This window comes from Actinospica robiniae DSM 44927 (assembly GCF_000504285.1).
GTDB lineage: Bacteria > Actinomycetota > Actinomycetes > Streptomycetales > Catenulisporaceae > Actinospica > Actinospica robiniae.
The window spans coordinates 6,094,259-6,150,864 of the sequence record NZ_KI632511.1 but is presented as its reverse complement, the minus strand read 5'-3'; the positions used below and the strand labels follow the sequence as shown (position 1 = coordinate 6,150,864).

Sequence of the window (56,606 nt, the reverse complement as noted above, 5' to 3'; positions counted from 1 at the left end):
CGACCGGCCGGCGCCGTCCGCGCCCGGTCGGCTGAGCCGCTTCACGGACCTGCCCGGTCCGTGCGCATCGACGCTGATCAGCGTCACGGCTCGAGCGGGCCTGAGCAGGCGCGCCCGCCCCGGGGCGGCTACCATCCTTGTGGTCATGGAACACTGGACTTCCGCGGCCGTGATCGACTCGACCGACCCCGGCCGTCGTCCGCACCACACCGAAGCCCGGAGAGCCCTGTGCGCCTGCGTCTGACTCCGAAGGAGACGAGCTTCTACGACCTGTTCGCCAAGGCGGCGGACAACCTCGTCGTAGGAGCGGGTCTGCTGACCGAACTGCTGGGCGCCGACAAGGCGGAGAGAACCGCCATCGCCGAGCGGATGCGCGATGCCGAGCACGCCTCGGACGAGATCACCCACACCATCTACCGGCAGCTGAACTCCAGCTTCATCACCCCGTTCGACCGCGAGGACATCTACATGCTCGCGAGCCTGCTCGACGACGTGATGGACGAGATGGACGCGGCCGCCGACCTGGTCTCGCTCTACCAGATCGACGTCCTGCCGCAGGGGGTCTCCGACCAGGTCGACGTGCTGGTGCGGGCGGCGGACCTGACCGCCGAGGCGATGCCGCGGCTGCGCACCATGAAGGACCTGCGGGACTACTGGATCGAGGTCAACCGGCTGGAGAACCAGGCCGACCAGGTCTACCGCAAGCTGCTGGCCCACCTCTTCTCCGGCGAGTACGACGCGATCACCGTGCTCAAGCTCAAGGAGGTCGTCGACACCCTCGAGCAGGCCGCCGACGGCTTCGAGCACGTGGCCAACACGGTCGAGACCATCACGGTCAAGGAGTCCTGAGCTCCCGTGCAGAACTTCGGCCTCATCCTGGTCGTCTTGGTCGCGCTGGGCTTCGCCTACACGAACGGCTTCCACGACTCGGCCAACGCGATCGCCACCTCGGTCTCCACCCGCGCGCTCACTCCGCGGGTGGCGCTGTTGATGGCCGCGGTGATGAACCTGTTCGGCGCCTGGCTCGGACTGCAGCTCGGCGGCGGCGTGGCCAAGGCGGTGACCAGCGGCATCATCAGCCCGCCGCCGAACGGCCCGCAAGGCATGGTGATCGTCTTCTCGCTGCTGGCCGGGGCCATCTCCTGGAACCTGGTCACCTGGTACTTCGGCCTGCCCTCCTCCAGCACGCATTCGCTGATCGGCGGCATGGTGGGCGCGGGCCTGGCCTCGGGCCTGACCGTGCACTGGGGCGGGCTGTGGGACAAGGTCATCCTGCCGATGCTGATCTCCCCGGTGGTCGGCTTCCTGCTGGCCTTCGCGCTGATGGTCGGGATCCTCTGGGCCTTCCGCCACGCGCACCCGCGCAAGGTCACCCGCGGCTTCCGGATGGCGCAGACCGTCTCGGCGGCCGGCATGGCGCTCGGCCACGGCATCCAGGACGCGCAGAAGTCCATGGGCGTGGTCATGCTGGCGCTGATCGCCGGCGGTCACGCCACCAGTTCCTCGCCGGTGCCGGCCTGGGTGCTGTGGGTGGCCGGCCTGTCCATCTCCGCGGGTACCGCGTCCGGCGGCTGGCGGGTCATGCGCACGCTGGGCCGCCGGGTGATCGAGCTCGACCCGCCGCGCGGCTTCGCCGCCGAGACGGTCGCCTCGCTGGTGCTCTACTTCACCGCGTTCGTCTACCCGGCCCCGGTCTCCACGACCCACATCATCACCGGCTCGATCATGGGCGTCGGCGCGACCAAGCGGAAGACCGCGGTGCGCTGGGGCGTGGCCCGCAGCATCGTGTTCGCCTGGATCCTGACCATCCCGGCCGCGGCGATCTGCGCCGCGATCTTCTACTGGCCGACCAACGCGATCTTCAGCTGACCTCGAAACGCCTGATCCCCGCCTGCCCGGCTGCGTGCCGGGGGCGGGGATCAGTTCGTTCGGGCCGGTCTGCCCGGTCGCCTAACCGAAGCGGCCGGTGATGTAGTCCTCGGTGGCGCGCTGCGACGGGTTGGCGAAGATCCGCGGCGTCTCGTCGATCTCGATCAGCTTGCCCGGCTCGCCGGTCCCGGCGATGTTGAAGAACGCGGTGCGGTCCGAGACGCGCGCCGCCTGCTGCATGTTGTGCGTCACGATGACGATCGTGTACTCGTTCTTCAGCTGCGCGATCAGGTCCTCGATGGCGAGGGTGGAGATGGGGTCGAGCGCCGAGCAGGGCTCGTCCATCAGCAGCACGTCCGGCGAGACGGCGATGGCCCGGGCGATGCACAGCCGCTGCTGCTGTCCGCCGGACAGGCCCATCCCCGGCTTGTTCAGCCGGTCCTTGACCTCGTTCCACAGGTTCGCGCCGCGCAGCGAGTGCTCCACCACGCCGTCGAGGTCGCCCTTGCCGCGCATCCCGTTGAGCCGCAGGCCGGCCGCCACGTTCTCGTAGATGGACATGGTCGGGAACGGGTTGGGCCGCTGGAAGACCATGCCGATGGTGCGCCGCACCGCGACCGGGTCGATGTTCGAGCCGTAGAGGTCCACGTCGTCGAGCATCACCTTGCCCTCGACCCGGGTGCCCGGTATGACCTCGTGCATCCGGTTGAGGGTGCGCAGCACGGTGGACTTGCCGCAGCCGGACGGCCCGATGAAGGCGGTCACCGTACGCGGCTCCACGGTCAGGCTGATGTCCTCGATCGCCCGCACCGAGCCGTAGTACGCCGACAGTCCGGAGACGTCGATTCGCTTGGCCATGGTTCTCAATCTTCTTTCTCGGTGGATCTTGCGGACGTCAGCGGGAGGCCGCGGGGGCCTTCCACCAGGCGATCAGACGGGCGATCAGGTTCAGCAGCATGACCAGGATGATCAGGGTGAGCGCGGCGGCCCAGCCCCGGTTGATCGCGGTCGCCAGGCTGTTCTGGGATTCGCTGAAGACGAACAGCGGCAGCGAGCCCTGCGGCTCGGAGAACGGGTTCGGGTTGATCGACTGGGTGACCCCGACGAGCAGCAGCACCGGGGCGGTCTCGCCCATGATGCGCGCGACGCCGAGCATCATGCCGGTCACGATCCCGGGCAGCGCGGTGGGCAGCACCACCTTGGTGATGGTGCGCCACTTGGAGACGCCGAGCGCGTACGAGGCCTCGCGCAGCGCCGGGGAGACGAGCTTGAGCATCTCCTCGGTGGAGCGGACGGCCACCGGCAGCATCAGGATGGTCAGGGCCAGCGAGGCGGCGAAGCCGGAGGCCTGGAAGCCCGCGCCGAGGATCCACACCGACAGGATGAACAGGCCGGCCACGATCGAGGGCAGGCCCATCATGACGTCGACGAAGAAGGTCACCGCCTGGCTCAGCCGGCCGTGGCCGTACTCCACCAGGTAGATGCCCACGAGCAGGGAGAGCGGGATGGTGATCAGCGCCGCGATGCCCACCTGCTCGAGCGTGCCGAGGATGGCGTGGTACGCGCCGCCGTAGCTGTCGGACTCGGAGACGTTGCGCATCGAGTGGGACAGGAAGTAGACGTCGAAGTCCTTGCCGCCCTTGACGATCACGGTCCACAGGATCGAGATCAGCGGGATGACGGCCACCACGAAGGCCAGCCCGACGATGACGTAGGCGGCCTTGTCCTTGAGCCTGCGGGTGGGGCTGGTGTGCGTCAGCGAGGAGGAGGACATCAGGAACCGGCCTTTCCGGCGCGTCGGACCACCACGCGGGCGGCGTAGTTCACGATCAGCGTCATCAGGAACAGCACCAGGCCGGAGGCGATCAGCGCCTGGCGCCCGGTGGTGAAGGCGTCGCCGAACTGCACCGCGATGTTCGCCGCGATGGTGTTGCCGCCGGGCTGCAGGATCCGGGTGACCAGGCCGGGCACCTGGGTGAGCACCATCGCCACCGCGATGGTCTCGCCGAGGGCGCGGCCGAAGCCGAGGATGACCGCGGAGGTGACGCCGGAGCGGCCGTAGGGCAGCACCGCCAGCCGGATCATCTCCCACCGGGTGGCGCCGAGCGCGTACGCGGCCTCGACCTGCTCGCGCGGGGTCTGCTTGTAGATCTCGCGGGCGATCGCGGCGATGATCGGCAGGATCATGATGGCCAGCACCACGCCGGCGGTGAAGACCGAGCTGCCGTAGGTCCCGTCGCTCTTGAACATCGGGATCCAGCCGAGCACGTCCTGGATGATCTTCGAGACCCCGGCCATGTGCGTGTCGAGCACCAGCAGGCCCCACAGGCCGTAGACCACGCTGGGCACCGCGGCCAGCAGGTCGACGATGTAACCGAAGACCGCGCCGAGCCGGCGCGGGGCGTACTGGGTGATGAACAGGGCCACGCCGATCGCCACCGGCGCTCCGAGGAGCACGCCGATCACCGAGGTGACCAGCGTGCCCCACGCGATGGCGGCGATACCGAACTGCGCCACCCCGTTCGGAGTGCTGTTGCCGTCCGGGTCCCAGGTGAAGGAGGTGACGAAGTCGACCTTGTCCTTGCCGATGGCCTCGACCGCCTGGAAGATCAGGAATCCGGCGATCGCGGCCATCAGGATCAGGATGAACACGGCGGCGCCGCGCGCGCTGCCGCCGAACAGCCGGTCGCCGATGCCGGCCTTGGCGGCCAATCCGGCCCGGGGGTCGCGGACCGCCACCTCGTCGGTGTCGGCCACCGCGCTGCGCCGCTCGTTGCTCATGGGCTTATCCAGCTCCTACCTGGGGGCGGGGACTACTGCAGGCCGGCGATGGCGGTCGTGTCGGTCGCGGCGATGCTCGACGGCAGCGGCACGTAGCCCTCCGCGGTCAGCTCGCCCTGGGCCGCGCTCGAGACGATGTAGTTCAGGAAGCCCTTGATCAGCGGCAGCTGGGTCGCGTCGTTGCCGGTGCCGCAGGCGATCTCGTAGGTCACCAGGGTGGCCGGGTAGGCGTCCGCGGCGGCGTAGGTGTAGTCGAAGGCCAGAGTGGTGTCCGCGCCGTTCTGGGTGACCTTCGCCTTGGCGATGAAGTTCGCCGCGTTGTCCTGGGTCAGCTGCACGAACGCGCCGTTGGCGTTGGAGACCTCGGCGTAGCTCAGCTTGTCCTGGGTCGCGTAGGAGTACTCGACGTAGCCGATGCCGCCGGAGGTCGACTGGACCTTGGCCGCCACCGCGGAGGAGCCCTTGACGCCCTGGGCCGTCTTCGACGGGAACTGCTTGTTCGCCGGGCCGAAGCCGCCGAGCGCGTTGAGGTAGTTCGAGAAGTTGTACGAGGTGCCGGACGTGTCCGAGCGCATGAACGCCTGGATCTTCAGGTTCGGCAGGTTGCTGACCGACGGGTTGTCGGTCTTGATCGCCGCGTCGTTCCAGTTGGTGATGGTGCCGTTGTAGATCCCGGCCAGGGTCTTGGCCGAGAGGTTCAGGCTGGTGACACCCGGGACGTTGAAGACCACGGCGATGGCGCCGGGCACGGCCGGGATGTCGATCGCGGTGCCGGAGCCGCAGCGGCCGGCCGAGGTGACCTGGCCGGACTGGTCCGAGCTGAGCGAGTAGTCCGAGCCGGCGAAGTCGGCCTGCTTCTGGATGAACGAGGTCACACCCGCGCCGGAGCCGTTGCCGTTGTAGTCGACGGTGACGCCGGTGCACTGGCCCTGGTAGTCCTTGGTCCACTGCGACATCGCGTTCTGCTGAGCGGTCGAGCCGGCCAGCTTCAGCGTGCCCGAGGGGCAGGTCGCGGCGGTCGACGAGGAGCCGCCGGCGGCGGCCGCGGTCGTGGAGCTGGAGCCGGAGGGCGCGCCGTTGTCCGAACCACACGCGCTGAGCGCAAGAGCCGCAGCCACCGCTACACCGGCCACGGAGCCATAACGCTGAAACTTCACGTCGGAAGTCCCTTTCGTCCTGGGACCGGCGGGGTCTACCGCCGGAGGTCTATCTGGAAGTGCTGACCTGCAGAACGTAGGCAGACGGGGTGAATCACTGGACCTCACTGGGTGAACTGAGGGTGAACGGCCCCGGGACATTCGCGCCAGGAAGATTAAGAATCGGTCACGGAAGCGCTGGCCAGGCGGGTCGAGGCAAGGGCCGGGCGCCCCCACGGCCCCGGCGAAGATGAACGAACCCGCCCCTGCGCGCGCCCGCACGGCGCGCCTCACCTGGGCCCCGGCTCTTTGCCGCCGAGCGAGGCCCGCTTTATCTGGTTTTTGCCTTATCCGGACTCACGCCGGGTCCCCTCGCCCGGCCCCGCCCCTCGTCAGCGCGTCCGGCCCAGCCCGAATTCGCACCAGACGGACTTGCCCTCGGGCAGCTGGCGCGAGCCCCAGGAGGCGGCCAGCGAGGCGACGATGCCGATGCCGCGCCCATCCTCGTCGGTCTCCTCGGCCAGCCGTCGCCGGGGCAGGTGGTCGTCTCCGTCGCCGACGTCCACGATCAGCCGGCGGTCGGTCCGGCGCAGCCGCAGCCGCACCGGCGGCCGGCCGTGGATGGCCGCGTTGGCCACCAGCTCGCTGACCGCGAGCACCCCGGTGTCGCAGAGGTCTTCGTCCAGGTGCCAGCTGCGCAGCACGCCGGAGGCGAAGGCCCGGGCGTGCGCGGCGATCTCGGTGCCGCCGACCAGGTCCACCTCGGCGGAGCGGAACAGCTCGGCCCGCTCGCCGCGCCACTCCGGCACGTGCACCACCAGCAGCGCCACGTCGTCCGCGTGGTCCAGCGGCAGCCGCATCCCGGTCAGCAGCGCGTCCCGGACATGGTCGACCGGCCCGACGCGGCGGGCCGCGGCTCCGGCGGCGGTGACGGCGCTGCCGCTGAGGGTCGCCTCGAGCTCGGCCAGCCGCCAGGAGAGGTCGCCGGCGCCGCCGGCGGGCTCCTCCGGGTCGACCAGCGGCGCGTAGCCGAAGACCTCGCGCAGCCGGGCGAACTGCTCGTCGATGTCGAGGCCGCGCCGCTCGACCAGGCCGTCGGTGTAGAAGGCGAGGTAGGAGTCCGGCGGCACGGCGACGCTGGCCTCCTGCCAGGTCCACTCGCCGGTGCCCAGCGGCGGCCCTACCGCCGCGTCGAGGTCGACCACCAGCCCGTCCGGCCGCCGCAGCAGCGGCGCCGGGTGCCCGGCCGACGCGTACGTCAGGGCCCTGTCGTCCGGGTCGTAGACCGCGTAGACGCAGGAGGCGAGCGCGCCGAGGTCGCACAGCCCGGCCCGGGCGGAACCCGCGGTGTAGGCGACGCCTTCGAGCTCCGCCGCGTGCCGGTCGAGGTGCAGCAGCAGCTCGCCGGGCGGCAGATTGGCTGCCGCGTACGCCCGGACCGCCGCACGCAGCTGGCCCATGATGGCCGCCGCGTGCACCCCGCGCCCCATCACGTCGCCCATCACGAAGGCGGTGCGCCCGGCGCCGAGCGGGATCACGTCGTACCAGTCCCCGCCGACCTGCAGCTCGCCGCCCGTAGGCCTGGTCACGCCCGGCCGCAGCGTCTCGCCGAGGTCGTTCTCGCCGGCCGCGGGCAGGTAGCAGCCGGCGATGCGCAGGTCGTCCGGCTGGGTCAGCCGCTGCGGCAGCAGAGCCCGCTGCAGGGCCACCGCCGCGTTCCGGTGCCGGCGCTCGGCGCCCTGCAGCCGGCGCAGCTCGGCGGCCTGGTCGGTGGTGTCGGTCAGGTGCAGCAGCACGCCCTCGATCGGGTCCGCGGCCGAGGTGCGCACCGGCGAGCAGGTCACCCGGAGCACGGCCGGACGCCCGGCCGGGCCGAACTCCGGCACCCGCACCTCGGGCGCGGTGAACACCGTGCCGCTCGCGTGCACCAGGGCCAGGGCGTCGAGCAGGCCGAGCCGGGCCAACGCCGGCACGGCCTCGGCCAGCGGCACCCCGGTCAGCAGCCGCGGCGCCGGACCGTACTCGCCGGCGGCGCCGCCCTCCACGCCCGCGAACCCGGTGCGGAAGGCCGGATTCGCGTAGTCGAGCACGTAATCAGGGCCCTCCACCACGGCCACCGCCCCCGGCGCCTCGTCGAACACCGCGTGCAGCGCGGCCGAGGCACGTTGCGGGGCGGACGGGAACCTGGGCCCGCGCGGCCCCGGCACGTGCCACTCGGAGGCGCGCGGGTCGGAGTCGGCCTCGCGGGCGGGCGTGGACGTGTCGGACTTCCAAGACACGGGTGGTGGCGTCCTTCCCAGACTGCTTCATTCGGGACCGCCGCGCCGAACGGCCGGGCGGATTCCAGATTTTCCAGTCTGCCAAAGGCGCCGAGCCGGGCGCTTCGAGTCCGGCGCCCGCATGTGCGAAATCAAGGTGCGCACATCCGGAGGTCAAGGCCGTGAGCCGCACCGACGCGAAAACGGCGGAAAGCGTTCGGCCACCTGAACGGATGACAGGGCGTCAGTCGGCACAACCCGGGATCGCCCCCGCACTGCCGCCCATGGACTGCGCGAGCTCCAGCAGACCGCACAACGTCACGTCGGAAACCAGCCACTTCCCGTCCTGGTACACCGCGACTCCCGCCATCGAGCTCTCCGCCACGCGCCCGTTGAGCGAGATCGAGTAGGTGACGTCGGCCTTGTCGGGCGTGGGGAAGGCGACCATCTGCACAGCCGCGGTGGTCTGCCCCACCAAGGGATTCGAAGCGAAGGCCTGCACCGCTCCGGACATCGTGCTGCCGTTCTCCAGCAGAGTCTCCTTCTGCGCGATCGGCGTGTTCTTCGAGAAGAAGCTCGTCCACACCGCCGTCACGAGGGCCGTGGCCGACGGGGTGTCGAACGGGCTCGCGTCGGGGAGCGCGGCCGGGCTCGAGCCGCCCGAGCCGTTGCTCTCCGTGCTGCTGCTTGTGTTGCCGTTCGCGGTGGACGGTGCGCCGCCGCCGCAGGCGGAGACGCTGAGCGCCGTCAGGGCGGCGAGGGTGGCGAGGACTGTGCCGAGGCGAACCGGTCGTGCCGAGAATGTCCCGTTCATGATGTGCCTCTCCCGCGTGAGACGTGTCCCGAGACCACGGCCCGCTCGGCCGCGAGCGCGCAGGTACGAAACCGTGTCCCGCGGGGCCTCGCTGCGCCGCGATGTCTGAAATATCATCATGTCGCTGACTGGAGCGATTGGGGAGGTTTGACCATGATTGGTCCGCCGAGACGCCTCGCTGCCGCGCTGACCGGCGTCGGCGTGCTGTTGTGCGTGCTCGGCTGGTATCAGGCCTCCGGCCAGCCGACCGTGGCGCAGCAGATCCCTTATCTCGCCTCGGCCACGATCCCCGGCGCCGCGCTGCTGGCCGCGGGAGCCGCGGCGCTGCTACGGCCGTCCGCGGCCGCGTCGGCGACGTCCAAGCGGTCGCGTGCCATCGCCGCAGCCGCGGACGGACGATCGGCCGTAGGCGGGCGTTCTACGGGTGCTGAGGCCGTGCTGTTCCGCGTCCCCGACGGCCGCTACGTGCACGCGACCGAATGCCCCTTGCTGGACGGCCGAACCGACGCGGTGGAACTCGGCGGCGAGGAAGCCGCGACGGCCGAGCTTCGTCCCTGCCCGCTGTGCCAGGCCTCCCTCGATTCCGCCGCCGGACCCGGCTGATGAGCGGCGGGGCCGCCGACCTGGCCGTGGCCGGACTCGGCACCGGAGCGGTCGCAGCCCTGTCGGGTCTCGGCGTGATCGCGACCTACCGCGTCACCGGCGTGCTCAACGTGGCCTTCGGCGCGATCGGCATGCTCGGCGCCTATCTGAACCGGGCGCTGGCGGTAGACCTGCACGCGCCCAAGCTCATAGCCTGCCTGCTCGTGGTCGGCGTCTTCGCACCGTTGCTGGGTCTGCTGCTCGAAGCCGCCGTCTTCGGCCCTCTGCTCATCAGGTCGACGGACGCCGGCAGAACACTGATCGCAGGATTCGGCGTCACGGTGCTCTTGGTCGGCGTGGCCACCGCGATCTGGGGCGAACAAGCCCGCACCGACGCGCCGGACCTGCTGCCGAACGGCACGCTGCACCCGGCCGGAGTCGACGTATCCACGGCCGTACCGATCGAACTGGCGCTTGTGCTTGTGGTCGGTATCGGACTGGCCTGGTTCTCCCGCGGCGGCCCGCGGATCCGCGCCGTGATCGACGACCGGAGGCTGGCGGAACTGGCCGGACTGCCCGCCCGCCGGCTCGCCCGGACCGGCTGGGTCATCGGCACCGTCCTGGCGACGCTCACCGGCGTGCTGCTAGCCCCGCAACTCCGCTTCGCCCCCGAGACGCTCACGCTCGTCATCTTCGAGACCCTCGGCGTCGCCATCGCGGCCCGGCTCTTGAGCGCACCGCTCGCGATTCTCGCCGCATTCGGCACCGCGATCGTCCAGTCTGAGCTCATCGGCGTACATCTGGCGGGCGCTGCGGGTTCGGTGCTCGACGCGGTCCGGTCGAACCTCTTCGTGGTGCTGCTGCTCGTCGCGGCCTGGCTCACCCCGTCGTTCGGGCGGACGCAGGAAGGCCCGAGGCCGGGAAGTCGGCCGACACAGGGCTGGTCGCCGTATGCGTTGGTGGTGTTGATCGGCCTGGCCGGCTGGGTGCTCAGGCCGGCCGACCTGCGGACGGCGCTGGCCGTCCCGGCCTTGGCGATGGTGCTGCTGTCGTTCCGCGTGCTCTACGCGGCAGGCCTGCTGTCGCTCGGACAGGCCGGGTCGGCCGGAATCGGCGCGCTGACGGCCGGCTGGTTGCCCGGCTGGGGCCTGCTCGCCGCGCCGTTCGCCGGGGCCGCAGTCGCCGTCGTGCTCATCCTGCCGGTGCTGCGCAAAAGCGGCCTGCACTGGGCTGTGGCGACGCTCGCAGCCGCGACCGCGCTGAGCAGCTTCCTCTTCGACCAGCCGTTGTTCACGCCGACGTCGGTGCCACGGCCCGGCTTCGCCACCGGCGACCGGGCATATCTGTACCTTGAGCTGGCGCTGGTTGCCGTGCTGCTGGTGATCTTGATCTCCTTGGTCCGCGGACCCGGAGCGTTGCGCTTGGCCGCTTTGCGCGACAGCGAGGCGGCCGCGCGGACGGCAGGCGTGGCCGTCGACCGAGAACGTCTAGCCGTCTTCGCGAGCGCCGGCGCCGTCGCGGCGTTGGGTGGTGCCCTGTGGGCAGCAGGCAGTCAGGTCTTCGACCCTACGACCTTCGAGCCGGCCCAAGGCCTGCTGTGGTTCGCCGCGGCCGCGGCAGTCGGATTCGGCGACAGCGCCGGGCTGATCGCCGCAGCGGTCGTGCTCACCGTCGCAGACAGCTACGTGGCCGGCGCGTCCGCGATCATCGTCGGCGTCGCTACGCTGCTCGGCCCCACCCTGCGCGTGCAGTTTCGGCACGACGCCGTGGCAGTGCCCTCATGAGCGTTGCGAGCGCGCTGCTCTGCGAGGGAGTCCGCGTGCGCTACGGCGGCATCCAGGTGCTGCACGACGTCGGGCTCGCGATCGCGTACGGAACGCTCTCCGCGCTCGTAGGCCCGAACGGCGCAGGCAAGACGACGCTGCTGGACTGGTGCGCAGGCGCGGCCATAGAGGCGTCGGGCAGCAGCGGCCGCCTACGTATCGAGGGAGCAGACGCGTCAGCCTGGCACGCGGCGCGCAGAGCCCGCGCCGGGCTGCGCTACGTCCCGTTCGACCGCAACGTCTTCCCCGGTTTGTCGGTACGGGACAACCTCCGCGCGACTGGCCCCGTTCGCGACGCGGGGGGTTGGGCCGCGAGGGCTCGTGCGGCAACGGCCAACGTTCTCGAACGTTTCCCCGAACTGAGCCGCCTCCTCGACCGCCCCGCCGGCGTCCTGTCCGGCGGCGAACGGCAACTCTTAGCCGTGGCGTGCGCACTGCAAGGCCCGGCCCGGATCCTGCTCATCGACGAGCCCACCCACGCCCTGGCCCCCGGACTCGCCGACCGAGTCATCGAAGCCCTCGCCGACACCGCGCGTCAGCACGGCCGCGCGATCCTGGTGGCCGAACCTTCGATGAGCCCAGCCCTCCGCGCGCACACGGACTTCAGCTGGCCGCTCGACCGCGGCCGCCGTCTCCCCGCCGACGGCGGCTGAGCGCTCGTATCCCTCCGTGTCTGTTCCATCCCGCCGTCTGTTCCATCCCCCTTCTATCCGGCCGAATACGAGATCACCGGCGTCGTGAAGCAGTTCGTGTCCATGTCCGGCACCTGTGTCACCCAGCCGCCCTGCCCGCCGTCCGCAGAATCCTGCCAGCGCGCGACGTTGAGGCACGCCCGCTCCGCCGGCCCAGGCGGACGAGTCGCGAAGCTGGTCGGAGTGAGCAGCCCATGCCCGGTATAGGGCGTCGGGCTGTTCATGAAGGCTTCGACGCAAGCGCGCGTCACGTCCGTCCCGCAGGAGCGCACGGCGTCTGTAAGCCATTGTGCCGAAGCCCAGCCGTCAAGCTCCCACATCGACAGCTCAGGCGCGCGTGAAGGGAAGTATTCGGCCATCGCGGCTCGGAACGCGGCGATCTGCGGATACTGAGTGTCCTCGTAGCTGAGCTCACCAGACGTCGCATACAGGACGTTGCGGCACTTGGGCGCGCCGGAGTACGTGCTCTTGACGGTCTGGTCCCAGCTCTGCGGCGTGGTGACCTTGGCGACCAGCGACACCCCCGCGTGATCGAGCGCCGTGCACAGAGCCCCGTTGCCGGAAGTGTCGATCGAGTCGAACACGATCTGCACGCCGTGCGCCTTCATGTCCGCGGCCGCCGCAGCGTAGTTGGGCAGCGCGAAGTCGAGCTGCTCGGTGACGACGGTGTACCCCTCGGCCCGCAGCCCAGCCGCCTGAAGCTGCCCGTAGCGCAGCGAATCGGGCTGGTTGTACTCGACGACGGCGGCCACGTGGGCGTTGAGCTTCTGCTTGAAGTAGGCGTAGATCTCCGTGGAGCTGTAGAGGGCGCCGTTCCACCCGACCGTCCCGTCGCGAGGCGAGGACGAGCCGTAGATCGAGAACAGGTGCTGATACTGGTCGTAAGCCTGATCGACCGGCTCGCCGCCGATGTCCGGCACGTCCTTGGAGCTGACGTAGGAAGCGCCGGAGTAGGAGAAGATCGAGTTCCCGGCGAAGGCGAAGACCTGGTCAGAGTCGATGAGCTGGTGCACACACTGCATGTTTCCCAGCCCACTGCCAGAGTCGTCGCACTGGTAGACGTGGATCTTCCGCCCGCCCACCCCGCCGGCGGCGTTCAGCGCGTCGAAGTACGCCTGAGCCCCGTAACCCGGCCCCGAGAAGGCGTCAGCACCGACCGGGCTGGTGATCGAGTCGATCATGCCGACCTTGATCTCGGTCGAGGAGACCCCGGCGATGAACGCGCTCCCGCTGACGCCCGCGCCCGCCGGACCGCCGCCGACCCCGTCCCCTGCCGCGCCCGTGAAGGCGCTCGCAGGCAACCGCGTGCCGCACCCGCCCGTCAGCCCAGCCGCCAGTGCGAGCACCGCAGCCACCCCCGCGCGACAGACTCGCCGCCGCCCCGCCCACGTGCGCGCCCGCACCTCCACGCTCAGCCCGTTCCCCGCCCGGCCGCCGCCAAGCGCCACCCCCGCCGAGCTCCCCGCCCACCGGCCGAACCAGTCGCCGACCGGCCCTCGCGCCGCGCCGCGCTGGCCTTCGCGCTCGCGCTAGGACCCCGTCCGTCCGCCCGGGCGGCTAGAACGTCGGGTCGCCACCCGTGTGCGACAAGACGATCAGCAGTACGAACCCGATGATCCAGACCGCGCCCGCCACGATGCCCGTGATCGCCATGCCCCGGCCGCTCTGCCCCGACCGCTTGATCTGCGGCAAGCTCACCGCGCCCAGGATCACGCCCACGATCCCCGGTATCAGGCAGAGGAACCCGCAGAGCCCGCACACCATCGCCGCGACCGCCAGCCCGTTGGTGCCCGGCGTCTGGGGAAATCCGTACCCGTAGTAAGGCTGCTGGTAGCCCGTCTGCGTCCCGTACTGCCACTGCCCCGTGCCGTACGGCGGCTGCTGCGGCGGCGGCGGAGGCGGCGGGAACTCCCCCGGCTGCGCGTCCGCCACCGGCTGCCCGAACTCACCGCCATAGCCGCCGTTGCTGTTGCCGCTGCCGCTGCCGTAAGGCCCGTAATTCGGCTGCCCAGGCTCGGACATGGTGCCCCTCCGTGTGTAGCGCGCCGCCAACGTGGCAGCCCCGCCCGAACACTACCGAGCCCCGACCTCGGCAGCTACCCCGGAGTGTGGCAGCCGCGCATCCACACCACCCGATTCAGGTCTTTACCGGCGTGAACTGCAACGAGAACTCAACGTGGCCGCAACTAATCCGGGCCCCGGCCGGAGACAGAAGCGATCTCAGCATGCAGCTTGCTCTCGCCGCCCCACAGGTAGTAGGACGCAACACCACGTTGCAGCCCAGACCGGTAGATACCAAGGCCGCGCGTCGGCATGGCCGAGCCGAGACAGGAAGCCTGCACTGCCGCCGCCTTCCAAAGAAGCTCGCCAGCGCTGAAAGCAACCCCGTCGTCAGCCGCCACCCGCACGCCCGCCTTCCGTCCGCCCTGCGGACCAAACGGAAGCAAGACGATTTTCGCCACGGAAACCGTGGCAGCCAGGTCGACATCCGCGCAGCCCGCAGCCTCCAGCGACGAAAACAGCTGGTCCTGCGTCTCCGGAGCCGACGACGGCCAATCCACGGCGGCGCACCGGACCGGGCAGAACGGCAAGTCAGGCCGATGAAGCGCGACCTCAGCGTCCGTCAGCGGCTCCGAGCGCAGAAACGTCGCCTTCTCCAGCAGCGCCGCGACAGTGCTGACGTAGTAGCCGACGCGCTGCCGCCGCACCTCCTGAAGCCCCGCCAGCCCCCAAGCGTCGAGGTGCGGCCACCAGGCGTCGTACATGAACACGCCGTCGTCCGACACCAGCACGCGGATCGGCCTGTCATCGTGCGGCCAGCGGAAGACGTCCCCGACGCTAACGCGCGTAACCCCCATGCCGCGGATCCTACGCACCCGCGCCGACAGCGGGCGATCAGTGAGAAGTCGTCTCGCGACTCCCGGCGCTCCGTCGCTCGGTTCCTGCACGCCCACAGCTTCCGCATCCGGGCGCTCGGCATCCGGGCGCTGGGCATCCGGGGGCTCGGCACGTGAACGAGCTCGTGCCACGCAAGCCGCCACGACGGCCCCGGCCGGCCTAATGGTCGCCGAGCCTGGCCAGGTGGCCGAACGGGTCCTACTCCGGATGGCGCACAAGCAGCTCGATGCACGGCGGAGACCCGGCGCGGCCGAGGGACCCACCACCTAGCCCCTGACCTGCACGAAAAAGCCCCCACTCAGAGGAGTGAGGGCTCTGTATGCTGTGGCCAGGGGCGGGGTCGAACCGCCGACCTTCCGCTTTTCAGGCGGACGCTCGTACCAACTGAGCTACCTGGCCTCAGGACGAAAACGGGCGCTACGTTGACGTCAACGCAACGCCCGGTCCGTACCGAGCGGTCCTGACGGGACTTGAACCCGCGACCTCCACCTTGACAGGGTGGCGAGCACTCCAACTGCTCTACAGGACCTTGAGGTACTGCTTCTGCCTTGCCCCGGCGTTTCCGCCGGTTTCCGACCAGGAGATCGTAGCACGTCGCCGTGCTGGTCAATCTCCCTGCCGTAGCCCCTACGGGATTCGAACCCGCGCCGCCGCCTTGAAAGGGCGGTGTCCTAGGCCGCTAGACGAAGGGGCCGAGTCCTCGGGGTTCGAGGCCCGGTCTCCTCTGGACGTCTGTCCGTCGGGGACGCCTGAAGCATACGGGACCGGGCGCCGCGGCGCCAAAACGATTTCATCGCCGCAGCTCACAGCGGGGCCACCCGGGTAACGCGAGCCCGCCGGAAAGCGTCGTTGAGTCTCGACCCGGAAGTTGGCTACCCTTGGCGCGGAACAGTCCGCCGCAACCGCGGGACTGTCCCGGGCCGCTAGCTCAATTGGCAGAGTAGAGGACTTTTAATCCTTGGGTTGTGGGTTCGAGTCCCACGCGGCCCACCCAAGCAACACCCGCTGACCTGCGGAGAAGACGCCACCGGATGTAAGAACCATGTGGATACGGTGGCGTAGGCGCGAGGGAAGTGAGAGGGAACGGGACGGCGCCTCATGTCCTGGGGTTGATTTTTCACTCCAGGTGACCTGCGGGAACGCAACGCAGCGAATGTCGACCATGGGACTCTTACGTTCGATAGGCAGGATGCCTGGCCAAGGCTGACTGGCCGGCGACTGAGCGCCGTGGCTCATCAGCGTGAGGCCGAAGCTCCGAGGGTCGGTAAGCGTCTCGCTCCACTTGGCATCACTCCGAGTGGCGCACGACGGGCAGGTCATGTGTCGAGGCTGTCGCGTCCACCACTGTGATCGGTTGGTGTCACACGGCCTGCGGCTTGAAGCCAGGCGTCGGGATCCCGTGGAGCCAAAGCGTCCGAAGTTCGCGGGCGCGGTCGACCTGCTTGAGCCTCGGCTGCTCGCGTGGATCATTGCGATGGCGAGTAGGAAGCTGTTCCATCCCATGCTCGGTGCTGCTGACTGGCGAGGCGCACGGGATGCTCAGGTGCGTAGGTGGCATCTGATGCCGTATAGGAATCTGATACCACATGTGATGTGTTTATCGGCGCGGTATGGGCGAGAGTGCTCGGCGCAGAAATTGCGCCTCATCGCTGTATCAGTGCACATATTCATTGATCCGTACCTAGACGCACGGTACTGTGGGCGAGCAAGCGACTACAGGCAAGGGGAGAGCCTGCGATGACATGTCTTACCCTCAGCACCTGCGGTAGCCACCAGTGAGCGGGGCCGGCTTCAAGATCGAAGTGGACGACCTCCTCGCGATCGCGCCGCAGATCGGCGAAAGCGGACAAGTGCTCGTCGACTCCATGAACTCGGCCGTCGCAACGCTTCAGAGCCTCGGATCTTTCTGGGGCGACGACAAACCTGGCACCCAGTTCGCCGCGAGCTACCAGAAGATCTCCGCTGAAGTCCTGCTCATGCTCACCAAGATCGCCGAAGACCTCGAAGGCGTGTCGCAAGGGCTGACGAAGATGGCCGCCAGCTACGGCCAGACCGAAGCCGACATCACCGAGGGCTTCCGCCACGGCGGAACCTACGCCCTCTAATACACGCCCTTCGCTCACGGCACAGATACGGAGGCGATCATGCCCGACGGCCCAGGCGGCTGGGGGATAACCACACCCGACACCACTCCTATCAGCGGAGGCTCCGGCGTCGGGGGCATCCTCCGCGAGTTCCATGTCCCGTGGCCCGCATGCAACCAGGACGCCGCCCGCCAGGCCGCCGACGCCTGGACCGCCCTGGCCGACGAACTGGACGACATCAGTACCGATTGCAACAATCTCGTGGCCTCCATCACAACTAACAACTCCGGCACAGCCATCGACGCCTTCGCCGCGAAGTGGCAGCAATACGGCGGCAAGACCGGCTCCATCCCCCTCACCAGCCAGGCCTGCCGGGCACTGGCCAAAGCCTGCGACGAGTTCGCTGATCAAGTGTCCGAGGTAAAGACCGAGATCGAACACAAGGCCGAAGAGCTCGCTGGCGCCATCGCCATGGCCGGCATAGCGCTGATCTTCAGCTTCGGCTTTTCCGCCGTGATCGCCGAGAATGCAGCAGAGGTCGTCATCGGGTGGGTCACAGATCTGATGGCCACGCTTGCAGACCAGGCCGCAAACGTATCCATCGAGCTGTCCGACGCCATCGGCTTCACAGGTGAGGTCGCCGCCTCGGTGGCCGGGTCAGCCACCGAAGGCTTCGTGGCGGGGTCGATCCGTGGTGGATTCGCCGCGATGTTCGGCGAGGCCTTCGCAACCACGCTGAACGCGGCTAACGGCGAGCCACAACCGTCCGCCGCCGACGACGCCGCAGGCGTCCTCAAGGATATCGAAGCAGGTGGACTTCTCGGTGTCCTCGCGGAAGCCGCTCCGGCGGCCGTCGATGCTCTTCTCCCGCGGGGAGCAATGAACGAAGCCTACGCGCAGGCTCTAGACTTCAGCCCGCAGCTCGCGAACTCAATCATGTCGAGCGCCAAGATCGCAGACCTACTCGACACGCCAGCGGGCAAGGCGTTCATCGCTGGTGGCGGCATCACGGCGTTGAACGCGAAGGGCATCCTCGACGAAACGGAGACCACCGCCAAGACAGTCGAGGACGCACTGGAAGCAGCTCTCAGCCAGGCTGCTGAGTCCGGTGAGTAAGGACTGATGACCACCGAATCCACTCTCACTCTCTAGAGTCAGGGAGGTCTCAGCAGTGATGTTTGGGCATTTCGAAGGCGATGCAGCCAATATCGGTTCGGTCGTGGGCATCATCCTGGGCGCGATCATCCTCGGCCCGGCCGTTCACGAGATAAGAATTCTCCGCGTCGCGCTGCGCGGGGCGACGGCGACAGGTCGGGTCGAAGCTGTCAGGGAGGGTCGTCGCGATCGGTACGGCGACACGGTCCGATGGATCTCCGTCGTCTCGTACTGGGCCGAAGCGGGAGGTAAGCGTCGTGAAGTGCGGTTCGATGAACGGCTGGGATACTCCCACGACAAGAAGAAGGAGATCGTCGTACGGTACAGCCCCAAAAAGCCCGACCGACTTGTGACCATTCGGCCTCCGAGAGAGGTCCTGGCGAAGGCAGGCGGCCTGACCGTCCTGGCCGTCTTCTTCATAGCCGCAGGGTTGTGGTGGCTCCTCGGCCCACACTGAGGTCATCTCATCACCAGGGCGCCGGTGAAAGGCTGGCTGGTTCTCGATGCGGGAGTGAGCTGCGTTCCATGTCCGGGTCGATTGCTCCCGCGTGTCGCGTCCGTGAACTCCGATCAGCACGTCGGGCGCTCTTGACTGCTGGGTGCACGCGTGAAGATTGACGTGAGCGTCTTGGCGGCTTCACGACGGGCCTGGTCAGCGACACCGGTGTAGACGTCGCGGGTGAAGGTCGAGGTCGCGTGCCCGAGCAGGTCCTGGACGAGCTTCACGTCGATGCCGGCGGTCAACGCGTGGGTCGCCGTACCGTGGCGAAGGTCGTGCAGACGCACCGGGGGCAGCTCGTAAAGGGCGACCAACCTGTAGAACTCTGCCGTGAGCTGGGCGGGGTGGATGGCGGTGCCGTCATCGCGGGTGAAGACCAGCCCCGTGTCGGTCCAGCCGTCGCTCGCGTTGATCCGGCGGCGCTCCTGCTCGGCCTTGTGAGCCCGTAACAGGTCGACGAGGGCGGGTTCGAGGGCGATGGTGCGCACCGAGTGCCCGGTCTTCGGATAGGTAATTTCGGTTCGCCACCCGATCTGGGCGAGCTGGCAGGTCACCGCGAGTTCTCCGCCGTCGAGGTCCACATCCCTCCAGTGCAGGCCGGCGGCCTCGCCGCGGCGCATCCCGGTGATCGCCATCAGGTGGTAGACCACCGCGAATCGATGCTCGCGGCAGGCCTGGAGGAACGCGATGGTCTGCTCGACCGTCCAGATCATCACGCGCGACGGCTTCATCCCGGTCTTGCGCCACTCCTCCACACGCGGCGCGGTCCAGATCAGGTTGGTCGCGTGCCGGTTGCCGGGCAGGCGGATGAGCTTGGCCGGGTTGACGGTGATCAACTGCTGGAGGATCGCGTCGGCCAGCGCCGAGGAGAGCGTGGCGCGGATGCGCTTGATGGTCATCGGGCCGGTGGTGCGCTGGGGCCGTCCGAGCTCGGCCAGTTTCGTCTTCAACGCACGGGCAGCTGCCTTGTCTCCCGACGCCTTGGCTTCGGCGTAGAGGGCGCGGTAGTCGGCGCGGCGCTGGTTGTCGATCTCGATCTGTCGGTTGCGCTCCTCGATCCCCGCGCGCATCGCCTGGATGTGACTGACCTTCAGCCGGTCAAGCCGGATGTGTCCGAGGTGGGGGATGAGGTGGACACGAATATGCATCTCATAGGCCATCAGCGTGCCGCCGGCCAGGTCGGTGCGTCCGGCGAGCCAGTCGATCAGGTACTGCTCCACGGTGATCGGCACGTCCAAGTCCTGGCCCATGCGAAGGCGCTTGCGGACTTCGTCCTCATCCGGCAGCCGCTGCCCCGCCGCAAGGCGTTTCTTGATCAGCGCGGTGATCTCGCGGCGGTGCATGTCGGGGGTTTCGCTTCCGTCCGCGATGCGCAGGAGCTCGGCGACGGTGGTGAGCAGGCTTTTCGCCTCGGCCTCGGTGGCGGCTCCGGCACGGATGTGGGCGCGCGGTCCGCGGTCACTGAACGGAACCTCGAGCTGGATGCGCCAGGATCCGTGATCGCGAGAGTAACGGCCGTCCTTGTAGGTCAGTTTCGGGCACGCTGTGCCGAGCATCTTGCGCACCCGGGTGCCGTCGTCCTGCTCGACCAGGCCGGTACAGGTGCAGCGCTTGAACACAGTGCCGCTCAGCTTCGCCGCCATCAGTGTTTCTCCCTGTCTGTGCTGCCCGCGACCCGCGAGGGGGCCGGGCAGGGTGTCCGTTGGTCGCGGGCTGCGAATCCTTTGGTCGCCCGCGGTGCTCGACATCCACGCCCCGCCCCGCCCGGCCATCAACCCCCGGCGTCAAGGTTCTTCAGCGCCCGCGTTTGGCCCGTGGCCGCACGGGCCCAACGCGGCGCCTCGGTCATCCAGCCAGATCGGCTTCGGGCCCTGCCTCAGGTCGGATGCCGAGCAGCGCGATCAACGGGGCGGTCGGGACGCGGTAGCACCGACCGACGCGCAGGACGGGGGTCGGGAACTCGTCGCGCTCGGCCAGGCGGTAGGCGGTGGTGCGGCCGATCCCGAGCCATTTGGCGGCGGTGAGGATGTCGAGGGTGGGGGGCAGGCTGCCGGCGTCGGCCACCAGCGGGCCCGGAACGGTGGCGGGGGTCCTGGTGTTGTGGTTCATTGCGTTAGAGTCCGACAACACTGGTGTTCCTCCTGGGTGTGGTGCGGATTGGTGCCGCTGGCCTGGGCTTCGGGGGTCGGGCCTTCCCTTTGCAGAGCATTGACAGAATCTCGGGACTGATGCACAGTTCTCATGTTTCATGAACTTTCCGTGCTCGGCGTGAAGGTTGGGAGCCGGAGTTGGCGCTTGCGCTCGTGCGCGACCTGCGCGACGTTCGGCCGGTGGCGACCGCGGAAGCCGTGGCGGAGTTCGAGGTCGACCTGATGGCCGGGTTCGTGCTCGCGCGGGCGTCGGCGGGCCTGAGCGACTCGACGATCCGTGGCGATGTCAGTCACCTGGATCTGATGCGTGAGTGGTTCGGCCGGCCGTTGTGGGAGATGGCGCCGGCGGATGCCGACGTGTACTTCGGGAAGGTGCTGCGCGGTGCGGCGGGGGGCACGCGACTGGCTCGTGCCGCCGCGCTCTCGGTGTACTTCGAGTTCCTCGAGCTACGCCATCAGGCCGAGTTGCACGCGCTGACCGGCATCGTCGCCGTCTGTCCGCTCGATGAGCTCAACCGGCCGCGCGGGCGCAAGGACGCCCGGTTGCGCATCCCGCCGAGCGAGGCGGAGATGACGGGGTTGTTCACCGGGTGGGGCCAGGCGCTCGGCTCGGCCCGCAAGTTCGCCCCGGCGGCCCGTACCTATGCCGCGGCGAGGCTGATGGCCGATACCGGGCTGCGCGCGAACGAGACTTGTCGGCTCGATCTCGCCGATGTGCGCTGGGAGCTGGGCCGGTTCGGCAAGCTGCACGTGCGCTACGGCAAGGGCTCCTACGGCTCCGGTCCGCGCGAGCGGATGGTCCCGCTGCTCGGCGGTGCCGCCGAGCTGCTGCGCTGGTACATCCAGGACGTGTGGGGCCAGTTGGACCGTGACCACGCCCGGCCCGGTGCGCCGTTGTTCGCCGCCGAGCGCCGGGATATCGACGGCAGTGCGCGCCGGGTGGGCTACGAGACGCTGCGCGCGGGCCTGGCCGAGGCCGCGGCGTCGTACCTGCCGGGGTGGGCGGGCCGGCTGACCCCGCACGTGCTGCGGCACTACTGCGCCTCCCAGCTCTACCTCAACAACATGGATCTGATATCCATACAGGAACTTCTCGGGCATTCGTGGGTGGCCACGACCATGCGGTACGTTCACGTGCACCGCACCCGGATCGAGGACGCGTGGCTGGCCGGCCAGTCACGCGCGGCCGAGAGACTCAAGGGGCTGGCGTAGATGAAGTGGAACCTGCGGATGGCCGCGGCCAAACGCGAGATCTGGAAGGCCTCGGTCCTCCAGCGCGCCCTCGCCGAGCGCGGCCTGGTCCTGTCGGCCGGGAAGATGTCGGGCCTGTGGTCCGGCCAGCCCGCCTCCCTCAAACTCGAGGAACTCGACGTGATCTGCGCCGTACTCGGCTGCGAGATCGGCGAACTGCTCATCCCCGAGCCCGAGAAGGTCGCCCCCGGGCCCGAGGCCGCGAACCTCGCACCAGCCGCCGGGATGGGCGGCCCTGGCACGACCCCGCTCGCGATCGTCCCGCGCCGCACCGGCGGGCGCTCGCTGCCCCCACCGATCGCCTGACCCGGATGCCACGCGGCCTTCCCGGGACCCCGGGCCCGCCCTCGGGCACCTTGGACAGCTGCGTCTCCTGCTACGCCTGGGGGCTGATCCACAGCACCGGGGTATGCCTGGGCTGCTACAACTTCACCGCACCCGCCCGACGACACCCCATCGGCCGCTGCGGTGCCTGCCGGCGCGAGCAGCCGCTCAAGAACGGCTACTGCCGCTTGTGCTGGTGCCAGGCCCGGCACGAACGCGACGGCGCGCAGCACCTGGACGCGCGCGCCAAAGTCATGATCGCCCCGCACCTTCCCCTCGTGCGCCACCAACAGCTCTTCCTCGCCGGAATGACCAAACGCACAGCCCGCCCGCGCACCGCGCCGCGCCGCCGAGGCGAGAAAGGCCGACCGCGCAAACCGCCGCCACCCGTGGCCGCGCGCCCCGCCGCCCGCTGGATCCAGACCGCACTCTTCGAGCTCGACCGGCGCAACTACCGCGCCCAGCGCCTCGACCTGCGCAGCGCCCCGGCACCGGAGAACCCGTTCCTCGCCTGGGCCCTGCACCTGGCCCACACCACCGCCCAAGCCCGGGGATGGAACCCGGCCTCCCAGCGCGCGATGCAGCGCACCCTGACCGAGCTGCTCGCCACCCACCAGGCCGGGGAGACGGTACGCGCCAGCGCCGCACGCCCCGTTGCACGAGCGCACTGCATCGGCCTCGAGCACGTGCTCGAACTGCTCGAGCAGATGGACGTACTCGACGACGATCTGCCCACCACCTTCGACATGTGGCTCGCGGCCAAGGCCGCCACCCTCGCCCCCGCGATCGGCGCGGACATCACCGCCTGGGCACGCACCCTGCGCTACGGCACACCGCGCAGCCCCGCACGCCACCCCCACACCGCCTACACCTACCTCACCGCGATCCTGCCCGCCCTGACCGCATGGTCCGCCCGCTACCACCACCTGCGCGAGGTGACCCCCGCGATGTCACCGCCGTCTACAACCGGGCCACCGGGCAGCAGCGCAGCATGCTCCTTTCCAGCCTCCGCGCGCTGTTTCGCTGGGCGAAGGCCACCCGCAGCATCTTCGCGAACCCCACCCGCGCCCTGCGCGGCCCGAGCGAGAACCGCCCCATCTGGCAACCCCTGGACCAAGCCACACTCGACCAGGCGATCGCCGCCTGCACGAGCCCACAGGCCCGCCTCTTTCTCGCACTCGCCGCGATCCACGGCGCACGCCCCGGACAGACCCGGGCGCTGCGCCTTAACGACCTCGACCTTCCCGCCCGGCGCATCACGATCGGCGGCATCGAGCGCCCCCTCGACGCGCTGACCCACCAGGTGCTGCTCGACTACCTCGAGCACCGCCACCGACGCCACCCCGGCACCGCCAACCCGCACCTGCTGGTGAGCAAGCAAAGCGCGCTCGGGCTCGGGCCCGTCAGCCAGACCTACGTCATCGACCTGCGCGCGACCGACACGAACCTCGAACGACTGCGGATAGACCGGCGCCTGGAAGAAGCCCTCGCCTCCGGCGCCGACCCCACCCACCTGCTCGCCGTGTTCGGCGGATCCGAGAGCACCGCAGTGCGCTACGCGACCAACGCCCGACTCCTGCTGGCATCCGATCACGAGTCCCTCCCCGGTTCATCCCCGCGAACCTCAGCACTCGACCCCGCCGCAGCCCCGGAAGTATCCTGAAGTTCGACCTGAGAACCCTTCAGTTGACGTGAACTTCTGGAACTTGCCTCCTTGACCATGCACAGGATGTCTTCGTGAGTGATGAGGGACTGGGGTACACCGCGGGCATTGGCGCGGCGTGCGGCGTCGAGTTGGAAGAACGAGCCGTGTGCGATCAGGCGCTCATGGGCAGTGACGGGAATGCATCCGCAGCCGCCCGAGTCGCGGGCGCCAGGATTGACTTCTTCACACCGGCCGAGCAGCGCGACGCAGCGTTCGAGCGGGGTGAAGCCTGCTGCTTGGCCGGCGCGCAGGACGGCGCTCGGCAGGTCGATGAGGTGTCCGTTTCGACGCCAGGGTCTGGCGGTGACCGCGACGATGCCGCCGGGCTTGAGTAGCGGATGTGCGGCGGCGAGCACGTCGGTGAACCCGGCGAGCATTTCGCGTGCGGGACGGTGGGCGAGGTTGCGCCGATCTCTCGAGTAGCGCTCGTCGGTCTTGGCGATCGCCCCCGTGTGCCCGGCCCGGCCGTGGACTTTGACCTGCCCGTGGCAGGTCGGGCCGTAGGGAGGTGAGGTCAGCAGAAGTCTGACCCGGCCGCGTACGGCCTCAAGGAGCCCGTCCGGGATCTGGCGAGCGTCGGCGTTCCAGACGTACCCGGCGCCGTGGGCACCTCGGTTGCGAGCGTGGTGGATCCCGCGCTCGGCGAGGCCGACCCACTGCTTCTCGTATTCGATGCCGACCGCGTTGCGCCCGAGGTGCATCGCCTCGATCAACGTGGTGCCGATCCCGCACATCGGGTCGAACACCAACTCGTGCGGCTCGGTATACGCCTCGATGATGTGCCGGGCGATGGCCGGGAGCATCCGGCCTGGATGGGCGATCGTCTCGGGCAGGTAGCGGCCGACGCGCTGGGATCGCGAGGGCGATTGGGCGGTGCACAGCACGGAGGCCGGACGTACGCGGTGGCGTGCTGCGTTCAGATGCTCGAGGCCCGGAATCGTCTGTTGTCCGATGCACTCGATGGCGGGTTCGGTATGCGCGTCATTCCTGGTCATGGTCGTGCTCGCTTTCGTGCGTATGCGAGGGCGTCAGGCGAGGAAGGCAAGGAGATCCGAGTGCACCTGCCGGTGCGCGGGCTCGGTACCGGCGCAACGCGGCGGGTGGCGCTCGGCGGGGTCGGCGGCGGACAGCGGCTCACGCAGTAGCCGCGTATGGACGAGCACGTGGTGCTGGATGTACGAGAGGCCGGCATGGGCCTGGGTGACGAGGTGGCCGCAGGGGTCGTGCATGCCGTCGAGATTGTGGATCTGACGGGTGTGGGCGAGTACGAGCCCGCCGGGCCCGACACTTTGGCGCAGAGCCCTCCAGAACTTGCTGACGGTCCCCCTCTCAATGGGCGGCTCGTGTTCGATCGCATCCGCGAGGACGAGCGCGACGTCAACGCTCGGCGGTGCTTCGTCGGGTCCGAAGCGTTCGAACCATGCGAACCAGTCCGGGGCGTAGGCGGTGGGGGCCGGTTCGAGACCGGTGCGCGCGGGACCGGGGCCGTGGCATACGCCGAGGCGCACGCCCTGGGTAAGGAACTGTGCCCCAATCCGGGCCAGCGTCCAGGCAGGGAGTGTGGTCTCGCTGAAGGCGGGTGCGCTCGGGCCGCTCGCCGGGGGCAGCCAGACGCTGTGGCTGACGCCGGGGCTTCCTCCGTCCGGCACCAACGCCTCGCGGTGCGCGGTGGGTGGGACCTGGACTCGGATCATCGTGCGTCCGCAGCCACTGTCCGCCTGCGGTTGGCGGACGAGGTGGTCGCCGCTGTCAGGTTCCTGCGTGGTGTCGTGCATCGTGCTCTTCTTCCGCCGATTCGGTGCCGAACGTCGTGTTCGGCGTGAGTCGCGAAGGAAGAAGATCAACGGGTGGCGGGGTAACAGCGCGGGTCTGATTTCCGCGTCGGTTCACTCGTAGGGGTGATGCCGAGATAAGTCACTTTGCAGTGACCGGTTGCACACGATCTGCACATCCAGCGTGCTCCGGTGCGACATCAGACAACTGCCCCGTTCAGGCTCATGCGCAGCATGTGCACGTGGCCGTGAGGGGCGTTTGCGGCCATGTGCGGCGCGCTGGTGCACGCGATCTGCACATGGCGAAGGCGATACCTGTCCAGGCCGGACGAAAGATCCGGTTCCCGAACTGGACAGGAAGGCCTGAACCGATGAGCAACTGCCGTACTCCGAAGACGTCCGCTGCCTGCCGGAGGCGCACGTACGCCGGCGTGGAGTCCTCGTTCCCTGAGATCGCCGCCGTACGCCGAGCCGCGCAGGCGGTGATCGAGCGCGGAGAACTGCCCGGCGTCCCGGTTACCCCGTCTCACTGCATGCCGGTCTCTGGCCTGCTCGAATTCCTGGTCGATCCGGCGCGCACGCCGGCCGAGCTCGACGCCGTGTGGGAGGTGTTGATCGAGCGGGCGCGTCGCGATGAGGACTGGCAGGTGGTCGCGCTCGGCCTGGCTGCGCCTCGTCTGGCGCAGATCGCCGCCAAGGCCGCGGGCCGCACCGTCGCCGCCTCGCGGCAGGAGATCGCCGTGGCCGTGCTGACGGACTTCACCGAGGCGCTGCTTACCTCCACTCCGGACCCGGCACGCGGCTTGATCGTGCACCAGGTGCTGCGCCCGGCGCAGGCCGCGGCGCAGCGGGTGTGCGACCGGTATGCGGCTGCTTGTCGCCGTTCCTCGGCGGTCATCACGGACGACGCCGAGCGGCCTGGCACCGACGAGGGCGGAGCGTCTCGGCCGAACCACCCGGATCTCGCGCTGGCTCGACTTGTCGCGGAGCACGTGATCACCCCGGATGAGGCCGATCTGATCGGCCGTCATCGGATCGAGCGGGTGACGCTGCGCGATCTAGGCGCGGAGCGCGGCTGGTATCCGATGCAGACCTCCCGGGCTCTGCGCACCGCGGAGGCCAAAGTCGCGCGAGCGCTCGGCCGTGCGTTTCCCGCTGCCGCCCGCCGTCACGGGCACGTCGGCTGATCACACTTTCGCGCTCGGCCGCGGCAGGTGTTATTCCGCGCGGCCTCGATCTTCTTCTTCTTTGTCAGGAATCTCCAGGCCATGGCCTTCATCGGAAGGGAGCCACTCCGTGCCCGGTTCCGCGCCCGCTGCCAGCGCTGCGCTCGCAGTCGCCTCGATCTCCCAGGTCATCACCAATGTCACGAACCTGGTCTCCGGGTTTCTCGCCGCTCTGGCGACGCTTTCGCTCACCATTGGCGGACTGCGGCACCTGATGGCCGCGGGCGACCCGAGCGAGGTGAGCGCGGCTCGCCGGCACTACAAGGAGGCGGCGTTCGGGTACGCGATCGCCGTCCTCGCGCCGGTGATCGTAGGGCTGCTCAAGCAGGTACTGGGCGAATGACGACGATCATTCGCAACATCGGTCGAGGCCCAGCTCGCACAGACGGGAAGCGCGGCCTCATTACCACCGTCGCGCTCACGCTCGTCCTGGCCGCCTCCGCCGGAACAGCCGCGGCATCCACGCCAGCCCCGATCCCGACTCCCGCATCCGTAGGCGGCGCATCTTCGCGCCCCAGCCCTACAGAATGCCAGGCCCCCGAAATCGACAACAGCCCAGCTCCGCAACCTGCCCCGAGCCCGCAACCGGGTGCGTCGCCGAACCCTCATCCGCCCAAGCCGGGCACGCCTGGCAACTGCACACCGCATGCGCCGAACAGTCCCGCACCTCAGCCTCTGCCCGAGGCCAATCCACCTGGCAGCGGCCCTTCCTGGTGGGATATCCCCGGCCAGATCGAGCAGGCCATCGACACATGGATCGGCAATCTCGCCCAGGCCGCCCTCACACCGATCCTCGGACTGTTCACCGCTGCGCTGCTGACCGAACCAGACGTCACCGACGGCCGGATCGCGCAGCTCTGGCAGGCCAACGCCGTACTCGCGGACAGCTTCTATGTCCTCTACGTGCTGTTCGGCGGACTGCTCGTCCTCGGCTACGGCATGGTCCAGTCGCGGTACACCGCAAGCCAGATCGTGCCGCGCCTGATCGTGGGCATGCTCGCCTCGAACCTGTCGCTTCCCGTGATCGGGTTGATGCTGCAGTTCGCCGCCGCACTCGCTCAGGCGCTCTGGGACCAGCCGATCAACCCCGCCGGCCTGGGCAACGAGCTCGTCTCGGTCATCATCGCCGCGATCTTTCTACCCGACGGGCTCACGCAGATCGTCATGGCGATCTTCGCCCTGGTGATCTGCGTTCTAGCGATCGCAGTACTCGTCTCATGCGTCATGCGTATCGCGGGATTGATGATCCTGACGGCGCTCGCTCCGCTAATGCTCACGACCCACGCTTTGCCGGGGATCGACTCCGTCGCCCGCTTGTGGTGGCGCTGCACCGCCGCGCTGCTGGCGATCCAGATCCTTCAGACGCTCACGTTCATGCTGCTGATTCAGGTCTTCTGCGACCCGCACGGCGCACTCGTGATCCTGCCGACACGCAGCGGAGCGACCGACTTCCTGGTCGGTACCGCACTGCTCCTGATCATGCTCAAGATTCCATCATGGGTTATGCGCGCGGTGCTCGGGCATTCGCCTCGCACGGTCGTCGGCTCGCTGCTGCGTACCGCCGCGGTCGCGGGCATCGGCTGCACGATCGGTACGCCGGGTGCCTCCTCCACGCGCGCGATCACGGGACGGCTCGTCGCCGACAGGTTCCGCAGGCACGGTCGCGGCCATGGCGGCGGCCCGGGCGGTGGCGGACAAGCAGGCAAGTTCGGAACGGCCCCCTATCGGCCGCGCGGTCCCCGCACGCCCGGCGGCGCATCCGCTCAGCGGCGCCATGCTCAGTCAGCCGCGCGCACACCGCGGCCCGGCTCCAGCGCCAACTCACCGAAGCGGCAAGGTGCTGCGTTACCGACGCTTGGCGGGCGCGGCTACGGCGCGTCACGCGGGTCGCATCCTTCGGGCCAGATGGCGCTGTGGCCCACACCGAGAGGCCACAGCGTGCCGCAGCCGTGGTGGGGGCCATCTCACCCTGCAACAACGGCCTCATCAGCTCCACCAGCGCCGCAATCGGGCCCGGGCTGGGAGCAGAGCCGCTTGCCGATGCCGTTCCTGCCGCCCGAGCACGCCCCTGGCCGGATGCCGAAGGGTCGCGCAGTTCCGCTGTTCACCGTGCCACGGGACCGTCGCACCCCGAATCTGCCCCCGCCCGCGATGGGCGAACGGCCGCTCGCGAGACCGCCTCGCCCGGAGCAGCACCGTCAACTCGAGATTGTCAGCCGTCGCGCCGTACGAGCGCTCCAACCCGCCCCACCCAAGCGCGCGCCGCGCCAGAACCATTCCGTGCTCTTCATCCCTCCTGTGTTTCCGGAAGAAGGTGCTCAGTGAGCGCCCTGCCTGCCGAGTCCGCAGCGCCCTTGCCTCCGGTGCCGGTGCCCGCGGACCTGAAGATCGACGACAAGATCCTCGGTCCCTTCACCGCCCGGCAATGCGCGATCATCGGCATCGGACTGGCCGCTGCCTGGGCTGTAGTGCAGGCCCTGGCCGGCTTTACGCGACCGTCCCTCCTCGCGGTGGTTCTCGCCGCGGCGCCGCCGGTCGTCGTCGCCCTGGTCCTGGCGCTTGCGCGGCCTGGAGGAGTCCCAGCCGACCGCCTGGCTGCGGCAGCGTTCTCCCACGTACGATCACCGCGCCGACGAGCTGCAGCATCGCCCGGAGCGGCATTGCCGCCCGGCGTCAGCCGCCTCGCGGCTATCTACAAGGGCATCCACAGCACCGAAGGAGGCGCCGGCGTCGTCGAACTCGCCCACGGCCACGGCCAGAGCGCGGTTCTCATCGAGACCGAGCCGGTGTGCCTGCACTTGACCGATTCGCACGAGGCGCGAGCCAAGCTCGCCGCGATCGGCCAGGTACTCGCCGCCCAGACTGGCCCCTTCGCTCTCTACGCGCTCGCGGAGCGCGTCAGCCTTGATGCGTTCGCCGAACGCGCCGCAGCGAGAGCGGCAACCCTGGGCTCGCCGCAACTCGCCACGTTCGCCACTGCCCAGGCCGACCAATTTCGCCAGCTCGCTGACGATCGGCTGAACTGGCGCCGCCGGTTCCTCATCGCGGTCAGCGAATCCGGTACAGACGCCCAGGCGACCGCCGTGCACCGGGCGGAGACGACCGCCGTGTTGCTCGACGCCTGCGGTCTCGCCGCCCGCGTCCTCGACGACGAAGAGGCGACCGCGGCGATCACCGCAGCTTGCGATCCCGCCCGGATCGTCGCACCGACTCGTCTGGCAGCCCCGGCACGGATCGTCCTCGGACCCGTCAAAGCCGAGACGGTGACGGAATGCTGACCCGTCGGAGGGCGTCACGACAGGACGATCTCTGGGGCCGGATTCCGACCGGCGTCGGTCCGGCCGGTGTGGAAGTGTTCCCGCGCGCCCTGGTCATCGATGGCTCACACGCGGCGACCCTCATGGTCACCGGCTACCCCGCGGAGGTACTTCCGGGATGGATCGATGCCCTGACCGGGTACCCGGCACAGCTGGACGTCGCCCTGCACGCCGATCCCGTCCCCGCTCGCATCGCGGCCGAGAAGCTGCGCCGCCGCCGCACCCGCCTGGAGGCCGGACGGCGCGAGTCCGCGGGACGCGGCAGGCTCGTGGACCCGGCCCTCGAGTCGGCGGCCGACACGGCCGCGCAACTGGCCCACAGCCTCGCCCGCGCCGAAACGAAGCTGTTCACCGCCGCCCTGTACGTCACGGCCTACGCCGGTACCCGCGACGAACTCGACGCGCTTCTGGCGGACGTCACGGCGCTACTCGCCTCGTTCCTCGCCACAACACAGATCCCGACATTCCGCATGCTCCACGCCCTGCAGTCGACGATGCCCGGCGCGGACGACCGGATCAAGCAGATCCGCATTCTCGACGCTTCCGCGCTCACGGCGTGCGCGCCGCTCCTTAGCCCCGATCCCCCGCAGGACACGAATGCCGCGGCATCGCCGACCGCAGTCCTCGCCGGCATGTCCGCCGCCACCGGCACGCCCGTCTTCCGCGACCGCTGGAGGGAGACCAACCACAACAGCCTGATCCTCGGATCATCAGGCGCCGGAAAGTCATTCCTCGCCAAAACGGACCTGCTCCGGGAACTGTGCAACGGCACGGTGTGCAGCGTCATCGACCCGGAAGGCGAGTACGCCCTGATCGCGGAGGCTGTCGGCGGCCAAGTCGTACAGCTGGGTCTCCCCGGGGCGCGTCTCAACATCCTCGACTTGCCGACGCCGCAGTCCGCCGGACCCTGCGAGCTCGCGGCGCGGGTCCTCGACCTGCATGCGTTGGCCGCCGTACTCCTCGGCGCCGAACGAGCCGAACGGCTTCGTCCCCAACTCGACCGGGCGGCGCTCGGCGCATACCGGCAGGCCGGCATCACCCCGGACGTCGCCACGTGGAGCCGCGCAGCACCCGACCTTGGCGACGTCGCCGCCGAAGCACGCGAAGCACTCGACCCGTCCTCCGCTGAACTCGCCGATCTCCTCCAGCCGTATACGCACGGATCGTTCAGCTCGCTGTTCGTCAGGGCCGCCGACGGAAACGCGCAGCCGCCTCGGCATCGTCCGCAGCCGCTGACCGTCTATACGCTCGAGCACCTGCCGGAAGTCATGCGCACCCCGGCGATGCTGCTCGTGCTCTCCACGATCTGGCGCACAGCGCAGACTGCGGACTCACGCAGGATGCTGCTGATCGATGAGGCCTGGCAGCTGCTGCAAGATCCTGCCGCGGCCCAGTTCGTCTACCGGATCGCGAAGTCCGCCCGTAAACACCGGCTCGGTCTCTCGCTGGTCACCCAGGACGCCAGCGACCTGCTGCGGACCGAACTCGGAACGGCTGTGGCCTGCAATGCGGCCACGCAGATCCTGCTACGCCAGGCTCCGCAGGCGCTGGGCGCCGTGACGGAGGCGTTCCGGTGCTCGGCCGGTGAGCGCGACTTCCTCCAGGCAGCGCCACGCGGCTACGCCCTCGTGCGCACGGGAGCGTCGCGTACCGCCATCACTGCGATCGCCACCCCGGCCGAGGCGCCCCTTCTCCACACCGGCCTATAGCCCAGGCCAGCCCCACCCATCGTCACGAAAAGGCAGAGCACATGGGATACCTTCCTCCGTTCCTGGCGTCCGCGTTCTTGTTCGCCGAGTGGAACTGGCCGCAGCTGATCAGCCTCCTGGGTCTCGCCGCCGCGTACGGCGCGATCGGTGCCAGGAAGCTGCGGCGCCGCAGGCAACGCGCGTTCGCCGAGGGCGCACGGGTACTGGAGATCGCCTGCCCGCCGGAGTCCGGACCCGCAGGGGCGACGACGCTCTGGGGGAACCTGCTCGGTCTTCACCGGCCACGATGGCGGCGGCTCATCAGCGGCCAGCCACATGTCAGCTTCGAGTACGCGTTCACCGGGCGCGATCTGGCCGTGCGCATGTGGGTCCCGGGCACCGTCCCGCCGGACTTCGTCGAGCGCGCAGTCGAGGCCGCGTGGCCCGGAGCCCGCGCGACCGGGCTCGATCTACCTGTATCCCCACTTCTTCCAGCCGGACCGCGCGGCGCCGTCTCCGGCGGCAGACTCGTTCTCGCACGAGGTGAGGCTCTTCCCCTCGCGGTCAAACACGAGGCCGATCCGCTGCGGCCGCTCATCGGCGCAGGCACCGCCCTCAACACCAGTCAAGGCGCGTGCCTGCAAATCCTCGCCAGACCCGCGAGCGCGAGCAGGTGCGCACGGACGCGACGTCGTCTGCGGACACTCGAAGGAAAGCGCGCAACCACCGGTCCAGGCCTGGTCTTCGATGTATACCGGCGCCCGGGCGACTTCATGGACTCCCGGCTACACGCCGACGCGCGCGCGGCTGCGGGCAAGCTCGCCGGCTCGCTCTACGAGGTGGAGATCCGCTACGCGGCCGCCTGCCCAGCGAAGACAGAGACCGCGGCACACGGTCGACGGCGCATGCACCGCGATACCGATCCGGTTGCGGCCGCGGCGGCACGCGGGATCTGCCATGCGATCGCCTCGGCGTCCGGCGTCTTTGCCGACCGCAACCATCTGCGTCGCAGGCGTCTGCGCGACCCGGCGCGCATTATCGCCGCGCGGCAGATGATCCGCGGACAGCTCTGCTCCATCCCCGAGCTCGCCGCGCTTGCGCACTTGCCGTGGGACGCGAACACTCCGGGCCTCACCCGTGCCGGAGCACGCCCGGTACCGCCCGCAACCAGGATCCTCACCGGCAGCGGCTCAGGATCTACTCCTGCGAAGATCCTCGGCGACGCCGACGCGGGACCAGCCCGGCCCATCGCGCTCGGCATCGCAGACGCGCGGGCGCACCTGCACGTCATGGGCAAGACCGGGTCCGGCAAGTCCACGCTGCTCGCGCAGATGATCCTCCAGGACGCGGCGGCCGGGCGCGGCACGGTGGTGATCGACCCGAAGGGCGATCTCATCACGGACCTACTCGATCGGCTTCCGCAATCCGCCCTCTACCGGCCGATCGTGCTGTTCGATCCCACCGATTCAAGGCTGCGCCCACCGCGGGTGAACATGCTCGACGGCGCCGAACCAGACCTCGCCGTCGACCACCTCGTGGGCATCTTCTCCAAGCTCTACGCCAGCTACTGGGGACCCCGCACCGACGACCTCCTACGGGCCGCGTGCCTGACGCTGATCCACGCGAGCGCGCACGGGCACGATCTGCCGACACCCACGCTCGCGGCCGTGCCGGACCTGCTCTCGGTCGCCCCTCTGCGCCGACGCTACGTCAAGCAGTTACCCAGCGAATATGGCGTGCTGCACGGGTTCTGGACTTGGTACGGCCAGCTCTCGGATCCTGCCCGTGCAAGCATCACGGCGCCGTTGCTCAACAAGCTCCGCAGCTTCCTGCTGCGCGACTACCCGGCCCGTGTCGTCGGCTCCGGGCCGACCGACCTCGATCTCGGATCGATCCTCGACGGCGGGATCCTCCTCGCCCGCCTACCGAAAGGGGTGCTGGGCGAGGACGGCGCCCGGTTGCTCGGCTCGTTCCTTGTAGCGAAGACGTGGCAGGCCGCCGCGGCCCGCGCCGGCAGCCTCGGCGCGCAGCGCAAGGACGCGTCGATGGTGATCGACGAGGCGCACAACTTCCTCACCCTCCCGATCGGCGTCGAGGACATGCTCGCCGAAGCACGCGGCTACCGGCTCTCGCTCACCCTCGCCCACCAAGACCTCGCTCAACTGCCGGCCGGAATGCGCGAGGCGATCAGCGCGAACGCCCGCAACAAGATCTACTTCAACGCCTCGCCCGAAGACGCGGCCCGACTGGCCCGGCACACGTCGCCGCACCTGACTGAACACGATCTCGCGCACCTCGGCGCCTTCCAAGCCGCGACCCGGCTGGCAGTCGACGCGTCCGAACAGCCCGCCTGTACCCTCGTCACCCGCCCGCTCGGCCCCTCGATCCCTGGCCGAGCCGACCAGGCGCGCGTACGCGCCGCCGCCACTCAGGACACAGGTTCGGCGACACCGGGCGGCATGTCGTCCGAGGTGCAGGGATGAGCGCGGCCAAGACTACGGCGTCCGCCAGCCGCTACCCCGGCCCCTCCGACGGCATCGCCTACTTGTACTTCCGCACCACGCCGCGCGATCGGTGGCTGCTGGCGATGCTCGCAGAGCATCGGCTGCTCACCGCCGCGCAGATCCAAGCCCTCTGCTTCACCGGCACCCGCACCATGAACATGCGCCTTGCCCAGCTCCGTCAGCTCGGCCTCGTCGACCGGTTTCGTTCCTTGGCCGGCGCGCTGCAGGACGGCCAGTGCTATCGCTATGTCCTCGGCCCACGCGGTGCCGTGCTGGTCGCGGCCGCACAGGACCTGGCACCGAAGGAATTCGGCTATGACCACGCGAAGCTCATGCGGCAAGGCGCCCGCGCCGATCTCCGACACACCATCGGCGCGCGAGACGCGCTCGTCGCCCTAGCCGCTCGGGGCAGGCTGGCCGCGTGGTGGGATGAGTACAGGTGCCTCCCTGTGTGGGGCGACCTGGTCCGGCCCGACGCGTACGGCGTCTACGAAGCGGACGTTACCGAGCCGTTCGGGTTCTTCTACGAGTACGACACCGGCAGCGAACGCCTTCCGCAGCTCACTGCGAAAACCAGAGGCTACGCCCGCTACGCCGCCGCATACGGCGGACATCGGCCGATCCTCTTCCACCTCCCGGATCCAGAACGTGAGCAGGCACTCCACAGGCAGCTCGTCGCCGATCCAGACACGCGCAGGCTGCCGATCGTCACAGTAACTGCCACCCTCGCCGAGCGAAGCCCGGCACAGATCGTCGAACTCGGCAGCCACCTGGACGGCCACGTCTGGCAGATCGTCGGCACTTCTGTGAGGTGCAGACTTACCGATCTGCCTGCCCACTTTCAGAAATCCGGTATCGCACTGCTGGACCCGGCGACCGCCGATCTCGGCGCGCGCTCGCCCGTTCCCCGCGCTCCGCGCATGACCACGGTCAAGACGTGAGCCAGGGAGGAAAGATCGCAGTCGCAGCCGGCATCGGCGCGCTCGTGTTCCTCATGGTTGTCGCGGCGGCTGCCGCGGCACTCGTCACGCTGCTTACCGGTGGCCTGTTCACCCCGGCCGAGGGCGAGCCCGTCAAACAGAGCGCTACCGTCAGCGAGGTTACTTGCGAAGTCGCCGGCGGTATCCACGGCGGCAGCCTGGACCTCGATGCGGCCCAAGCCGGCAATGCGGCCGTCATCCACCAGGTCGCCGTCGACTCCGCACTCCCCGCCCAGGCCAGCGTGATCGCACTCGCGGCCGCGATGCAGGAGTCGGGCCTGCGCGATCTCAACTACGGCGACCGCGATTCACTGGGGCTTTTCCAGCAGCGCCCCAGCCAGGGATGGGGAACCCCGGCGCAGATCATGAACCCTGCCTACGCCGCCACCCAGTTCTACCGCCACCTCCAGCGCGTGCCCGGCTGGTGGCAGATGCCTTTGTGGAAGGCCGCCAACGCCGTCCAACGCTCCGCCTATCCGACCGCCTACGAGAAATGGCAGTCGAAGGCCACCTCGCTCGCGCGTTTCCTTGATGCGCACCCCCACGCGTGCAGCCGAACACAGCTCGGCTGACATTCGGCGTTACCACCGTAAGCGCACGGTTCAACGCGGCCGTTAAGAATCTCTCCGAAGCACGCGGGCACGATGGTATATTCGAATGGATCGGCCGTTATCTATAAAGCGTCATTTGGCGCAGCCTTTGACGGCGGCCAATACCGATGCTCTGTATCCACCAGTCGGCCAGCATCGACACTGAAGGTCCTCATCTCCCCCGCAGGTCTTGTGCCACCGGGATTGAGGAGCGGCCCCCCGTCGCCGCCTCCCTGAGCCCCTCCGTGGCCTCCTCCAACGCCCCCTCCAGGCAATGGGCCCAGCCTTCTGCAAACGAGCACGTCAGCCGGCGATAGCCAGGTGCACATGCCCGGGGCTGATAGGTCGAATCCGCCCTATCTCCGCGGGATCGCCCCGCCCGCACGACGCCCCCTCGGGCGGCCCTGCGCTGTCTGCTGGCCACACCCCTCCCCTTCGCCGCGGCGCAAGGCGAACGCCGGCCTCGCGCCGAGCCGAGGCTTTCGAACCGCGAATTCGAACTGGGATAGCGATTTCTCTGGCCCTAAACGAGGTCGAGCATATATCGCCGAGCAGCCGGAACTTCACCCGAACGACGTACGGGAATTCCGTTGCAATATGCAAAAGAGGCGAGATACGGTCCACGTCGCCGGAAACGACCGGCTCCGGAAACCGGCAATTCAAATCAGAAAGACCGCGCCGGAACCGAACGCCTCTACGCGAAGGAACGTGAAACACCATGACCGAAACCACCGCCCCCGCCGCCTCGCACGCCGCCGACCCCATGGCCGCGCTGGCCGGGCCGCTGCGCGCGGCGTTCACCGCCGCGATGGTCCCGTACGTCACCGGCGACGCCGTCGCCTCCGCGGACCTGAGCGGCATCCTGACCGAAGCGGTCCTCGCCGCCGACCCGTCGCCCGAGCTCATCGGCGCGCTGTGCGACCTGATCACGGGCGCGACCCCCACCACGACGCTGCTCGCGCTCATGCACGAGGCCGTTGGCGTCGCCCTCGGCCTCACTCCGGCAGCGCCGACTGCGCGGACCGCGCGCCCGCCCCAGACCCGGCAGGCCGCGCCCGCCGTCACCCGTTCGGGCGGCCTGCGCGAGCGCATCGCAGAGCTCTTTACCCACGACCCTGCCATGCAGTGGACCGTGACCGAGCTCGCGCACCGGCTCGGCAACAGCTCCGGTGCCGTGGGCGCAGCCCTCGAGCGGATGCTGGGCAACGGCGAAGCGATCCTCGCCGCCACCACACCCAAGCGCTACGCCGCACCCGGTCAGGTCGAGCAGGCCGCCTCCGAGCAGGCTGCCTCCGAGGAGGCGGCGCCCGAAGACGGCGTCGACAGTCAGCCCCGAGACCGTGACGCGGAGGGGGCGCCGGAGACCACGACGGACGAGGCGCCCGACACCTCGAAGGCGGACAGCCCGGAGGCCGAGGCGCCCACCGGCGCGGACACCCCGGCCCCGGCACACGCAGCCCGGCGCAAGGGTGCCAAGTCCGCCGACGCCTGAACCTGCCAGCGCACCGTGCCGCCCCAAACAGGGGCGGCACGGCCTCCGCACCCAAAAGCGCAGTCGCGCAAACGCCACTCCGGAATCAGGAGAGTCTGCCTTGCACCCTTCCCGCCTCACGACAGATGGCGCGCCTCCGGGCCACGCCGACGCAACTGGCCCACGTTCGGATGCCCTGCGTGCCGCAGCCGCACATCTCGTCGTCGCGGCCTACCAGCGCATTCAACCGACATCGCGTGCCGACAGCGGCGAACACGCCTCGCTGACCGAGCTTCTGCGCAGGTACCGGTCTGAAGCCTGCGTCCGCGCCGGGCTCTCGCCCGACCCCCATACCGCAGTCCGCGCCGAGCGCTACGCGTATGCGGCGCTGCTCATCGCCACCGCCGTGCGGCCCGAGGACCTCGTTACTTACCTCGATGCCGTCACGGTCGACCAGCAACGGGCCCTGCTCAACCACGCCCGCAGCCTGCTGACTCACTGACCATCCGAAACCGCAATCCGGCAAGCAGCACACCGAAAGGAACGCCCATGTCCATCCCGCAGCTGTCCGCCCGCGAGGCACACGAGCTCTACACGCTCTGGCTCGAACGCGTCGAGGAGCGCGTCCGCACGGCCTATGCCAAGGTCCACGGGCGCCGCGACCGCCACGCCAGCGACCTCGCCGATCTGAAGCGCGACCTCGTCTCCGTCAACCTCCGCCCGCTCCTCGAACCGGAGTACGTGCCGATGCCCGGCACGCCCCTGCACGCGGCAGTCAACGCCCGGATGTTCCTCGAAGACGCCGAGCAGTACTTCACCTGCGACTCGCCCAAGCTCGCGATCGTCAAGCTGCAGCTCGCGTACGAGAGCGCCCGCATCGCCATCAAGCTCCTCGACGAGGCGGTCACCGGACTTGTTGCCGTACTCCCGCCCTCGTCTCCCGCGCCGGGGATGCCCACGTTCGACTCCGGAGAGCCGGACGGTGGCTGGTTCGTGTCCATCCCAGGCCAACGCCACTAAGCGTGGCCTGCCAGACCTACATCCAAGCCAGACAGCAAGCGCGGACCGAACCCACCTCTAATGGGTTCGGGCCGCGCGCTGTCAGGCTACCTCCCCCTCCACACCTCACGTGGCATCCCACGCGAGGAGAAGGAACACGCCTCAATGAGCGAACAACCGATCTGTCCTGTCCAGCCACCCGACTACGCCCCGCTTATGCGCGACCTCGTCGCTGACGGCTGGAGCATCACCTCGACCATCAACCCGCGCACTCCGCACCTCGTCGCTGCCGTCCTCCGCTGCCCCAGCTCGTTCCTCCGCATGAAGATCGAGCAAAACACCGAGACCGGCACAGCGCGCAGCACCATCGCGACCGTCACAGGGGGCACGAGCGAACCCGCCCGCTGGTACGCCTCGGCAGAAGCACCGCCAGCACGACTCTGGCGGGATGCCGCGCGAGCGGCCTTTCACGCGCAGGCCAACCGGCACGAGCCCCCGCCGTTCCACCCCGGAGCCACGCTCAAAGCGCTCGGCTGGTCCTACGCCCATTCGTGCCAAGACGGCCGCATCGTCGAGCGCTACGCCGACGCGGACGGTACCCGACTTCTCGCGCACCACCACCCGTTGCCCGCAGCCCCCGGCATGTGGACGATCACCCGGCCGGGCACCAGCATCGGGATCGCGGCCATCGCCGCAGAACCCTACGCGCTGCCCGCACTCATCCTTACCCTCGTCCTGAGCGAGGACGCCTAGCCTTCCGCGGTAGGCATCAGGCGGACAACTTCCACTTCGAGTGCGGCTCCGGCCCCGACCCAGTCACCTGGTCGGGGCCGGGCCTTCATCCTCTACGCGATATCGCAGGCGCTTGCGCTCGATCCGGCCGCGTAGCGAAGCGGCGCCTCGCACGTGCACACGGCAAGGCCGAGATCCACCAAGCGCCTGCACGCGTTCGCCACGGCGCCCTGCGAGCGACCACCGAGCAGCCTGGCCAGCTCAACCGGTCCGAGAGATGCCGGAGCCTTCTCCTCCAGCAGCCCTCGAACCTGTTCCTGCAACTGCCCGCCGGCCAGGCGCACCGGACCCGATTCCTCGGGCTGCCTCGCGCCAGAACCCTGGGACCCGCGCTGACAGATATACGGCGCCTCGATCGGCGGGGGAGCCGATGGCGCAGCCGCCATTCGGGCCGTTCTCTTACTTCTCAGGTCCAGGCTCGATGAGTCGTCCAGTGTCGCCTTCCACGCTGCTCGCGCCTCAACGGTGGCGAACCACGCGTCCGGGACCCCGGCCCGCACATCGCCGCGTACCCGCGCCGCCCAACCAGCGCGCTCCAGCCGTCCAAGCACCCGGCCCACCGAGTCCCGACGCGCCCCCGCGCGTACCGCGACGTCCCGGACCGTCACCGGCTCCACGGCCCCGCACAACGCGTCCAAGACCGCCCGCCCGACCGGACCGGCCGGAACAGCCGCCGGGGGCCGCACCGGCCCCCGTGCGCCCCACTCGGCCCCCGTCGGCGTCCCGGCCGTGCCCATCGTTGCTGTCCCGTCTCTGTGCATTGCGGTTCTCTGCTTCCCGTGTCGCTGAGTCCCGGGCCGGAACGGCCCGCAACCGCATGCACGCTCGCACCCGCGGATACGTCAAGACCCTTGCAATGGCATCACGCGGCGGATGCCACCCGATCGGGTGACCGGCGGTAAAGAACCTTGATTGCCCACGGGGGCCGCCGCGGGACGACCACCGAGCGGCCGTCCGGCCGCGACCGGCGACCCGATCGGAAATCCCCCAATGCCCGACCACAATGCTGCCCTCGCACAAGGACCGACGCCCCGGGAGCCTCAGATTTCGACCGGGGAGCTGAGCGTTCACCTCGCGGCCGGCGACCTCGCCGCCGTCTCCAACCTGCGCCGCACCGCGCGCACCAAACTGGCGGCCTGGGCCATCGCCCCAGGACGGACCGACGACATCCTCGTCGTCTTGTCCGAACTGGTTACCAACGCCCTCGTGCACACCGAAGGTCCTGCGCGGGTGCGGCTCGAATGCCGATCTGGTCAAGTCCTCCTGCACGTCAGCGATATCAATCCGGCCGTTCCTGATCTCGAGACCATGCCGGAGATGGAGGCCGAGGGCGGCTACGGTTTGGCGTGCATCGCAGCCGCACTCGCCGACGAGATCACCACATCACCGGAGCCGAGCGGCAAGGGCAACGGCAACGGCAACGGCAAGACAGTCACCGCCGCTTTCAGTATTGCCACGCTGAGCTAAGTGGCCTGCAATAGCAGGGCCAGCCAGGCGCCACCGATCAGAAAGGGCCCATAAGCGAGCATCTCCCCGCGGCCCATCCGTCGCGTCACCAGCAGACACGTCGCGACCACTGCTGCGAGGAGCACGCCGAGCAGCAGACCGGTGACGACGACGCCCGGCCCGACCCAGCCAAGAACCAAGCCGAGAAGCCCAACGAGTCGGACGTCACCGCACCCCAGGCTCGTAAGTCTGTGTAGTAGCCCGAACACGAGAACCAGGACCGTTGCCGCGCCGAGGGCGATACCGAGCCGAGCCCATCCCCCTCCGATAGCAGCAGCTGCCGCAAGCAACCCGAAGCTGGTGGCGGTGACCGGATAGAGGACGCGGTTCGGCAGACGCATCGTCCGCGCGTCGATCACTGCCAGCGAGGCGGTGCCCGCCAGGAAGACTCCGAAAGCCAGAATCTGGAAGACCGTGGAGATCAGCGACGCCATGCCAGCTGATCGTAAACAAGGACGGACGCGAAGCCATCCGCCACGCTGGCAGCTGGATAGGTCTCACCCGTTCTGGCGGAGCTCTCGGGCCGGGACGGCCTACCCAGCCGCGTGATCGAATTCGTATGGTGCGCGGTCACACCGCCGGCAACAGCGCTCCACGGGGCCACTCGCCGAGCCAGAAGGCGATGGTGGACGGCGAATCGACTCCGCACGTTGAACCGTCGTGAGGAATCAATTCCGTCGGTGCGATGTACCCTTCGCCCGGCTCCAGCCGGAATCTCACGCAGGCGAGCCGCCCACCGCCGGCTACGTAACTGCGCACCTGATGCGTATGAGGCTCACGCTCGATGAGGGGCGAGAGCCTAGCAATGTCCTTGATGTCCTGCGTCGTGAGCAGGAGATACCGAGGGCCGGGCCCTAAGTTGATGCCTATGCGGCGGCGGCTCTGGTGGCGGCGATCGAGGGGCATGCGGTCGAAGTTGTCGAGGTGGATGCCGAGTCGCCGCCTGGTGCGGTGGTCCGTCGTGGTGGTCCGCTGGTTCGCGGCGCACTCGGTGTAGCCGAGGAACTGGGCCGGATGGCGGTCGCCGAGCGGCTCGAATCGGTGGACGGCGTCGAGCAGGGGCATCTCCGGCACGCGGACCAGTTCGACGACGGTGCTCGCTTCTGCGCCGGGGAAAGCGTGCAGTCGGGATGCAATCTGGCTGGGCAGAGCGGTCCAATCGTCGGCAGGCAAGAGGGCGACTGCGTCGTAGTCCGGATCGTCGGTCCCGTAGACGACGGTCGTGACGGAGGAGCGATCTTGGAATCGCCGAGAATCCGTGTAGGCGATGCCTATGCTCACACCGATCTCTGCCGTAGGAGTGCGACTCTCATTCATCGCCGAAGGTGACGTCGAGGTCGGCGGTCAACGCTTCGGCGAGCTGCAGTATCTGGGGGCGGTCGATGACAACACTGCGGAGGTTGGCGACGCCTCGTGCCGACGACAGGTCGTTCCCGCGGAGATCGCACCTGTGGTAGATGCCGTGCGCAAACTCCGTGAGGTGCATCGAGCAGCCATCGAACAGCGTGTTCGTCAGGTCGCAGGTGTCGAACTGGGCTTCGGCGAGGGAGCAGCCGGAGAAGACGACGGGGCCGGTGGCCTTGACCCTCTCCATGATGGCGTAGTCGAGCTTGCAGTTGGCGAAGGTCACGTGCTCGAGCGTCAGATCGGACAGGTGAGCGCCGAGCAGTTTGCAGTTGGTGAACCGGACACGGGTGAGCTTGCTCGCCGTCCAGGTGAGCGAGGACAAGTCGCACCCGCTGAACTCGACCGAGTCGCCGCGGACCTCCGTGAAGCTTGCTCGTGAGGTGCGCAGCTCTTGGATCCGGCCGGTCAGGAGCCGGACGTGGTCGAGGTCGAGGCTGCGCAGGCTTGCGCCGTCGAGCAGAAAGTCTGACGTCACCTCCTGCTCGTCGAGCGACGCGACGGGCGTCAGCTTCACGTCGGCGTCGAAGGCCGGCAGTTCGACGGTCGTATCGCGGATGGCGAGTCGGTCCATATCGTCACCTTAGTCGTTAGTTCGTAGCGGTTTGTGGTGATCCGCGACGGCAGTCCAGGCGGCAGCCGCCCCGGGTACTTCCGTGCTCCGGCTACTTCTTGGACCAGTTATCCCAGCTGGGTCGGTTGTCGAATGAGCCGCCCTTGTTGTCCCAGGTCGGTCGGTTGTCGAATCCGGCCATGATTGGTGCTGGTGCGTCCGTCGCGCCGTCGGCGATGAGCTGGAGAAGTTGCGGCGCGTCGGATGCGGCCAGTTCTTGCAGGATGGTCATGTCGTGGCTCCCTTGATCTGGTCGTTCACGGCGTGAACGAGTGCTTGACGGGTGTTGCGGCAGTAGGCGGTTTCCGTGGCCGTGAAGGTCGAGTGCTCGAAGTAGCGGTTCCCTGCCTGCGCGCCGCGGCAGAAGTCGTAGAACTCGCACCCGGTGGCGCAAGCACCGAGCGCCTGGGTGAACTCGTCCACGTAGCGGGCACGGTGGGCGCGGGCGAGCATCGCGAGAAGCCCTTCGGTCAGCGCGTTCCCAAGCACGAAATTCGCGTATTGCGGCGCGTGAACTCCCGCCAGTTCGGGGGAGAGCAGCACGGTGTCGCCGTTCCATGCCACGGTCGGTATCGGCTCGTACAGATGCTCTGACCAGGGAGAAGCCAGAGTCCGAGACTGGCGAAGGAACGAGAAGAGCCGGTCCAACTCACGCACCCGCAGCGATGAGCCCGCCGCCCGGCGGCGCAGCAGCGTGCTCCAGAACTCCTGGGCGTCGCTCGCTGCGATTCCCGGACGCGCGTGGTTGGCGCCTTCGTATTCCTCGATGTTGAAGCCGACGTGCGTACAGCCCAGGTTCTCGAAGAAGTCCGCGAGATCGTCCGCGCGATGAATCGTCTCGGGTGTGACGACCGCGATGGCGCTGAAGGCGATGCCGTGCGATCGCAGCACCTCGATCCCGTGCATAGCGCGGCCGTACACGCTGCGTCCGGACCGATCGCGCCGCTGGCTGTTCGCCCACTCCGGCCCGTCGATGCTGACGCCAACGGTGACCTCGAAGTCGGCGAACATCTCGCACCACCCTGCGGTGATGAGGCCGGCCCCGGTCTGGACAGCGTGGCGGACACGGCCTTCGCGGCGAAGCGACTCGAACGGTTCGAACAGCCTGACGAAGTGCTCAAGCCCGACTGCCAAGGGCTCGCCGCCGTGCCAGACCACTTCGACGCATCCGGCGGAGTCCTGCTCGCGGACACTCGCAGCGACCACTGACGCAACCTCGAGGGGCATCGTGAACCGCTGGTCCTTGGTCGGCAGGTAGCAGTAATCGCACGCCCACGGGCAGAAGGTGGTTGGTTGGAGAACAACGGTGCCGAACGTTCGGCTGATAAATCGGTCGTAGCGTTCCTCAGGCGCGGTGATCTCCATTTCGGCTGTCACGGTCGGTTCCTCCACGCTGAAGTCCGTGTCATCGGATGGAAGCCCTGCAAGCCGGTATGCATCGGCATCAGGCTCCTGAAGCACTTGCCATTCGAGCGGTCCGCGCGTCACGCGACACCACGCGACGCCGGCAAGGGAGATGTCCCCGCTGGCGGCGAGGCAGAACCCGTCGCTACCAGCTCTGATGGCCTGCGCCTCGGACGGCACGCCGTCGAGGAACGTGTGCGGCGGATGCTGGATTCCGCCTCGCATCGTCCAGTCGTAGCGGACCGCGTACGGTCCTTGAAGTCTGCGCATGTGATCAGTAGATCAAACCCGATACGAGTGCGGGAGTAGCCAAAGTAGGAGCCAATCTTCCGCCATACTCGAAGGATGGCATTCGGCGAGCAGATCCGTGATCTCCGCGTGGCCCGGGGCATGAGCCAGGCCGATCTTGCCGCTGAGCTGAACAGACTCAGCGGATGGGACACGATCACCCGCCAGTACGTCAGCCGCTGGGAATCCGACAAGCGCCGCCCTCGGACCGAGCTTCGCCGACATCTGGCACAAGCCCTCGGTGTGTCGGTGTCAGACTTGACCGACATGAACCGTCGGACGCTCCTTGCCGCCGCGCTCCCGCTGTTTGACGCCGCGCACGTCGCACCGATCAGGGAAGCGCTGCATGCGATCGAAGCAGTCACCGGCATCTACGAGCAGACCATGCCCAGTCCCGCCTCCATCTCGCAGATTGAGCGCGATACCGCCGCGATCTGCGCCTGCTTCCAGCAGTCCCGGTACGCCGAACTCGTCAGCCGGCTGCCGAAGCTTCTCGCGGACGCCCAACTCGCCGCTCGCACAACCGAAGCGTCGGACAGGGATCGGGCACGCGCCGCAATGTCGACGGCTTACCAGGTGGCCGCCTCCACCCTGTGGAAGTTCGGAGAGTCGGACCTGGCCTGGCTCGCCGCAGAGCGCGGATTCCGCATTGCAGAAGCGCTCGACGATCCGCTGCTGCTCTCCAACGGTGCTCGCCGCCTGGCTCGCGGACTCATGGCCACGGGACATCATCGGGAAGCGATGCGGCTCATCCGAGCCGACATGGATCGGCTCGACGGCGGGCTCGGTCGCGGGAACGCGGCCTACCTGAGCATCTACGGCATGCTGCCGCTCACCGGCTCCGTCATCGCAGCGAAGCTCGGTGATCTGCAGGAAGCGCGGGCATTTCTTACTGACGGCGAACGTGTCGCGCAGCGCCTCGGTCACGACCGCAACGAGCACTGGACGGCGTTCGGCCCGACCAATGCCGTAATCCACACCGTCTCGGTGCTCGTCGATTTCGGGGAGCATGGGGAGGCGGTCGCCGTTTCGAGGAAGCTTGATCCCGTCGCACTGGCGAAGCTGCCGACCGAGCGTCAGACGAGCCTGTACATCGACCTGGCAAAAGCCGAGTACGGCCGTGGCCGGCACCAGACAGCACTACCGCTGCTCCTGCGCGCTGAGCAGGCAGCACCGCAGGAGATCAAAGCTCGGCCGGCATGCTGCGAGCTCATTGGTGAGATGAGGCGGCACTGGCCGGGGAAGCCGCCCGAGACGCTGGTGGGCCTCGCGGATAGGGCAGGATTACCGACGTGAGCACACACGATGTCGAAAGCCCTCGGCCGCTGCTCTACCTCATCGTCTGCGGTACGCCCCGAACCGGGCAGACCCCGCAGCTGGTGTCGCTGCTTCAGGCGGCGGGCTGGCGTGTCGCGGTGGTCGCCACGCCAGCAGGTCTCGGCTTCCTCGATGTTCCGACGGTCGAGGAGCTGACCGGTTTCCCCGTCCGCTCGGAATACAAGAGGCCCGGCGAGCCCGACGTGCTGCCACCCGCTAACGCCATGGCTGTCTGCCCTGCGACCTTCAACACGATCAACGCCTGGGCCGCCGGGATCGCGAACACGCTCGCCCTCGGCCTGATCACCGAGGCTCCCGGTATGGGCGTCCCCGTGGTGGCGGCGCCCGCGCTCAACCAAGCCCAGGAATCGCACCCGGCCTTCCGGCGAAGTGTCGACGTCCTGCGGTCGTACGGGGTCGAAGTGCTCTACGGGGAGGGCATCTACGTGCCGGCGCCACCCAGGACGGGGGGCCGACCGTTCCCGCTGGAGATTCTGGTCGGTGCCCTCGCGAAGCATCTCGGTGGGTGACGGCACCAAGCCCGGCATCGTTTGCTGAGTCACGCTCACGCATGTAAGTGACCTTGTTCGCGCAGTGAATGCGTCACGCGCTCACCGACTTTGTGGCGCGCGAGACTCGATGCTTCGCTTGATCGAGTGAAATGGCGCACCAGGAGCGATTTTTCCGGGTTCATCCAGTGTCAGCCGGGTTAGGGTACGGAACCGAGCCTGGGCGGGCTGTCGTGGCGAGCGCACGGAGGGAACGTGGCATCGGATGCGTAAAAGACGAACTCGCGTGCTCGCCACGATGACGGTGGCGGTGCTCGGCGCCGTATCCGCGTGTTCTGGTCCGGCAACGAGCATGACGTCGAGTCACCATGTAACGCCCTCCATCCCGGCGCCGACCTCAGTGTCGCCGAGCGGCACGCTCGATCCTCAGGCGCAGGCCGCGCTGGCCGCATACCGCGAGGCTTGGCAGGATCTTGCAATCGTCAGCGACGAGGGCAACTACCAGGATCCGCGGCTGTCGGCACATCTCAGCGGACAACTACTGCTCACCACTTCGCAAGACCTCTATCTCGAGGAGAGCCATGGCATCGCCTCGAAGGGCGCGCCGATTCTTCATCCTCGCGTCGTCGGCGAGAACCTGTCCGCCAGGCCGCCGACTGTGGCGATCGCGGACTGTATCGACTTCCGCCAGTTCGTGCAGTACTACAAGACAACAGGTCAACCTTTTGGCACGGCCCAGAAGGGTATGAGCGCCGACCTTACGACGATGAGCACCGTAACGGGCGTATGGTCCGTCACGACACAGAAGATGCAGGCGGACGGCTCGTGCACCGCATGATTGCCGGTGCCACGGCACTCGCTTGGGCACTGGGCGCACCTGCTGGCGCGCTGGCCGATTCATCGGGCCCGAGCGGCTCTGCGACCTGCTTTAGCGGGCAATCGCGCTGCCTTGTCGATGCGGTGGGATTGAGCCAGACACCCTCACCTCACGCGGCGCCGGCGGCACATCCGGCCTCTCCTGATGCGCAGAGCACTGACCAAAAGTCCATGCAGGCGATGATCGCAGCGTGCCGAGCGACGTACTCCTCCCCGTCAGCGCTGGACACGCCGAAGTCCAAGGGTGGCTGGTACTACACGCCATGCGCGCACATGCTGGGTGTCGCGGCCGCAGGGGCAGGGCCGCTGACGTTCGTTCCCGACAGAACGATGGATCCGCCGGTGCTCCTTCTGGCGTTCAGGGCTGAACGGGAACTGCGGCTTCCGGCGCCCGCGATGCTCTCCTCACCCGGGCCCTCGGCTGGAGTCCCCAAAGTGGTCAACCTCCCGACGTGGGCGTGGGTTGACCACAGGGCCTGGGCGCCCGTCTCGGCCTCCGCATCGGTGCCCGGCGTAACGGTGACTGCGGTAGCGACTCCGTACGAGACAAACTGGTCCTGGGGCGATGGATCGCGGTCTACCTGCTCCGGCCCGGGAACGCCCTACGCGGCCGACGTTTCCGATCCGGGCCGACCATCCCCCGACTGTGGCCATACCTACACAGCGACATCGAAATCGGGCGCCGGAAGCTGCGACACGGTGACCGCTGACATCTTGTGGCGGATCTCGTGGTCGGCGTCAACGGGACGATCGGGAGTCTTCCCCAGCATGACGTCCAGCGCATCCCAGGACTGGCCAGTCGAGGAGATCGACGCGCTGGCGGTCCCCGGCCAGTCGGCGTAGCAGCCTCCCGCCGCACTTCGCATTCAGTCGATCGATCCCTGCAAGGAGTCTTTCTCGTGCTGTCCTTCACTCGCGCGACCGAGCTTCTGCGCACTTCGTCTGCCGTCAGGTATTCGGCTGCCGGTGTCGCGGTGGTCGGTGGGGCCATGGGCGCAGCAGTGCTGGGTTCGCCAGCCCACACGCACGTCCTGGTCGCCTCCACCGATCTTCCGGCGGGCAGCGTGCTGACCGCGGCGGACTTCAAGGAGGTCGATGTAACGCAACCTGGCACGCAATCGCTCTCAGCAACACAGGAGGACGCGGTCGTCGGTCGCCAACTGAAGATCGAGCTTCCGGCCGGCGCCCTCCTGCTCCCCGCCGACCTCGGGACGTTCCCGCCAGCGGGGTACGCGCAGGTTTCTCTGCTGCTCCACCCCGGCCAGTTCCCGCAGGATCTGCAGAACGGACAACGCGTCGGCATCTACCCGATGAGCAACACCGAGGACGCAACCGAGGCTGGAGCATCGTCCGCAGCCGGGAGTCTCGCCTCGTCGGCCGCTGCGCCGCTGACCGGCGAAGTCCTGTCAATGTCTCCGACGTCAGACTCCCAGGGCGGGACGGTCGTGGAACTGCTGGTCCCTGCCGCCCAGGCGCAGTCCGTAGCGACTGCCGCAAGCGCCGCACTCGTCGGCTTGGGCGCGGGTGGGATGTGAGCGTGGACAACGTGCTCGTCTCCCCGACGGCGATTCCCGAGCCGGACGGAGCGCTGGCCTACCGGCTGCCGAGCGCGCTGGAGGAAGATCTCGCGCAGCAGCTGAGTACGCACATCATCTCGATCATCGCGGCGCAGGCCCGTGAGTCCGGTGTCATCCTTCCGTCGCAGCGCCGGGCGGAAGTGGTCGAATCGCTCCTCAGCGAAGAGCTCGATTCGTTCGCGGCCGCGTGCCTGCGAACAGGATCTGCTGGTCTATCGCCTGGCGGGCAGCAGCGGGTGGCCTCGCGCGTGCGTGCGGATGTGCTGGGCTTCGGCCCGCTCCAACACCTGCTCGACGACCCGGATATCGAGACGATCAACGCGCAAGGCTGCGATCGCGTCTTCACGATCCGCGCGAACGGCGTCCGCCAGCGCGAGCTGGCTCTAGCCGCGGACGACGACGCATTCGTGGAGCTGATCCGGTCCCTAGCGAATTCGGGCGGACAGGAACGGCGGTTCGACAAGGCCGTCGCCCAGCTGAACGCGCAACTGCCGGACGGGTCGCGGCTGTTCGCCTCGATCGGAGTGTGCAAACGCCCCGTCTTGTCCATCCGCCGGCACCGCCTGGCGGACACGACGCTCAAGGAGCTGGTAGCGAAGGGCTTGTCTGGTGAGGAACTCGCCGCATTCCTCGCCGCCCTCGTCGGAGCACGCTTCAACCTGCTGATCTCCGGCGGAACGGGAGCAGGCAAGACGACGCTGCTTCGTGCGCTGGCCGCCGAACTGCCGGCCACCGAGCGACTCGTCATCATCGAGGACACCTACGAACTCGGGTTGGACGAGCTCGAACATCGCCACGCGGACGTCGTCTCCTTCCAAGCCCGCGAGGCGAACACCGAAGGCGAGGGCCGGGTCACCCAGGCTGAACTGGTGCGCTGCGCGCTTCGCCTGAGCCCCGACCGCGTGCTCGTCGGCGAGGTCCGGGGCGATGAGCTGGTACCGATGTGCAACGCGATGAACCTTGGGCTGGACGGCTCGATGACGACCGTGCACGCCTCGTCCTCAGGACAGGTCTCACAGCGGCTGATCAATATCGGGCTGCAGGCTCCCGAACGGCTCTCACCCGAGGCCACGGTGGCGCTGGTGGCGTCCGCGGTGGACTTCATCATTCAGCTCGATCGCGCCGACGACGGCGTTCGCGTAATCGGCTCGATCCGCGAAGTCTGCGGTTCGGAAGGCGCGCAGCTGACGACGAACGAGGTCTACCGTCCCGGGCCAAACGGGCGTGCACGCTACGCGACCCGCTGCGAGCAGCGCACGCTCAACCGGCTCGAGGCTGCAGGCTACGACCTCGCGACCTGGCGGAAGGTGACGGTATGAGCCTCCTGACGATTGCCGTGTGCGGCGCGGCGTGTGGAGGCGGTTTGGCTCTCGTGGCGCTCACGATGGTCCGACCGAAGACAGTCGTCCGTGCGAACGCGCCGACCCGGCGTGAGCCAAGCGCAGGCCGCGCGCCTCGGCCGTTCTCGTCGCGGCGTGCACTGCTCGCCGTCATCTCCGGCTTCGTGCTGGCAGCGGCGACCAGTTGGGTTGCCCTGCTGCCCATCGGTGCCGCGGCAGCGTTCTTTTTGCCGCCGATGCTCAAGAGCGACGGAGGGTCGGCCGCGTTGATCGCACGGATCGATGCGATCGCGACGTTCACCGAGCTGCTGCGCGACACACTGGTCGCGGCGTCCGGGATCGGCCAGGCAATCACCGCTGCTGCCGCCAGCGCCCCCGAGGAGATCGCCCCGGAAGCCAGGCGACTGGCCGCAAGCATCGGCGACCGGCGGGTGCCGATGGTTCAGGCATTGCGCGCCTTCGGCGAGGAGCTGGCCGACCCGACTGGAGACCTGGTGGTGCTCTCGTTGATGTTCGCGGCGCGCCACTCCGCTCGCGATCTCGCCTCGCTCCTCTCCAGCCTCGCCGGCGCTGCCCGAGAAGAGGCGGCAATGCGAACCCGGATCGAGGTCGCCAGGGCCCGAAGCCGCACCGCGGTCCGCATGATCATCGCGGTGACGCTCGGCCTCGGCGCGGTTCTGTACGCCCTCGACGGATCGTTCCTCGCGCCTTACGGAAGCGCCATGGGCCAACTCGTTCTCCTAGCGATCGGCGGTTTGTTCGCGACCGGCTTCGCCTGGCTCGCCAAGCTCACCCGGCCGCACCAAGCTCCGAGACTGCTGCGTGCCGCGCCCCCCGGCGACGCAAACGTGTCGATCCCAGCGCCACGAGCAACTCCTGCGACCAGCCCGGCCCTGGGAGGCTGACGTGCTCGCTCTCGCCGTTTGCGGCGCGTCGATCGGCGCTGGTCTGGCCTTCGCGGTCGGCAGCATCCTGCCCCGTCGCACGGAGCAGCTTTCGGACGCGACCCCCGAACCGTATGCGCCGGCAAAGCGGACCACCGCCGCGTCAGTGACGATCGACTCAGGTCCGCTCACCCGAGCCGCCGTACCGCTCGTACCGCTCGCCCAGCGGCTCGGCCTGCCTCGCCCGGCCCGCCGCAAAGACCTGGACCTGCTGGAACGAGACGTGGCGACACACCTCGCAACGCAGATCGCCACCTCCGCGGCGCTCGGGGTGCTCGGCATGCTGTTCGCATCCGCCCTCACCCTCGGCGGGCTCCATATCCCGACCACCTACATGCCGCTCGCAATCGTGATCCCGGCGCTCTACGGGTTCACCGCACCAAACCAGCGTCTCAAAGCCGAGGCAGCAGAGCACCGCGAGGCACTTCGCCAAGCGACCGGCAGTTTCCTGTCACTAACCTCCATCTGTCTGGCCGCAGGCTCATCGCTCGAAGAAGCGCTCACCGCGGCCGCCGACGCCGGCGACGGACCTTCCCCAAGGCAACTGCGTGGCGCGCTCGCCTACGCGAACGCCGCGCACACCCCGGTCTGGAACGCCTTCGCCGACCTCGGCCACCGAGCCGACGTCGCAGAGCTCAAGGAACTCGCCGCCGCCGTCAACCTGGCTGGCGTCGAGGGCGCACGCCTTCGCGCCACACTCGCCGCGAAGGCAGCCACCCTCCGCTTCCGCCTTCTGTCCGCGCGGGAAGCAACCGAAGCCGCCACCACCGAAAAGACCGCTCTGCCCGTCGCGCTGCTGATGACCGGCTACCTACTCTTCGTCGTCTTCCCCGCAGCCTCGACCGCTCTGCAATCCCTCTAGAACAGCGAGAAAACCACCATGAACCGCTACAACCCGGCCGACGCCGCTCTGAGCCTTCTCCTCCGCGTCCGGCGCATCGTCGACACGATCACCGAATGGTCAGCAGAGCAAGCAGAACACGCCGACACTGAAGCCGAACGCGGCAGCTACTCCACCGAGTTCATCGTGGTCGTCGCGGCCGTCGTCCTGTTCGCCGTTGCGGTCATCGCGATCATCGCAAAGAAGGTCACCGACAAGGCCAACGGGCTCAATTTCTGAGCCCGACGCCTCCGGAACAGCACGTCGACATGCCCTTCCTGCACGCGACCAGACGCCGCGAACGCCGTCCACAGGCTGGGGACGAGCGCGGCTCAGTCACGCTTGAGTTCACGCTCGTCGCCGCCACCTTGGTTGCGCTGACCCTTGGTGCGATCCAACTCGCGCTGGCCGGCTACGCCCGCGAAGCCGCGTCCTTCGCCGCCGACGATGCGCTCACTGAAGCCCAGGCGTACAACGGAAACCCGACATCAGCACGCGCTCTCGCAGTGGAGATGCTCGGCCAGTTCACCCAAGCACTCACCGATCCTGCGGTCACAGTCCGCCGCAGCGCGAACCAGGCCAGCGTCACCGTCACCGGCAGCGCCGTCAGCCTGCTCGGCTACACGCAGACCATCACCGTGACCGACTCCGGCCCGGTCGAGCGATTCGGAGCGGGCGGATGACGACCCATCGGGGTTCTCCCCCAGAGCCTGGCAGCACGACCGCCCACCATCGGCACCGCGACGAGCGCGGCTCCGTCACCCTCGAGATGGTCATCGCGGTCGTCCCGCTCGCCGTCATGCTCCTTCTGCTCACGACCGGCTTCATCCGCCAAGCTCACGTCCGTGACCTAGTCGACCAGGCGGCACAACAGGCCGCCCGGGCCGCGAGCCTCGGCCCCGGCTACGGCGACACGGCCCGAGCAAGCCAGGCCGCCAGCCTCATCCTCGCCGGCACACACGGATGCTCCACCCCACGCGTCAGCCTCACTCGCGACCCAGTCGCAGACGCCGTCACCGCCGACGTGTCATGCACCGTGGGACTCGGCGACCTCTTCGTCGCCGGGTTCCCGGGCCACCAGACGATCAGCGCGTCAGCCACCTCGCCCCGCGACGTCTACGCCCCGGGCGGCACCCCATGAGCAAACACGCCGACCACAGTGCGCCGGACGACGCAGAACGCGGCTCGGCCACCATCTTCTTCCTCATCGCCTCCACCGCCGTCCTGCTCGCCATCGGCCTGCTCGTCGATGTCGGCGAGACCCTCGCCGCGAAAGCCGCCGCCGTCGAACAAGCCCAGCAAGCCGCCCGAACCGGCGCACAGCAACTGAACACCGACAGCCTCCGCGCCGGAACTCTCGTCATCGACCCGGCCCGCGCAGCTGCGGCAGCAGTGGCCTACCTACACGACCAAGGCGACACCGGCAGCACCACCGTGCGCGGTCACGACGTCGTCGTCCAGGCACGGCACGTCTATCACAACCGCATCCTCAGCTTCTTCGGGCTCCACCAATTCACGGCCACAGCGACCGGCACCGCCGCCCTGGTCTCCGGCATCGCCAACCCCGGCGATATCAACGTGCCACACCTGCGCGGCACGGGAGGAGCACACCCATGACTCCAGCCCAGCCATCCAGCTCGCCACAGCGGGCCGCAACCGCAGTGGTCTACCTCGTCGTCCTGGCCGCGCCCGTAGGGTTCGCGGACGCAATGGGCAATCCGATTTTGCACACGCTCGTCTATGCACAACAGGCGCAGCTGTGGTCGAACACTCTTCTCACTGACCCGTCCTCCGCTGTCGATCTGTTCGTGCAGCTGGTGGTCGATATCGGGTGGCTCTTGTGGGCGCCTTTGGCGCTCATCGTCCTCTTCCACACACTGTGCACGCTGCTGCGGATTCCCACGACCGTCCTTCCCAGGCTTCTGCTACGCCTCACTCCGGCAGCCGCCGTCAACGGCGTCGCCCTCGCCGCCGCATCGGTCGCCCAGGCCCACTCCGGCACCGCACATGCAGCAATCAGCCAGCAGGCGCACGCCGTCGAGTTCCAGGGCCGTGGCCAACGCGCGAACCACGTTGCTGGCGCTGACTTCCACACCATCACGCCCGGAAAAGGACACGTCGTCGAACGCGGCGACACGCTCTGGGCTATCGCCGAGAGTGCTTACGGCCGCGGCCAGGACTGGCCCGAGATCTATGCGGCGAACCAACAGCGCTCGCAGCCAGACGGGCACCAACTCAACAACCCGGACTTGATCCAACCCGGCTGGAAGCTGACCATCCCCGACAATCCGGCGGACGATCCCGCCGCAGGCACCGTCCGGTCGGCGCCCAACGGCGCCGCCGTTTCGCCGAACGCGGCTGTCACCACACCGGCCACCACCGGTGGGGTCACAGCGGGCACAGTGGGCCGCCCCGGCCCGCAAACCGCTGCCCCCACCGTGCCGGGCCCCGGACGGGCCGTAACGGCCGGAACCGGCGCGACAGCACCCGGCGCGTCCGACCCGGACATCCCGGCGCCCGCCGCCACGAACCGCCCCACCCATGCCGTGCCGTTCACGACCGGATGGCATCTCAGCGGTGGCGGATACGTCGGGATCACCCTCCTGTCCGCCGTCGCCACCGCCTGCGTCGTCCTCCGCCGTCGGGCGCTGCGAGCCGGTCGCACGGCGGAAATTCCGGACGTCGCCCGAGCCATGGCCACGATCGCCGGCCAGGCTGAGAACGCCGCGGAAGCAGGTTGGGACCCCGAGCTCGAACTCCCTGGCGCCAGCCCTCCGCCGCTCTACACCCCACGCCCCAGCGAGATCATCCACGGCACCACCCGCGACGGCGTCGACGAAGCAGTCCTCGACCCAGGCCAACTGCCGCTGACCGTCTACCACGGACCCGGTGCATGCGAAGCTGCGGCCGCGCTCGCCATCAGCACGCTTGCCCCCGAGGGTTCACACCGACTGATCACCACCGCCAGCCTTGCCCACGAGCTCATCGGCGCAACGGAGGACGACAAGACTGATCCCGGATGGCTGAGCCTCGCGCCCGACGCGGCATCAGCTCTCCAGCAGGCCGCCGATGCGCCGCCGACCGCGGCACACGGCACAACCCTCCTCATCGCAGAAGCGGGCGACGTCACCACACCACAGATCACCAAAGTGCTCGGTGGCCGCAACGATCGGCTCGCTCTGCTGCTCCTCGGAACAGCAAGCCACGTGCAAGCACTCTCGCCTACCGTCGTCGAGATCGACCACAACGGCCTGCCGCACAAAGCCAGCGGACCACGGGCCGCCGCATTCACCGGCACCCGCCTGCACACGCTCCCCCGCGCCAGCGCGGCAGACATCTACCAAGTGCTGCACAACGCCAGGTCCGGCCAACAGGTCGAGCCGCGCATCCCAAGCCAAGCCTTGGGAGAAGGCCGCGAACCCGGCGGCGCCGGCGGAGCCCAGCACGACTTTGAACCCGCCGACGAAGACCACCTCGCCGGCGCCAGCGTCACGCCGCCTGCTCCCCGTTCGCATACGACCGCGCGCCCACTCGAACTGCGCATTCTCGGTCCCTTGCAAATCGCCAACACCGACGGCGACACCCTCGCGTGCCCCGGATACCGCCAAGCGCAACTGCTAGTCTACCTCGCCCTTCACCCGCGCGGCCGAACACTCGAACAGATCACGGCGGAGATCTGGGACTCGCACAACACCAGCGGTGCCAACACCGCCATCCACCGCGTCCGCGAGTTCCTCACTCGTTCCATCGCGCAGCTCGCACCGGACCTCGTGGCAGCCAGTGGCCGCGAAGCCCAGCCGATCATCCGCACCGAGCACGGCCTCTACCGCTTCAACCCGAAGCTCGTCACCATGGACCACGCCGCCTTCAGCCAGCTCGAAGCCGTTGCGCGCCGCGAGCATTTCCACGCCCGTAAGGCCGAACTCGCCGCTCAGGCCCTCGCGCTACTTCGAGGAAGCCTGGCCGAGGGCCTGCCCGAGAAGGACCTGGAGTGGCTCACCTCCGCGCGTAATGACCTCGATGGCCGAGCAGCCGCTCTCCATGTTGCCACCCAGTTGCCTACTCCTTGAGCTGGCCTGTTCCGAATCTCGATAGAGCTTGATCTGCTAAGATTATGTTGTCGCCAGTAGCTTAAGAGCCGGACGAGCTATTGAACCGGAAGGGCTCGCGCAGAACCCTCTGAGCCCCCTCGAAATCTGCGAGACGTGCCGCGAGAGTGGAAGTAGCGAGTCGTTCAGGAAGGGCCTCGTTGAACTTGAGGCCTCGCACAGCGCGCGGATCAACATCTGGAAGCACTAGCATCCCGGCAGTCTCTTGCAGCCCTGCGCGGAGTTGATCCGGAACCAAGTCAGCACGCAGCCTCACCGCCATGTCGTCGCAGCGCTGATTGGGGTCGGCCAGCCCTCCGAGCGTGGCAACAAGCGTCAAATTGGCCTTCATCCCTGCCCAAGTCCACCAGACAAGATCGCCCGAATCACGGCGCACGATGACGGTACTGTCGGCATGAACGACATCGGCTGCGTCCGCGCGTACGGCATCGAGGCGCGTGACGGCACGTTGTGAGAGCTTGACCGGTGGATCCGCACCG

57 protein-coding genes and 4 tRNA genes (1 of these 61 cut by a window edge) are annotated in these 56,606 nt (G+C 68.7%); 38 read left to right on the top strand and 23 right to left on the bottom strand.

Annotated features, from left to right (window positions below; all coding sequences use genetic code 11):
* Positions 1-228: 228 nt before the first annotated feature.
* Positions 229-849 (top strand): DUF47 domain-containing protein, encoded by a 621-nt coding sequence (locus ACTRO_RS26220; protein WP_034267211.1) that lies wholly within the window; start codon positions 229-231, stop codon positions 847-849.
* Positions 850-855: 6 nt separating this feature from the next.
* Positions 856-1,869 (top strand): inorganic phosphate transporter, encoded by a 1,014-nt coding sequence (locus tag ACTRO_RS26215; RefSeq protein ID WP_034267208.1) that lies wholly within the window; start codon positions 856-858, stop codon positions 1,867-1,869.
* A gap of 81 nt (positions 1,870-1,950) precedes the next feature.
* Here ACTRO_RS26215 and pstB read toward each other — a convergent pair whose 3' ends face one another.
* The 6 genes from pstB to ACTRO_RS43935 all read right to left on the bottom strand — a co-directional run bounded on the left by pstB (position 1,951) and on the right by ACTRO_RS43935 (position 8,858).
* A complete protein-coding gene (gene pstB, locus ACTRO_RS26210; RefSeq protein ID WP_034267205.1) occupies positions 1,951-2,727 on the bottom strand; it encodes a phosphate ABC transporter ATP-binding protein PstB in 777 nt (258 codons plus the stop codon).
* 37 nt (positions 2,728-2,764) lie between these two features.
* Entirely contained in the window at positions 2,765-3,643 is an 879-nt protein-coding gene (pstA, locus tag ACTRO_RS26205; RefSeq protein ID WP_034267202.1) for a phosphate ABC transporter permease PstA, read from the bottom strand.
* Entirely contained in the window at positions 3,643-4,650 is a 1,008-nt protein-coding gene (gene pstC / locus ACTRO_RS26200; protein WP_034267199.1) for a phosphate ABC transporter permease subunit PstC, read from the bottom strand. The genes pstA and pstC overlap by 1 nt, the downstream gene beginning before the upstream one ends.
* Before the next feature lie 32 nt (positions 4,651-4,682).
* Entirely contained in the window at positions 4,683-5,768 is a 1,086-nt protein-coding gene (pstS, locus tag ACTRO_RS26195) for a phosphate ABC transporter substrate-binding protein PstS (protein ID WP_245594489.1), read from the bottom strand.
* 410 nt (positions 5,769-6,178) lie between these two features.
* Positions 6,179-8,065: an ATP-binding SpoIIE family protein phosphatase gene (locus tag ACTRO_RS26190; RefSeq protein WP_051451417.1), complete on the bottom strand. Its 1,887-nt coding sequence runs from the start codon at positions 8,063-8,065 to the stop codon at positions 6,179-6,181.
* A 223-nt stretch (positions 8,066-8,288) separates the two neighbouring features.
* A complete protein-coding gene (locus ACTRO_RS43935) occupies positions 8,289-8,858 on the bottom strand; it encodes an MTB12 C-terminal domain-containing protein (protein ID WP_051451416.1) in 570 nt (189 codons plus the stop codon).
* Positions 8,859-9,011: 153 nt separating this feature from the next.
* On the opposite strand from ACTRO_RS43935, the gene ACTRO_RS48260 reads away from it, so the two are divergent.
* The 3 genes from ACTRO_RS48260 to ACTRO_RS26170 are packed head-to-tail and all read left to right on the top strand — an operon-like array spanning position 9,012 to position 11,916.
* A complete protein-coding gene (locus ACTRO_RS48260; RefSeq protein ID WP_034267191.1) occupies positions 9,012-9,461 on the top strand; it encodes a hypothetical protein in 450 nt (149 codons plus the stop codon).
* Complete coding sequence (locus tag ACTRO_RS26175) at positions 9,461-11,224, top strand: ABC transporter permease subunit (RefSeq protein WP_051451415.1); 1,764 nt, start codon at positions 9,461-9,463, stop codon at positions 11,222-11,224. The genes ACTRO_RS48260 and ACTRO_RS26175 overlap by 1 nt, the downstream gene beginning before the upstream one ends.
* On the top strand, positions 11,221-11,916 hold the full coding sequence (locus ACTRO_RS26170) for an ATP-binding cassette domain-containing protein (RefSeq protein WP_084316529.1): 696 nt from the start codon (positions 11,221-11,223) through the stop codon (positions 11,914-11,916). The genes ACTRO_RS26175 and ACTRO_RS26170 overlap by 4 nt, the downstream gene beginning before the upstream one ends.
* A gap of 53 nt (positions 11,917-11,969) precedes the next feature.
* On the opposite strand, the gene ACTRO_RS26165 is transcribed toward ACTRO_RS26170, so the two are convergent.
* The 6 genes from ACTRO_RS26165 to ACTRO_RS26140 form a co-directional block, all read right to left on the bottom strand.
* Complete coding sequence (locus tag ACTRO_RS26165; protein WP_245594488.1) at positions 11,970-13,301, bottom strand: ABC transporter substrate-binding protein; 1,332 nt, start codon at positions 13,299-13,301, stop codon at positions 11,970-11,972.
* A 211-nt stretch (positions 13,302-13,512) separates the two neighbouring features.
* Positions 13,513-13,977, bottom strand: coding sequence for a DUF4190 domain-containing protein (locus ACTRO_RS26160; RefSeq protein WP_051451413.1), 465 nt, complete (start codon positions 13,975-13,977; stop codon positions 13,513-13,515).
* Positions 13,978-14,141: 164 nt separating this feature from the next.
* Positions 14,142-14,813: a hypothetical protein gene (locus ACTRO_RS26155; protein ID WP_034267184.1), complete on the bottom strand. Its 672-nt coding sequence runs from the start codon at positions 14,811-14,813 to the stop codon at positions 14,142-14,144.
* Positions 14,814-15,178: 365 nt separating this feature from the next.
* A tRNA-Phe gene (locus ACTRO_RS26150) sits at positions 15,179-15,252 on the bottom strand.
* A gap of 56 nt (positions 15,253-15,308) precedes the next feature.
* Positions 15,309-15,382: transfer RNA gene (locus tag ACTRO_RS26145), tRNA-Asp, on the bottom strand.
* A 92-nt stretch (positions 15,383-15,474) separates the two neighbouring features.
* Positions 15,475-15,547 (bottom strand) — tRNA-Glu (locus tag ACTRO_RS26140).
* Positions 15,548-15,770: 223 nt separating this feature from the next.
* Between ACTRO_RS26140 and ACTRO_RS26135 the strand changes: the two genes are divergently transcribed.
* The 4 genes from ACTRO_RS26135 to ACTRO_RS26120 all read left to right on the top strand — a co-directional run bounded on the left by ACTRO_RS26135 (position 15,771) and on the right by ACTRO_RS26120 (position 18,549).
* A tRNA-Lys gene (locus tag ACTRO_RS26135) sits at positions 15,771-15,843 on the top strand.
* Positions 15,844-16,628: 785 nt separating this feature from the next.
* The gene (locus ACTRO_RS26130) at positions 16,629-16,958 is read left to right on the top strand and encodes a WXG100 family type VII secretion target (protein ID WP_034267180.1); all 330 of its coding nucleotides are present in this window, start codon (positions 16,629-16,631) and stop codon (positions 16,956-16,958) included.
* A gap of 39 nt (positions 16,959-16,997) precedes the next feature.
* Complete coding sequence (locus ACTRO_RS26125; RefSeq protein WP_034267177.1) at positions 16,998-18,053, top strand: WXG100-like domain-containing protein; 1,056 nt, start codon at positions 16,998-17,000, stop codon at positions 18,051-18,053.
* A 103-nt stretch (positions 18,054-18,156) separates the two neighbouring features.
* Entirely contained in the window at positions 18,157-18,549 is a 393-nt protein-coding gene (locus tag ACTRO_RS26120; RefSeq protein ID WP_157436452.1) for a DUF3592 domain-containing protein, read from the top strand.
* Between the two features lie 113 nt (positions 18,550-18,662).
* Here the strand turns inward: ACTRO_RS26120 and ACTRO_RS26115 are convergent, their stop codons facing one another.
* Together ACTRO_RS26115 and ACTRO_RS26110 are read right to left on the bottom strand one after the other, a co-directional pair.
* Positions 18,663-20,234 (bottom strand): site-specific integrase, encoded by a 1,572-nt coding sequence (locus tag ACTRO_RS26115; protein WP_051451412.1) that lies wholly within the window; start codon positions 20,232-20,234, stop codon positions 18,663-18,665.
* Between the two features lie 202 nt (positions 20,235-20,436).
* Positions 20,437-20,700: a helix-turn-helix domain-containing protein gene (locus tag ACTRO_RS26110; RefSeq protein ID WP_051451411.1), complete on the bottom strand. Its 264-nt coding sequence runs from the start codon at positions 20,698-20,700 to the stop codon at positions 20,437-20,439.
* 179 nt (positions 20,701-20,879) lie between these two features.
* Between ACTRO_RS26110 and ACTRO_RS26105 the strand changes: the two genes are divergently transcribed.
* From ACTRO_RS26105 to ACTRO_RS49105, 4 genes are read left to right on the top strand one after another with little or no spacing between them, the layout of a single operon-like run.
* Positions 20,880-21,953 (top strand): tyrosine-type recombinase/integrase, encoded by a 1,074-nt coding sequence (locus tag ACTRO_RS26105; protein WP_034261866.1) that lies wholly within the window; start codon positions 20,880-20,882, stop codon positions 21,951-21,953.
* Positions 21,954-22,298, top strand: coding sequence for a helix-turn-helix domain-containing protein (locus tag ACTRO_RS26100; RefSeq protein ID WP_034261863.1), 345 nt, complete (start codon positions 21,954-21,956; stop codon positions 22,296-22,298).
* Positions 22,299-22,303: 5 nt separating this feature from the next.
* A complete protein-coding gene (locus ACTRO_RS26095; RefSeq protein WP_211244414.1) occupies positions 22,304-23,611 on the top strand; it encodes a hypothetical protein in 1,308 nt (435 codons plus the stop codon).
* Positions 23,612-23,619: 8 nt separating this feature from the next.
* Entirely contained in the window at positions 23,620-23,979 is a 360-nt protein-coding gene (locus tag ACTRO_RS49105) for a hypothetical protein (protein WP_211244413.1), read from the top strand.
* On the opposite strand, the gene ACTRO_RS26090 is transcribed toward ACTRO_RS49105, so the two are convergent.
* On the bottom strand, positions 23,907-25,016 hold the full coding sequence (locus ACTRO_RS26090) for a TRM11 family SAM-dependent methyltransferase (RefSeq protein ID WP_051451410.1): 1,110 nt from the start codon (positions 25,014-25,016) through the stop codon (positions 23,907-23,909). The two genes, ACTRO_RS49105 and ACTRO_RS26090, sit on opposite strands and share 73 nt — an antisense overlap.
* A 33-nt stretch (positions 25,017-25,049) precedes the next feature.
* On the bottom strand, positions 25,050-25,796 hold the full coding sequence (locus ACTRO_RS26085) for a hypothetical protein (protein WP_034267170.1): 747 nt from the start codon (positions 25,794-25,796) through the stop codon (positions 25,050-25,052).
* A 368-nt stretch (positions 25,797-26,164) separates the two neighbouring features.
* Here ACTRO_RS26085 and ACTRO_RS26080 point away from each other — a divergent pair, with 368 nt between their 5' ends.
* From ACTRO_RS26080 to ACTRO_RS26030, 12 genes are all read left to right on the top strand, one after another.
* The gene (locus ACTRO_RS26080; protein ID WP_034267167.1) at positions 26,165-26,980 is read left to right on the top strand and encodes a hypothetical protein; all 816 of its coding nucleotides are present in this window, start codon (positions 26,165-26,167) and stop codon (positions 26,978-26,980) included.
* A gap of 109 nt (positions 26,981-27,089) precedes the next feature.
* Complete coding sequence (locus ACTRO_RS26075; protein WP_034267163.1) at positions 27,090-27,362, top strand: pilin; 273 nt, start codon at positions 27,090-27,092, stop codon at positions 27,360-27,362.
* Positions 27,359-29,344, top strand: a complete 1,986-nt coding sequence (locus ACTRO_RS48255) for a TrbL/VirB6 family protein (RefSeq protein ID WP_051451409.1) — start codon at positions 27,359-27,361, stop codon at positions 29,342-29,344. The genes ACTRO_RS26075 and ACTRO_RS48255 overlap by 4 nt, the downstream gene beginning before the upstream one ends.
* A complete protein-coding gene (locus tag ACTRO_RS48250) occupies positions 29,341-30,297 on the top strand; it encodes a PrgI family protein (RefSeq protein WP_051451408.1) in 957 nt (318 codons plus the stop codon). The genes ACTRO_RS48255 and ACTRO_RS48250 overlap by 4 nt, the downstream gene beginning before the upstream one ends.
* A complete protein-coding gene (locus ACTRO_RS26065; RefSeq protein WP_051451407.1) occupies positions 30,291-32,045 on the top strand; it encodes a VirB4 family type IV secretion system protein in 1,755 nt (584 codons plus the stop codon). Before ACTRO_RS48250 ends, ACTRO_RS26065 begins: the two co-directional genes overlap by 7 nt.
* A gap of 41 nt (positions 32,046-32,086) precedes the next feature.
* Positions 32,087-34,507: a type IV secretory system conjugative DNA transfer family protein gene (locus ACTRO_RS26060; protein WP_051451406.1), complete on the top strand. Its 2,421-nt coding sequence runs from the start codon at positions 32,087-32,089 to the stop codon at positions 34,505-34,507.
* Positions 34,504-35,469, top strand: a complete 966-nt coding sequence (locus tag ACTRO_RS26055) for a replication-relaxation family protein (protein WP_051451405.1) — start codon at positions 34,504-34,506, stop codon at positions 35,467-35,469. Before ACTRO_RS26060 ends, ACTRO_RS26055 begins: the two co-directional genes overlap by 4 nt.
* The gene (locus tag ACTRO_RS26050; RefSeq protein ID WP_051451404.1) at positions 35,466-36,080 is read left to right on the top strand and encodes a hypothetical protein; all 615 of its coding nucleotides are present in this window, start codon (positions 35,466-35,468) and stop codon (positions 36,078-36,080) included. The genes ACTRO_RS26055 and ACTRO_RS26050 overlap by 4 nt, the downstream gene beginning before the upstream one ends.
* Before the next feature lie 736 nt (positions 36,081-36,816).
* Complete coding sequence (locus tag ACTRO_RS26045) at positions 36,817-37,590, top strand: hypothetical protein (RefSeq protein WP_034267156.1); 774 nt, start codon at positions 36,817-36,819, stop codon at positions 37,588-37,590.
* Positions 37,591-37,690: 100 nt separating this feature from the next.
* Positions 37,691-38,071 (top strand): hypothetical protein, encoded by a 381-nt coding sequence (locus ACTRO_RS26040; protein WP_034267153.1) that lies wholly within the window; start codon positions 37,691-37,693, stop codon positions 38,069-38,071.
* Positions 38,072-38,118: 47 nt separating this feature from the next.
* A complete protein-coding gene (locus ACTRO_RS26035; protein ID WP_034267150.1) occupies positions 38,119-38,589 on the top strand; it encodes a hypothetical protein in 471 nt (156 codons plus the stop codon).
* Positions 38,590-38,733: 144 nt separating this feature from the next.
* On the top strand, positions 38,734-39,321 hold the full coding sequence (locus ACTRO_RS26030; protein WP_157436451.1) for a hypothetical protein: 588 nt from the start codon (positions 38,734-38,736) through the stop codon (positions 39,319-39,321).
* Between the two features lie 92 nt (positions 39,322-39,413).
* Here the strand turns inward: ACTRO_RS26030 and ACTRO_RS26025 are convergent, their stop codons facing one another.
* On the bottom strand, positions 39,414-39,644 hold the full coding sequence (locus ACTRO_RS26025) for a hypothetical protein (protein ID WP_034267143.1): 231 nt from the start codon (positions 39,642-39,644) through the stop codon (positions 39,414-39,416).
* A gap of 706 nt (positions 39,645-40,350) precedes the next feature.
* Here ACTRO_RS26025 and ACTRO_RS43920 point away from each other — a divergent pair.
* Positions 40,351-40,827, top strand: coding sequence for an ATP-binding protein (locus tag ACTRO_RS43920; RefSeq protein ID WP_051451403.1), 477 nt, complete (start codon positions 40,351-40,353; stop codon positions 40,825-40,827).
* On the opposite strand, the gene ACTRO_RS26015 is transcribed toward ACTRO_RS43920, so the two are convergent.
* From ACTRO_RS26015 to amcB, 5 genes are all read right to left on the bottom strand, one after another.
* Positions 40,824-41,300 carry a prepilin peptidase gene (locus ACTRO_RS26015; RefSeq protein WP_051451402.1) on the bottom strand — a complete coding sequence of 159 codons (477 nt, stop codon included), beginning with the start codon at positions 41,298-41,300 and terminating at the stop codon, positions 40,824-40,826. The genes ACTRO_RS43920 and ACTRO_RS26015 overlap by 4 nt on opposite strands.
* Positions 41,301-41,436: 136 nt before the next feature.
* Entirely contained in the window at positions 41,437-42,147 is a 711-nt protein-coding gene (locus ACTRO_RS26010) for a hypothetical protein (RefSeq protein ID WP_034267140.1), read from the bottom strand.
* Positions 42,148-42,175: 28 nt separating this feature from the next.
* Positions 42,176-42,844, bottom strand: a complete 669-nt coding sequence (locus ACTRO_RS43915) for a pentapeptide repeat-containing protein (protein WP_051451401.1) — start codon at positions 42,842-42,844, stop codon at positions 42,176-42,178.
* A gap of 91 nt (positions 42,845-42,935) precedes the next feature.
* On the bottom strand, positions 42,936-43,115 hold the full coding sequence (gene amcA / locus ACTRO_RS26000) for a multiple cyclophane-containing RiPP AmcA (RefSeq protein WP_034267136.1): 180 nt from the start codon (positions 43,113-43,115) through the stop codon (positions 42,936-42,938).
* A complete protein-coding gene (amcB, locus tag ACTRO_RS25995; RefSeq protein ID WP_211244412.1) occupies positions 43,112-44,557 on the bottom strand; it encodes a cyclophane-forming radical SAM peptide maturase AmcB in 1,446 nt (481 codons plus the stop codon). Before amcB ends, amcA begins: the two co-directional genes overlap by 4 nt.
* A gap of 75 nt (positions 44,558-44,632) precedes the next feature.
* On the opposite strand from amcB, the gene ACTRO_RS25990 reads away from it, so the two are divergent.
* The 12 genes from ACTRO_RS25990 (at position 44,633) to ACTRO_RS25930 (ending at position 56,088) form a co-directional block, all read left to right on the top strand.
* The gene (locus ACTRO_RS25990; protein ID WP_034267132.1) at positions 44,633-45,871 is read left to right on the top strand and encodes a helix-turn-helix transcriptional regulator; all 1,239 of its coding nucleotides are present in this window, start codon (positions 44,633-44,635) and stop codon (positions 45,869-45,871) included.
* Complete coding sequence (locus ACTRO_RS25985; RefSeq protein ID WP_245594487.1) at positions 45,868-46,422, top strand: flavoprotein; 555 nt, start codon at positions 45,868-45,870, stop codon at positions 46,420-46,422. The genes ACTRO_RS25990 and ACTRO_RS25985 overlap by 4 nt, the downstream gene beginning before the upstream one ends.
* Positions 46,423-46,687: 265 nt before the next feature.
* On the top strand, positions 46,688-47,239 hold the full coding sequence (locus ACTRO_RS25980; RefSeq protein ID WP_034267124.1) for a hypothetical protein: 552 nt from the start codon (positions 46,688-46,690) through the stop codon (positions 47,237-47,239).
* Between the two features lie 937 nt (positions 47,240-48,176).
* Positions 48,177-48,812 carry an SAF domain-containing protein gene (locus ACTRO_RS43910; RefSeq protein ID WP_051451399.1) on the top strand — a complete coding sequence of 212 codons (636 nt, stop codon included), beginning with the start codon at positions 48,177-48,179 and terminating at the stop codon, positions 48,810-48,812.
* A gap of 2 nt (positions 48,813-48,814) precedes the next feature.
* Positions 48,815-50,173, top strand: coding sequence for a TadA family conjugal transfer-associated ATPase (locus ACTRO_RS25965; protein ID WP_245594486.1), 1,359 nt, complete (start codon positions 48,815-48,817; stop codon positions 50,171-50,173).
* Positions 50,170-51,099: a type II secretion system F family protein gene (locus tag ACTRO_RS25960; RefSeq protein ID WP_063628076.1), complete on the top strand. Its 930-nt coding sequence runs from the start codon at positions 50,170-50,172 to the stop codon at positions 51,097-51,099. The genes ACTRO_RS25965 and ACTRO_RS25960 overlap by 4 nt, the downstream gene beginning before the upstream one ends.
* 1 nt (position 51,100) lies before the next feature.
* Positions 51,101-52,000, top strand: coding sequence for a type II secretion system F family protein (locus tag ACTRO_RS25955; RefSeq protein ID WP_051451397.1), 900 nt, complete (start codon positions 51,101-51,103; stop codon positions 51,998-52,000).
* 18 nt (positions 52,001-52,018) lie between these two features.
* Positions 52,019-52,258, top strand: a complete 240-nt coding sequence (locus ACTRO_RS25950) for a hypothetical protein (protein ID WP_034267118.1) — start codon at positions 52,019-52,021, stop codon at positions 52,256-52,258.
* A 29-nt stretch (positions 52,259-52,287) separates the two neighbouring features.
* Positions 52,288-52,701, top strand: coding sequence for a TadE/TadG family type IV pilus assembly protein (locus ACTRO_RS25945; protein ID WP_034267116.1), 414 nt, complete (start codon positions 52,288-52,290; stop codon positions 52,699-52,701).
* On the top strand, positions 52,698-53,159 hold the full coding sequence (locus tag ACTRO_RS25940; RefSeq protein WP_051451396.1) for a TadE/TadG family type IV pilus assembly protein: 462 nt from the start codon (positions 52,698-52,700) through the stop codon (positions 53,157-53,159). Before ACTRO_RS25945 ends, ACTRO_RS25940 begins: the two co-directional genes overlap by 4 nt.
* Complete coding sequence (locus ACTRO_RS25935; protein WP_051451395.1) at positions 53,156-53,635, top strand: pilus assembly protein TadG-related protein; 480 nt, start codon at positions 53,156-53,158, stop codon at positions 53,633-53,635. Before ACTRO_RS25940 ends, ACTRO_RS25935 begins: the two co-directional genes overlap by 4 nt.
* A complete protein-coding gene (locus ACTRO_RS25930) occupies positions 53,632-56,088 on the top strand; it encodes a LysM peptidoglycan-binding domain-containing protein (protein ID WP_084316527.1) in 2,457 nt (818 codons plus the stop codon). Before ACTRO_RS25935 ends, ACTRO_RS25930 begins: the two co-directional genes overlap by 4 nt.
* A gap of 61 nt (positions 56,089-56,149) precedes the next feature.
* Here ACTRO_RS25930 and ACTRO_RS25925 read toward each other — a convergent pair whose 3' ends face one another.
* A protein-coding gene (locus ACTRO_RS25925) for a DEAD/DEAH box helicase (RefSeq protein ID WP_034267108.1) crosses the window boundary here: on the bottom strand, positions 56,150-56,606 show its 3' portion. Its footprint extends 1,691 nt past the window's final position; 457 of the gene's 2,148 nt are visible here — the last part of the coding sequence; its start codon lies off the right edge, out of view; its stop codon occupies positions 56,150-56,152.

Coding starts and splice junctions, on each gene's coding strand:
- pstB (WP_034267205.1), bottom strand. CDS start 2,727: ATGGCCAAGCGAATCGACGTCTCCGGACTGTCGGCGTACTACGGCTCG.
- pstA (WP_034267202.1), bottom strand. CDS start 3,643: ATGTCCTCCTCCTCGCTGACGCACACCAGCCCCACCCGCAGGCTCAAG.
- pstC (WP_034267199.1), bottom strand. CDS start 4,650: ATGAGCAACGAGCGGCGCAGCGCGGTGGCCGACACCGACGAGGTGGCG.
- ACTRO_RS43935 (WP_051451416.1), bottom strand. CDS start 8,858: ATGAACGGGACATTCTCGGCACGACCGGTTCGCCTCGGCACAGTCCTC.
- ACTRO_RS48260 (WP_034267191.1), top strand. CDS start 9,012: ATGATTGGTCCGCCGAGACGCCTCGCTGCCGCGCTGACCGGCGTCGGC.
- ACTRO_RS26175 (WP_051451415.1), top strand. CDS start 9,461: ATGAGCGGCGGGGCCGCCGACCTGGCCGTGGCCGGACTCGGCACCGGA.
- ACTRO_RS26170 (WP_084316529.1), top strand. CDS start 11,221: ATGAGCGTTGCGAGCGCGCTGCTCTGCGAGGGAGTCCGCGTGCGCTAC.
- ACTRO_RS26160 (WP_051451413.1), bottom strand. CDS start 13,977: ATGTCCGAGCCTGGGCAGCCGAATTACGGGCCTTACGGCAGCGGCAGC.
- ACTRO_RS26155 (WP_034267184.1), bottom strand. CDS start 14,813: ATGGGGGTTACGCGCGTTAGCGTCGGGGACGTCTTCCGCTGGCCGCAC.
- ACTRO_RS26125 (WP_034267177.1), top strand. CDS start 16,998: ATGCCCGACGGCCCAGGCGGCTGGGGGATAACCACACCCGACACCACT.
- ACTRO_RS26115 (WP_051451412.1), bottom strand. CDS start 20,234: ATGGCGGCGAAGCTGAGCGGCACTGTGTTCAAGCGCTGCACCTGTACC.
- ACTRO_RS26110 (WP_051451411.1), bottom strand. CDS start 20,700: ATGAACCACAACACCAGGACCCCCGCCACCGTTCCGGGCCCGCTGGTG.
- ACTRO_RS26100 (WP_034261863.1), top strand. CDS start 21,954: ATGAAGTGGAACCTGCGGATGGCCGCGGCCAAACGCGAGATCTGGAAG.
- ACTRO_RS26095 (WP_211244414.1), top strand. CDS start 22,304: ATGCCACGCGGCCTTCCCGGGACCCCGGGCCCGCCCTCGGGCACCTTG.
- ACTRO_RS26090 (WP_051451410.1), bottom strand. CDS start 25,016: ATGACCAGGAATGACGCGCATACCGAACCCGCCATCGAGTGCATCGGA.
- ACTRO_RS26085 (WP_034267170.1), bottom strand. CDS start 25,796: ATGCACGACACCACGCAGGAACCTGACAGCGGCGACCACCTCGTCCGC.
- ACTRO_RS26080 (WP_034267167.1), top strand. CDS start 26,165: ATGAGCAACTGCCGTACTCCGAAGACGTCCGCTGCCTGCCGGAGGCGC.
- ACTRO_RS48255 (WP_051451409.1), top strand. CDS start 27,359: ATGACGACGATCATTCGCAACATCGGTCGAGGCCCAGCTCGCACAGAC.
- ACTRO_RS26065 (WP_051451407.1), top strand. CDS start 30,291: ATGCTGACCCGTCGGAGGGCGTCACGACAGGACGATCTCTGGGGCCGG.
- ACTRO_RS26060 (WP_051451406.1), top strand. CDS start 32,087: ATGGGATACCTTCCTCCGTTCCTGGCGTCCGCGTTCTTGTTCGCCGAG.
- ACTRO_RS26055 (WP_051451405.1), top strand. CDS start 34,504: ATGAGCGCGGCCAAGACTACGGCGTCCGCCAGCCGCTACCCCGGCCCC.
- ACTRO_RS26045 (WP_034267156.1), top strand. CDS start 36,817: ATGACCGAAACCACCGCCCCCGCCGCCTCGCACGCCGCCGACCCCATG.
- ACTRO_RS26035 (WP_034267150.1), top strand. CDS start 38,119: ATGTCCATCCCGCAGCTGTCCGCCCGCGAGGCACACGAGCTCTACACG.
- ACTRO_RS26030 (WP_157436451.1), top strand. CDS start 38,734: ATGAGCGAACAACCGATCTGTCCTGTCCAGCCACCCGACTACGCCCCG.
- ACTRO_RS43920 (WP_051451403.1), top strand. CDS start 40,351: ATGCCCGACCACAATGCTGCCCTCGCACAAGGACCGACGCCCCGGGAG.
- ACTRO_RS26015 (WP_051451402.1), bottom strand. CDS start 41,300: ATGGCGTCGCTGATCTCCACGGTCTTCCAGATTCTGGCTTTCGGAGTC.
- ACTRO_RS43915 (WP_051451401.1), bottom strand. CDS start 42,844: ATGGACCGACTCGCCATCCGCGATACGACCGTCGAACTGCCGGCCTTC.
- amcA (WP_034267136.1), bottom strand. CDS start 43,115: ATGACCATCCTGCAAGAACTGGCCGCATCCGACGCGCCGCAACTTCTC.
- amcB (WP_211244412.1), bottom strand. CDS start 44,557: ATGCGCAGACTTCAAGGACCGTACGCGGTCCGCTACGACTGGACGATG.
- ACTRO_RS25990 (WP_034267132.1), top strand. CDS start 44,633: ATGGCATTCGGCGAGCAGATCCGTGATCTCCGCGTGGCCCGGGGCATG.
- ACTRO_RS25960 (WP_063628076.1), top strand. CDS start 50,170: ATGAGCCTCCTGACGATTGCCGTGTGCGGCGCGGCGTGTGGAGGCGGT.
- ACTRO_RS25950 (WP_034267118.1), top strand. CDS start 52,019: ATGAACCGCTACAACCCGGCCGACGCCGCTCTGAGCCTTCTCCTCCGC.
- ACTRO_RS25945 (WP_034267116.1), top strand. CDS start 52,288: ATGCCCTTCCTGCACGCGACCAGACGCCGCGAACGCCGTCCACAGGCT.
- ACTRO_RS25940 (WP_051451396.1), top strand. CDS start 52,698: ATGACGACCCATCGGGGTTCTCCCCCAGAGCCTGGCAGCACGACCGCC.
- ACTRO_RS25935 (WP_051451395.1), top strand. CDS start 53,156: ATGAGCAAACACGCCGACCACAGTGCGCCGGACGACGCAGAACGCGGC.
- ACTRO_RS25930 (WP_084316527.1), top strand. CDS start 53,632: ATGACTCCAGCCCAGCCATCCAGCTCGCCACAGCGGGCCGCAACCGCA.